Source organism: Caballeronia sp. LZ016 (genome assembly GCF_031450805.1).
Taxonomy (GTDB): Bacteria; Pseudomonadota; Gammaproteobacteria; order Burkholderiales; family Burkholderiaceae; genus Caballeronia.
The window spans coordinates 285,515-343,185 of record NZ_JARTVY010000004.1 but is presented as its reverse complement, the minus strand read 5'-3'; the positions used below and the strand labels follow the sequence as shown (position 1 = coordinate 343,185).

Sequence of the window (57,671 nt, the reverse complement as noted above, 5' to 3'; positions counted from 1 at the left end):
GGAAGGCACCTCGAACAGGAAATAGCCCCAGAAAAAGATGCCGGCGCCAAAACCGAGAATCGAGGCAGTGAAGCCCAGATCGGCTCTCATGGTGAGGGAAGCGAAGCCGATATTGACCCGGTCGATATAAGCCACGAAGTAAAGCAACATGATGAACGGCACGATGCGCCAGGTAATCTTACGCAGAGTGCGTTTTTCCAGATCCATTTCCATGGATGTCTCCTGTTCCGATAACGGTCTCGCCGTCTTGCGCGGCTCTCATTGCCTGTCTCCAGCAGCGGAGTGGCCGTTTGGCAATTGCCAGGAACAAAGAGTAGAACTAGTACAGGCACGTATGAATCCAGCTAAACTTAAAACATCATTGCGAAAAACTCACGAATCATGGACTCCGAACTCGGGTTCTTTTGCTTGCTGGTCAAGCGAGGAAGTCTGGTGGCAACGGCACAGGAGTTGAATCTGACGCCGCCGGCAGTCTCCAGGCGGCTGTCTGCGCTGGAAGACCGGTTGGGAGTCCGTCTGCTGAACCGAACCACGAGACGCATTACCCTGACGAATGAGGGCGAGGTGTATTTCGCCCATGCGCAGCGCATTCTTAGCGACATCGACGACATGGAGCGTCTGGTTTCAAGCAGTCGCGCGGCTCCCAAGGGGCTATTGCGGGTGAATGCGCCGCTGGGCTTTGGCCGGTCTTACATTGGACCCGCCATTTCAGTCTTTAGCCGCGACTTCCCCGAGGTGGAGGTGCAGTTGCATCTCACCGACCGGCCCGTGAGCTTGCCCGACGAAAGCATCGACGTATCGATACGCTTCGGGGAAATGCCTGATTCGCGGCTCATCGCGAAGAGGATCGCGCTCAATCGCCGCCTTCTGGTCGCTTCGCCAACTTACTTGCGCACCACTGCGGAACCCGCCTACCCGCACGATCTGACTCAACATCAATGCATCGTTTTGCGGCAAAACGAAGCGGCCTACGGCAACTGGCGTCTAAGTCGCGGCGGTCGCACCGAGACCATTAAAGTGCACGGCAAACTAAGCACTAACGACGGGGAAGTTGCGCTTAATTGGGCGCTCGAGGGGCAAGGAATCCTCATGCGCGCCGAGTGGGATATAGCCAAATATCTTCGCAGCGGACGGCTGGTGCAGGTTCTGACAGACTACGAAACTCCCCCGGCCGATATCTACGCTGTCTATCCAGAGCGCCTCAACCTGTCGGCTAAAGTCGCTTGCTTCGTCGAGCACTTACGCAACTATCTGGGGCAGCACGCCGACGGTCCTTCCCCCGCTGGCTCGCCTTGGTAGTCGGGCGCGAATTCTGGTTGGGCACGATGAGGCGCCGCATTGTCAATCTGCGCGGTTGAAAGAGTTATTGCTCGCCGCCTGGCCACAGACTGGCGACTGGAAACTTTTAGTCGGGTTTCGGTGATTTCATCTTCCGCTGCGACTGGGATGTGGTATCCAGCACGACGAAGATCCGACAGGCCGGGTTCAACGATGTCGTCGATAGCACGGACATGTTTCTGCGTCTCTTTGACGAGTTCCGCGAGCGAAAGGCGATTCCATAAGCGTCATGCGCGGCGCGAAGCTCGAGCCGCTACACCATCGCGAAAGCCCTGGACAGCCGTGGATCGCCGCGCGGCGGTACCATGTCCGTTTCGCCGCACGGCTGTCACATGGAACTGAAGCAGATCCAGTATTTCATCGCGCTGTTCGAGGAAGGCACCGTCACGCGGGCGGCGAAGCGGCTCAATATTGCGCAACCCGCACTCAGCATGCAGATCGCGAAGCTTGAGGCCGAACTGCGGCAGACGCTCTTCGAACGCGGGCCGCACGGCATGGCGCCGACCGAAGCCGCGCGCCTCATGTATCGCCTGTACACGCCGATCATGCGCGACATCGAGCATGCGCGCGAACACCTGAGCCGGCGCGATGTCATCGTGACGGGCCGGGTGTCGCTCGGCATGGTGTCGTCGGAAGCGCAAAGCGTCCTCGCGGAATCGCTCGCGCGGTTCGACGCGCTCTTTCCGCAGGTCGAAGTGTCGGTGTCGGACGGATTCAGCGCGCAGCTCATCGAAGCCGTGGAGTCGGGCCGGCTCGATGCGGCGATCATCAACAAGCCGCGGGGGCGGCTCTCGCTCGACGTCGAGCCGCTGGTCGTGGAAGAAATGGTACTCGTAACGAGCGCGGCGCACGGGCCTGAACTGCCCGACATCATCGATCTCGTCGCGCAACCGGATATCGAACTGGTGCTGCCCACGCGGCGAAACGGACTGCGCGGTGCGCTCGACGCCGCGCTGATTGCAGCCGATGTCGTCATCAAGCCGAAGTTCGAGATCGACTTGCTGAGCACGATCGTGCGTTTCGTCGAGCAAAGCCGGATTGCGACGATACTGCCGCGAGTCGTCGTGCAGGAGAAGGTGGACAAAGGGCTGCTGCGCGCGCGCACGCTCGGCTCGCCGCCGATCGTGCGTCACATCATCCAGGTCACGCATCCGAAGCGGCCCATTGGACCGGCGGCGCAGGCGTTGATCGCGATCATCACGGAAGAAATCCGGCGGGTGACGACGGGCGTGCCGGCGCCCTCGCCCTGACGACGCCCGCGCGGATCAGCCGCGGCGTGGGGTCGTCCGCTCGCGGGCGGCGCGCGGCGCATCGCTGCGCGTGCCGAAGAGCGTATCGCAGATCGGAAACGTGAGATTGAAATTTTGCGTCGCCATCTGCTCCGGATCGTGATGCGTCACGTGCAGGCGGCGCACCGTATTGATGAACGGCACACGATCAAGAAAGGGACTGTCCGTGACATGCGAGAGCGTGTGCAGCCCTTCGTACATCAGGTAGTACGCGGCCATGGTCATGAGCGCGACATAACCCGCATTGCGCGAGAACACGAAGCCGATCAGCAACGCGAGCGGCATGGCAGCGAGCACGAACGCGACCGGCGCGAACGGCGGGAACAGCAGCGCCCGCCAGTGCTTGTGTCCGTTGTACTCGAGCGTCACATGCGTGAAAAAGCGGTGATGCACGGCGCAGTGACGCTTGTAGATCATGCTGAAGTATTTCGTGGGCCGATGCAGCACGTAGCGGTGCGCGGCCCATTCCGCCCAGTTGCCGAACAGAAAGAGCGGCACGACCGCGAACCACTCGACCAGGGTCGGCGCGTGAAGCTGCGCGGCGCAAAACGCGATCACTGCCGTCGTGAACACGAGTGTGAAGCCCAGATGCATCTCTCCGCGATACCACCACGGCGTCGCGCCCACGTATTCATCGCGGAACTTGTAGGATCGCGCGCGAACGTCGTCGTCATATTTCATGATGAGCGTCTCTGTTATCTATTCGAAAAGTAAGGGCGCGTCGGTCTCGCGCCCGTCGGTGACCGGTGTTTCAGGACCGATTGCGCGCCCCGCTGTTTTCCAGCTTGCCGAGCGTTTCAGGCACGACGAACGCGCCGATGAGAAAGATCACGCTGATGGCGCCGACGAAGATGGCGAGCGTCGACGGCAACTGACTGGCGTCCTTGGCGACCAGCGAAACGAACGTCGGCATCATCCCGCCGATGGCGAAGCCGATGTTCCATGAGAGGCCCGTGCCGGTCGCGCGAATCGCGGTCGGGAAGCGCTCGTTCAGGAAGATGAGGATCGGCGCATAGCCCGCGCTGCCGAGCGCGGAGAGCAGCACCGCGTAGACGCCGATCATCGTGATGCTGTTCGCGGTCGGCAGCAGCAGGAAAAGCCCCGGCAGCGCGACGAGGCGAATGAGACCGATCCACACGAACGCGCTCTTGCGCCCGATGAACGTGCTCAGATGCCCCGCCGCAATCGACGCGATCACCACCGCCACGCTGCAGATCATCAGGATCGCGGCGGCGGCGCCGTTGGGCGCGTGGCTCACGACCTTGAGGAACGTCGGCAGATAGCCGGACGTGAGGTAATAGCCGCTGCCGCCGCCGATGGTCAGCAGCAGGTTGACGAACAACACGCCGCGATAGTCGCGCGAAAAGAGCGTGCGAATGGGCGAGCTCACGACTTCGACCGGTGCGGTCTGAATCTGCCCAGCGGCTTTGGCGGCCCTCTCCGCTGCGAGCTTCTTCCAGAGCGGCGATTCTTCGAGGCTGTTGAACACGAAAAGACCGAGCACCGAACTCACGATTCCAGTGAAGAACATGCAGCGCCAGCCCCACACGTCGAAGAGCTCGCCGGGAAAGATCGACGACATCGCGAGATAGGTAAGCGACGCGAGCAGCGCGCCCAGGCCCGCGCCGCCGCCGCCGATCAGCCCCGACACCGCGCCGCGGTACTTCGGCGCGACGGACTCGGTGCCGATCGTATGCGTCGATGCCACCACGCCGCCGACGAACACGCCCTGCACGAGACGCAGCAGCAGAAAGAGGATCGGCGCGACGACGCCCGCCTGCGCGACGGTCGGCAGGACGCCGAAGGCCGCCGTCGAGAGACCCACGCCGACCACCGCGATGATCATCGCTCCCTTGCGGCCGTGACGGTCCGCGTAGGAGCCGAAGAGCGCGGAGCCGAGCGGACGCATGAGCAGCGTCACCGCGAACGACGCATACACCGCCGCGAGCGAGAGCATCGCGTGCTCGGACGGGAAGAACAGACGCCCGACCACCGGCGCGACGTACAACAACACGAACAGATCGAACAGATCGAGCGCCCAGCCTATGCAGGAGGCGAACACCGCTCCCATGATCTGCCGCTGATTCACCGGAAGCGCGGCGGCCCCGTCTTGTGCAGCTACGGACATTTGCATCTCCTTGTGTGTCACCGGGCCGTCTCTCGACGGTCCCCGTGTCGCGGCACGTTTCGTTGGTGCGTGCTCTTGTTGAGGTTGAAAAAAATCAGTGCGCGGCGGCGACGGGCGGCGTGCCAGACACGTTGACCGCGCTGATCGGGTCGGTTGCGTCGCTCGCGCGTCGTTGCGCGACCATCGCGTCGGCGATCTTCTCCGCGATCATGATGGTCGGTATGTTCGTATTGGCCGATGGCAGTCTCGGCATCAGCGATGCGTCGACCACGCGCAGGCCTCGCGCGCCATGTACGCGGCCTTCGGTATCCGTGACGGCGTCGCGGTCGTGCGCGCCGCCCATTCGGCATGTCCCGCTCGCGTGCCACACGCCGAACACATTCGCGCGGACGAACTCCGCGAGCGCGCGGTCGTCGGCGAGCAGCGCGGCCATGTTCAGCCCGCGCGTGAAAAAGCGTTCGATCAGGAAGCGGCGCAACGGCGCGGGCGTGTCGAGCAGCATGCCGAGCGCTTTGGTCAGCACTGCGTTGCCCTCGCCCACCTTGCTCATGGCCTTGACGCGCGGCGAAAACGCGGCGGGAAAGAAGTCACGCTCGTCGCGCCCGAGGCCCGACGCCTGAATCACGCGCGCGAGCATCCGCACGCCGGCGACGAGGCGCTGCACGTCGCGCTCGTCGTCGAGCAGGTTCAGATCGACGCGCGGCGAGGCGGCCGCATCGGGCGATGCCAGTTGCACGCGGCCCCGCGAATACGGCCGGTTGCACCACAGGAAGAAGAGACCCAGCCGGTTGCCGAGTTCGTGCCACGCTGCTCGCGTCGCGCTCGACAGATACAGGTCCGAGGTATCGCAGCCCGCGACGCCGGAGGTGAGGCGCGCGGCCATCATGCTGGCGCGGCGGCGCGCGAGCGGCATCCGGAAACGCGGTTCCAGAAAATGGCAGAACGTGAGCGACGGATGATCCTGCAGATTGCGTCCGACACCCGGCAAATCCACCGCGCACGCGATGCCGAGCGCCGCGAGTTCGCGTGCATCGCCGATTCCGGCTCGCAGCAACAATGCGGGCGACTGCAACGCGCCCGCGCTCAGCACGACCTCGCCGGCATCGAAGCGCACGCGCTCGCCGCTCGCCGCGACCGCGATCACGCCGCGCGCCGCCGCGCCTTCCATCACGATGCGCTCGACGCGCAAGTTCGCATACACCGCGAGATTCGGCCGCTCGCGCGTGGCTTCGTCCAGATAGGCGATGGCCGTGGACACGCGCTTGTCGTCGATGTTCGAGAACGCGCCGGGAAAGAAGCCGTCGCCGAATTCGCCGTTCTGGTCCTGCAACTCGGCGACGCCGTTCGCGCGCAAGCCCTTCGCGAACGCATGGCAGAACGCCGGCCAGTCTTTCGGCATGATCCGGCGGATCGGTACGGGGCCGTCACTGCCGTGCAATTCGCCGCCGGGGAAGTTCAGGTCGCGTTCGAGCTTGCGGAAGTACGGCAGCACGTCGCGCCACGCCCAGCCATCGGCGCCGGTCGCCGCCCAGTCGTCGTAGTCGCGCGGCAATCCGCGATTGGCCGACTGCACGTTGATGGCGGAGCCGCCGCCCATCACGCGGCCCTGCTCGTACACGCGCGGCGCGGCGTCCGCGGTGGCTTTCGCCTTCAGGTGCGGCCAGATGTACGTGTCGCCGCAGAACACCGGCATCGGATAACTGTCGAGAATGGCCTCCGGCACCGCGCCCGGCGGCGTGTCCGCGCCCGCCTCGATCAGCGCGACGCGCAAGGACGGCACCGCCGAGAGGCGCTGCGCCAGCACGCATCCCGCCGAACCGCCGCCCACGATCACGTAATCGAAGCGTTCCATGTCGTCTTCCCTTGTGTGCGTTGTCAGAAGCCGCGGAACACCGGCTTGCGCTTGCCGTGGAACGCTTCGACGCCCTCGCGGAAATCGTCGGACGAGCGCAGGCGGCTATAGCAATGGCCTTCCAGTTCGATGGCGATGGAAAGCGGCGCGTCCTCCGAATCGTTCAGGAGCTTCTTCGCGGTGCGCTGCGCGAGCGGCGAGAAGGCGCGCAGTTCGTCGACGAGCGCATCGGTTGCGGCTTCCAGTTCAGTGTCCGGCACGCAGTCCACGGCGATGCCCCACTCGTAGGCCTGCTTGCCGGGAATGCGGCGCGAGCGCATCACGATGTCCTTCGTGCGGCCGATGCCGACCATCGCCTGAAGACGCGCCGAGCCGCCCGAGCCGGGAATCTGGCCGAGCTTCTGTTCCGGCAGCGCGTAGAACGTCGTCTCGGTAACGATGCGAAAGTCGCACGCGAGCGACAATTCGAAGCCCACGCCGAAGCAGAAGCCGCGATTGGCCGCGATCACGGGCTTCGCGCAGCGCGCGGGCGCCGCGATGTTCCAGGCGAGCTTCGACACATGCTCCGGCGACGCTTCGAGAAAGCCCTTGATGTCGCCGCCGCTCGAAAAGTGCTCGCCCTTTGCACGCACGACGATCACGCGCACGCGCTCGTCTTCGTCCAGCGCTTCGAAGACGGCGCGAAGCTGGTCGCGCGCGTGCATCGAAATGACGTTGAACGGCGGGCGGTGCAGGATGATGTCGGCGCGCTCGCGCTTCGCGTCGATCTCGACCGAGAAGCCGTCGAGGTCCTGCAGCAGCGTCTGGCCGCGATGGTTCAAATCGCTCATGTGCGGTTACTCCTTCGTAGTCTGTATGGCCTTTGGAGCCTGTGTGGATCGAGCGTCGGCGTCGCTCGTGTATTCGCCCGCCTGCAGCTTGCGGCGCAGTATCTTGCCGACCGGCGACTTCGGAATGTCGTCGACGAACACGTAGTCGCGCGGCCGCTTGAAGTTGACGAGGTCGGACTTGCGGCACCAGCCGTCGAGGGCCTCGGCGTCCACGTACTCGCGGCGCTTGATGAAGGCGACCACGCGCTGGCCCCAGCGCTCGTCCTTCACGCCCGCAACCGCGACTTCATCGACGGCAGGATGCAGCGACAACACCGATTCGATGTCCACCGGCGAGATGTTCTCGCCGCCGCTGATGATCATGTCGTCCACGCGGCCGGTCACGTAGAGATCGCCGTCGGCATCGAAGTAGCCGGTGTCGCCGGTGAAGTACCAGCCGTCGCGCAGCGACTTCGCGTTCGCGTCCGGGCGATTCCAGTAGCCTTCGAACGCCTCATCGCCGAGCAGGTCCGCGACGATCTGGCCTTCCTCGCCGGCGGCGGCCGTCTGCTCGGGTGAGACGGCTTCGAGTTTCACGACACGCAGCCGCGTATTGATGCCGGCGCGCCCTGCGCTGCCCGGCTTCTTCGTCGCGTCCTGGTCGATGCTGAACGTGTAGACCTCCGACGAGCCGTAGTGATTGACGAAGAGGTCCGGCTCGAACGCGGCCGAGAGGCGCTTCAGCAAGCCGTCGTTCATCGGCGCGCCCGCGAAGCCGAGCTTTCTGACCGACGACGTATCCGTGCTTGCGAACGCGCTGTCGGCGAGCAGGTCGTGATAGAGCGTCGGCACGAGATAGAGGCACGTCAGCGCGTGATTCGCGATGGATTCGAGCGCGAGCTTCGCGTTCCAGCGTCGCACGCAGACGAAGACGCCATCGACGAGCGCCATCGCGAGCAGCGAGCGCACACCCATCGTGTGGTAGAGCGGCATCACGCCAAGCGTTCTTTCCCCGCGCCGGTAAAGGTTTTGCGCGACGTGGGCGAGCGCGCCCGCCCGTTCGTGCCGGTGACGGCGCGGCACGCCCTTCGCCTTGCCGGTCGTGCCGGACGTATAGAGGATGAGCGAGATGTCGTCGGCGGTGGCGTGCGCCGTCTCGCCCGCGTGCTCGCGCTCGGGTCGCGCCGTGAGGATGTCGAAGGTCGCTGTGCGGCCCGCGGCATCGTCGAGACCGATGCGCGGCACGTTTTGCGCCGATGCGCTTTGCGCCACGGCATCGGCGCAAACGGGTTCGTAGACGATTGCCTTCACGCCCGCGTCCGTCACGCAGTATTCGATTTCTTCGGGCTTCGCGCGCCAGTTGAGCGGCACGATCACGATGCCCGCGAACTGGCCGGCCCAGTGCAGCGTCGCCATCTCCCAGCGGTTCTGCAGCACGACGAGCAGCCGGTCGCCGCGTTGCAGGCCGAGTACGCGCAGGCCATCGGCGACATTCAGGATCACGCGATGCCACGCGGCATACGTCAGTTGCACCTCGCCATCGACGAGCGCGAGCGCGTCCGGGCTGCGCTCGACGCTTTGCAGGAAGGTGCGGCCGAGATCAAGCATGTTCGGCCTCCTTCGCGTCGTTCGCCTGACGGCGCGCAGCCACGTCCAGCACGGCCGCGACGATCGGCGTATAGCCCGTGCAGCGGCAGATATGGCCCGAGAGCATCTCGCGCACTTGTTCCTCGCTCGGCTCCGGCACGCGCTGCAGGTAATCCGCGCACGACATCAGGATGCCCGCCGTGCAGAAGCCGCACTGCAACGCGTGATGACGCTGAAACGCCTCTTGCAAGTCGCCGAGCGTCTGGTCCGGCGCGAGACCTTCGACGGTATCGATGCGCCGTCCGTCCGCCTGCACCGCGAGCATGAGGCACGAGCGTGCCGCGACGCCGTCGACGTGCACCGTGCATGCGCCGCACACGCCGTGCTCGCAGCCGACGTGCGTGCCCGTCGCGCCGAGTCCATGCCGGATGAAATCCGAAAGCAGTTCGCGCGGCTCGCAATGGCCGCTGCGTTCGCGGCCGTTGAGCGTCAGCGTGATGCGCTGCTGCTCGCCGTGCCGCATGATGTTGTCCGCCGTGCTGCTCACTTCGCCTCCTCGATTGCGCGCCATCCCAGTTGCCGGACCAGATTCCGGCGATACTTCGCGCTGATGTGCGCGTCGTCCTGTGCGTTCAGTTTCCAGCTCAAGTCGTTCAATGCGCCGCGCAAATCGTCGCCCGTCAAACGCGGCCATGTCTCGGCAACCGGCCGGTCCGCGACGCCGCCCACTGCGATGCGGATCGCGTCGTCGGTCACGACCGCCGCGCACGCGACGACCGCAAAATCGCCGTGTCGCGCCGAGAACTCGGCGAACGCGTGACGCTCGTGCGGCTTCTTCAGTGGAAAGCGCACGGCTTCGACTATTTCGTCCGGCTCGCGCGCCGTCATCAACATTCCCTGAAAGAAGTCCTTCGCCGCGAGCGTGCGGCGTTTCTTCTTCGAGCGCAGCAGCACGTCGCCGCCGAGCGCGCTCAGCACGAGCGGCAACTCGGCGCTCGGATCGGCATGCGCGATCGAACCGCATACCGTCCCGCGATTGCGAATCTGAAAATGCGAAATGTTCGGGAACGCCATCGCGAGCAGGGGCACTTCGTCGCGCAACGAGCGGCGCCATTCGACGCTCCCCTGCGTCGCCGCCGCGCTCACGACGAGATGCTCCGCTCCGTCGTCCACGCGCACGGCGTCCAGTTCGGCGGTGCGCGAGATGTCGACCAGCACGCGCGGCTGGGCGAGGCGCATGTTGAGCACCGCCATCAGCGATTGCCCGCCCGCGAGAACGCGGGCGTCCTCGCCGTATTGCGCGAGCGCGTCGAGCGCATCCTGCGTCGTCATTGCGCGCAGGTAATCGAACGGTGCGGGCTTCATGCGTGCCTCCTGAAACGTGCGAAGAACCGCGCGAGCCATGATCCCTTCGCCTGCGCCGGCTTGCCCGCCGCCTGCCGGCCGAGCGATTCGAACAATTGCCTGAGCACCACCTTCGCGGCGCCCTCGAGCATGCGTCCGCCTACCGCCGCGACCTTGCCGGAGACCTGCGCTTCGTAGTCGTACGTGAGGCGCGTGCCGCTGCCGTGCGGCGTCAGTTCGACGAGACCGTTGCCCCGTGCGCTGCCGAGCGGCGAAATGCCGGCGCCCGCGAGACGCAGCCGGCGCGGCGCGTCGATCTCCGACAGGCCGATACGCGCCTCGAAACGCGCCTTGATCATGCCGACGCCCACCGTCACGTCCGCGCGATACTGGTTCGGCGCCGTCGCCTCCAGCGCGTGACAGCCGGGAATGACGCTGGCGAGCGCCTTCGGATCGAGCAGCACGGCGAACACGGCTTCGGGCGTCGCGGGCAGATCGACCGCGCCTTGCGCCGTCAACGCCTTGCCGCCGCCCGGCGTCGCGGGCTTCGTGGCGGCTGCTTCGCGGTATTCGGGGCGCGACGGTTCGGGATCGGCGATGCCGATCATCTCCATCACCTTCTGCGGCGTGAGTGGCAGGCGGATGTCTTCGACGCCGAGCGCATCCGCCACCGCATTCGCGATGCACGGCGGCGTGCTCATGTTGTTGCCTTCGCCAAGCCCTTTCGCGCCGAGCGGCGTGAAGGGCGACGGCGTTTCGAGATGCACGATCACGGGGTCGGGCACTTCGCAGGTCGTCGGCATCAGGTAGTCGGCGAGCGTGCCCGACTGGAAGCTGCCGTCTGCGCCATAGCGGAACTCTTCCATCAGCGCCGCCCCGAGTCCTTGCGCGAACGCGCCGCGGATCTGGCCGTCCGCCAGCGCGGGGTTCAGAAGCGTGCCGGCGTCGTGCGCGGTCACGTAACGGTCGATGCGCACGCGCCCCGTTGCACGGTCCACTTCGACGGCGCACATGTCGAACGCGAAGCCATAGGCCGCCGATGTGTTGATGCGGTCCTGCTCATCGGGCGCATCCATGTGCGGCGGCGACCAGAAGACGGTCTCGCGCAGGCCAGGCTCCTCGCCTTCGGGCAGCAGCGCGGGCGCCCAGTGCGGCGCGTTGCTCGCCGCGCGCGCGAACGGCAGCGCGCGGTCCTGCGCGTCCTTCGGATAGATGCGCGCGCCTTCGAAACGCACGTCACCCGGCGCGCAGCCGAACTGCTGCGCGAGAATGCGCGCGAGCTTGTCGCGCACGCGGGTGGCGGCGAGATGCACCGTGCCCGCCACCGCGCCTGCGAAGCGGCTCGAATAGTTGCCCGCCGCGACGGACCACGCGTCCTTGTGCGTGTCGAATTCGACATTCACGACGATGTCCTTCGGGTCGAGCCCGAGGACATCCGCGACGACTTGCGCGCACACCGTCATGTGGCCCTGGCCCGCGGGCGTGGATGCAATCGTGACGATCACCCCGCCCAGCAGGTCCACGCTCACGGTCGCGCTCGCTATCGCGCCGTTCTTGGGACCGGCCTTCCTGCGCGCGTCGGGCGGCATCACGGTCGTGATATAGCCCATGTTCGACACGGACGGCTCGACGATCGCCGCGAAGCCGATGCCATAAAGACGCCCTTCCTTGCGGGCGGCATCGCGCCGCGCGGCGAGTTCGCCATAGCCGCCTTCGGTTATCGAGCGGCGCAGCGCTTCCTGATAGTTGCCGGAGTCGAGCAGCGCGCCGGCGGCCGCGCGATACGGAAATGCGTCGGCGGGAACGAAGTTGCGGCGGTACACGTCGAGCACATCGAGCTTCAGTTCGACGGCGATGCGCTGAATCAGCCGCTCCAGCGCGAAATAGACTTGCGGTCCGCCGAAGCCGCGCACGAGGCCGCTCGGGGTCTTGTTGGTGAGCACCACGCGATTGCGCACGACGAGATTGTCGATCGCATACGCGCCCGTCAGACAGCCGTGCATCCGGTAGAACGTCGCCGGCTCGGGGGCGCGCACGTAACCGCCCACGTCTTCGAGCTGGTCATAGGACAGCGCGACGATGCGCCCATCGTCTTGCACCGCCGCCTCGATGGTCGAAAGGCGCGCGGTCGCGGAAGTCGCCGCGCTCAGGTGTTCGAGCCGGTCTTCGACCCACTTCACCGGCGCGCCCGCCTTGCGCGACGCAAGGCACATCAGCACGACATACGGAAACACGGCCTGCTTCACGCCGAAGCTGCCGCCGGAATCGCGTGGCGCCTTATGACGCAGACGGTTGGCGGAAACGTTGAGCGCCATCGCCATGACGGCGTGCAGTGAGAACGGCCCCATGAAATTGGAGGTGACGTCATAGCCTTCGTCGCCTGACAGATACTCCGCGATAACGACGCCGCATTCGATCGGCGCGCAGGTGTTGCGCGGATAGTGCGTGGTCAGCTTCACGCGATGCGGTGCGCTTGCGAACGCCGCTTCCGGATCGCCGTAGCGGAAATGCCGGTCGCTGATGACGTTGCTGCCCACGCGGTCGTGCAGAACGGACGCGTCGTCCTTCACGGACTGCTCGATCGACGTAACCGGATCGCGCAGCGCGTATTCGACGCGAATGAGGTCGAGCGCGTCTTCCGCGATGGCGCGCGATTCCGCCATCACCACGGCAACCGGCTCGCCGACGTAACGCACGCGATCCATCGCGAGCGCCCATTGCTCCATCGGCGACTTCACGCCGACGACGAAGGGCCGCGACCACGGCCGCAGATCGTCGCGCGTGAGAATCGCGCGCACGCCGTGCAGCTTCGATGCCGCTTGCGTATCGATGGAGACGAGGTCCGCGTGCGCGTGCGGCGAGCGCAGGATCGCCGCCTGCAGCGTGCCGGGCTTGACCGCGAGATCGTCGCCGTAGCGACCACGCCCCGTGAGAATCGCGGGGTCTTCGAGACGCTGCATCGGCCGGCCGACGTGACGCGCGGGCACGAGCGCATCGCTCTCGGCGACGCGCGCGTTGATGTCGGCGAATCCGGTATCGCGCTGATTCATGGCCTCACTCCTTGCCTTCGCGGCTCGCGAATTCGTCGGCGAGACCGCTCCAGCGCCGCGCGATCTCGCCGTGCTCGATACCGAACAGATCGAGAATGCGCCCGACCGTGTGATCGACGACATCGTCGATCGTCTTAGGATGCGCGTAGAAGGCCGGCACGGGCGGCATGACGATGGCGCCCATTTCGGTCGCGACCGTCATGTTGCGCAAGTGCGCAAGATTGAGCGGCGTTTCGCGCGCGACGAGCACGAGGCGGCGGCGCTCCTTGAGCATGACGTCCGCGGCGCGGGTCAGCAGGTTGTCCGCGAAGCCGTTGGCGACGCCCGCGAGCGTTTTCATGGAACACGGCGCAATGGCCATGCCGTCGCTCAGAAACGATCCGCTCGCCACGGCCGCGCCGATATCGCGCACGTTGTGCACGACGTCCGCGAGCGCGTCGATGTCGCCGCGCGCGAGGCCGAGTTCCTGCGCCGCCGTGACCGCGCCCGATGACGAAACGATCAGATGCGTCTCGTGCGTGCCGAGCCGGCGCAGCGCGGCGAGGAGCCGCACGCCGATGACCGCGCCGCTCGCACCCGAAATGCCGACGACGATGCGCTTCTTTCGTTCAGCCATGATCGCGTGTCAGATAGGCGTTCAGTGAGCCGTTGTCGCTGGCAACGAGCGCGTCGAGATCCACCGCGTCCTGTCCTGGTATGCGCACGCGCGTGAAAACATGCGCCGGATACACGACGGGCCGCGTAGCGTCCAGTCCCATCTTCGCGCTGACGCCTTGCAGATGCGCGGGCGCGTCGTCGGGAAGGCCGACGGTCGTCGAAGGGTCGAGCGGCGAGCCTTGCGCGCCCGCCACGACCACGAGATCGCGGTCGGCCTGAAAGCGCGTGGCGATCGCCCATTCGATCTCGGCGGGATCGTGCACGTCCACGTCGGTATCGACGACGACGACCTGCTTGATGTCGTAGTGCGCGCCGAACGCGCAAAGGATCACGTTCTTCGCCTCTCCTTCGCGCTTCTTGTCGAATTGCACCCAGAGGTGATAGCGGCAGACGCCGCCCACGGAGAGATGGACGTCCTTCACCGCCGGATGGCTGCGCTGCAAGTGCGCGAGCAGTGTCGCCTCCCGGGGAATCGCGCCGAGCAACAGATGCTCCATTTCGGCAGGCACGATGGTATGGAAGATCGGGCCGCGCCGATGCGTCACCGCCGTCACTTCGATCACTTCGCGCGCTTCCTTTGCGCTGTAGTACTTCGGAAACTCGCCGAACGGACCTTCAGGCTCCCGCACGTTGGGCAGAATGCGGCCTTCGATCACGATCTCCGCGAACGCCGGGACATGCACGCCGCTCGTTACGCATGGCGCCACCGGCAGCGGGGCGCCGTGCAGCGCGCCGGCAATTTCGAGTTCGTCGTGATCGATCGGCGTGATGGCCTGCGACGCAAGCATCGTCAGCGGATCGACGCCAATGGCGACGGCGACGTCGAGCGCATCGCCCGCTTCTTCGGCGGCGCGCTGGAAAGCGTACAGATGGCGAGGCAGCAGCAGAATGGCCATGCGGTCGCGGCCGTGCACCTGAATGCGGTTGATGGAGACGTTCTGCACGCCCGTGCGCGGATTGCGCGCGATCACGAGGCCTGCGGTGATGTATGGGCCGTTGTCGTGCTCGCTGTGCGTCGGAATGGGCAAGAGCGCGTGGAGATCGATGCCGTTCGTGTGCACGACTTGTTGACACGGCGCGTCTTCACGGGCGACGACCTTCGAGGCGAGCGGCGCGGCGGCCGCAGCGGAAAAGCGCGCGAGCAGGCCTGCTTCGTCGACGCCCATTGCTTCGGCGATCCACGCGCGATTCGACATGAAGCCGCTCACCACGGGCACCGCGTGTCCGCCTGGACGCGTGAAGAACGCCGCCTGCGTGCCGTCTAGCCGCTTGGCGATGGCCGCCAGTTCATGCTCGAGCGCGACGGGTTTCTCGATCGTGGCGACGCGTCCGGTTTTCGCGAGATGCGCGAGCCAGTCGCGCAACGAGAGCGAACCCGCGTCAGCGCCCTCGCGGGCCCACGTCAACGAGGGAATGCCGTGCGTTGCGGCATCGCGTGTGTTCATTCGTGTCTCCATCTATTGCTGCCTCGTCGGCGAGAGATGCCGTGGCAAGCAGATGGGTTGAAGCGTAGCGAGATCGCGCCATAAGTTCTAATACCGTTTTCTGATGCGCCGAATCAGTCGCCCTTATATCCGTGTTAGCCCCGATGACAGCGTTCCTTCAGTTACGTATCAATAGATGCGTCCTCGCGCCGCCCAGACAGCGGCTCGGCCCGAAACGACGCTTCGAGCGGAATCGGCGCCTAGTGATAACGAGCGGCTGTGCTATTAGCGTCGCTGATGCCGAAAGGAATGAATGGACCTCAAGCAAATCCAGTACTTCATCGCGCTTTTCGAAGACGGCTCGGTCACGCGTGCAGCCAAGCGCCTGAACATCGTGCAGCCGGCGTTGAGCATGCAGATCGCGAAGCTGGAGGACGAACTGCATCAGCAACTCTTCGAGCGCGAGGCGCACGGCATGGCGCCGACCGCGGCGGGGCGGCTCATGTATCGCCTCTTCCTGCCGATCATGCGTGACCTCGCGCACGCGCGGCAGCAGCTCGTGCAGCGCGACGAAGTCGTGACGGGGCATGTGGGCATCGGGCTGATCGCCTCCGTCACGGAAAGCGTGCTCGCCGATTCGCTCGCGCGCTTTCATGCGCGTTATCCGGATGTCGAAGTGACCGTCGCCGACGGCTACAGCGCGACGTTCATCGACTGGGTGGCGGGCGGCCAACTGGATGCAGCGATCATCAACAAGCCGCGCGCACGTCTTTCGCTCGATTCGCGCGCCCTGCTCGACGAAGAGATGATGCTTGCGACGAGCGCCGTGCACGGGCCCGACTTGCCGCACGCGATCGAACTGGCGCAGTTGCCCGAACTCGAACTGGTGTTGCCGACGAAGCGCCACGGCTTGCGCGGCGTGCTCGACAGCGCCGCACAGCATGAAGACGTGCTGCTCGCGCCGCGCTTCGAAATCGACGTGCTCTCCACCATTCTCAAACTCGTCGAGCACACCCGCTTTGCGACGATTCTTCCGCGCATCGTCGTCGAGCGTGCCGCGCGGCACGGCGCCTTGCGCGCGTGCCCGATTCTCGCGCCGCGCATCGTGCGTCATATCGTGTGCGTGAGTCATCCGCGCCGGCCGTTGAGCGCGGCGGCGGAGGCGCTCATCGCGATCATCGGGGATGAACTGCATCAGGCATCGAATAGTGCCGCTCCCGGAACACCACTCTCTTTGAAGGAAGGCTCAGGATGAACGCATTGCACTGGATCGGCGGCGAATGGACGGGCGCGCCTACGCTTTACAGCATCGATCCCGCGACGGGCGAGGCCATCGGCCGGTATGCCGACGGCGGCGCGCAGGAAGCGGACGCCGCCATCGCCGCTGCGCGCCATGTGTTCGACCGCACGACGTGGGCGCAGGACGCGCGTCTGCGTCAGGACGTGCTGCTTGCATGGGCCGCCGCGCTCGAACAGCAGCATCAATCGCTCGCGACGCTGCTCACGCGCGAAAACGGCAAGACGATTGCGCAGTCGCGCGGGGAGATCGCGGGCGCCATCTCCGAAGTGCGCTATTACGCGGGGCTCGCGCGGCATATCGCCGGGCACGTGCTGGAACCCGAGCCGGGCACCATTTCGACGATGCTGCGCGAAGCCGCTGGCGTCGCGGCGATCATCGTGCCGTGGAACGCGCCGGCCGTGCTGCTCGTGCGCTCGCTCGGACCTGCTCTCGCGGCGGGTTGCACGGCGGTCGTGAAGCCTGCCGCGCAAACGTCGCTGATCACTGCCGCGATGCTGCGCTGCCTCGAGCACACCGCGCTGCCCAGGGGGGCGGTGAACCTCGTCAACGAGCAAGGTCACGCCGCGAGTGAGCGGCTGGCGGACTCGCACGACGTGGACGTGGTGAGCTTTACCGGATCGACCGTGACCGGCAAGAAGATCATGGCCGCGGCGGCGGACAGCATGAAGAAACTTTCGCTGGAACTCGGCGGCAAGTCATGCTGCCTCGTTTTCGACGATGCCGATGTCGCCGCCATCGCGCCACGCCTTGCGCGCGCCGCGACGATCATCTCCGGCCAGCAATGCACGGCCGCGCGGCGCGTGCTGGTGCATGCATCGCGCGCGGCGCAAATGCGCGAACATCTCGTGGCCGCGCTTGCGGCGCTCGGGGTGGGACCAGGTATCGAGCCGACGACGGATATCGGCGCGCTCATCGATGCCCCTACGCGCGATGCGGTGGACCGCACCATCGAACGGGCATGCGATATGGCGGATCGAGTGTTGTTGCGCGGCGGCCGCTCGGGCCACGCGTTTCTTTCACCGACGCTCGTCGAGCACGGAGATCCAAAAGCGTTCTTCTGTCAGGACGAAATCTTCGGGCCCTTCGTCACGCTCGAAGTGTTCGAGAGCGAACAGGAAGCGCTTGCGAAAGCCAACGACAGCATGTTCGGCCTGTCAGCGAGCGTCTGGACTCACGACGGTCCGCGCGCCTTTCGCGTGGCGCGGGCGCTGCGTAATGGCACGGTCTGGATCAACGATCACAACAAGCTGTTCGCTGAAGCGGAAACCGGCGGTTACCGGCAAAGCGGGCTCGGGCGGCTGCATGGATACGATGCCCTCGCCGACTTCACGGAGATCAAGCACATCTGCATGCCAGCCGGCGTCGCCGAGGGCATCGCTCCGCTTCGCTGATGCATCACGGCTCGCCGGCGCTCGCGCATGAGGGCTCTGCCGAAGGAGTGAAGCAGGCTCGCAGTTGATCGCCGTGCATGCCGTGCAAAATCAGCATCGATGTGCTTTCTGCCGCGCGTGATGGGGGAGTCGGATTCAACGAGGCGCGGTCCTTGCAGCGGCTTGAATGCTCGATCTCGAAGCGACGATAGACAGGACGGCGGAAACGGTCAGACTGCCGCCGACGCACATCATTGCGACGACCAGTGCTCCGGCCAGCGTCACCGCGTCCGGTGAAGTCCCTGCGACGCCGAAGAAGACGCCGCCGATGACCGCGACACCCAGTGCTGCGCTGATTTGCAACGCCGAATTCGTGATGCCCGCGATCATCCCGGAACCGGTCGCCGGTGCGCGATTGATTACCGAGCGCACCAGCGTCGGCAGCGCCCAGCCCTGACCGAATCCCAGAAGTGCTACCGCCCCGATCAGCGGAAACGGAGCCGGCATCTGTCCGGGTGCGCTGGACACGAGGGCGGCGAGGAGCGCGCAGCCGGCGACCTCGAGCATCATGCCGATGGCGGGAACGCGGTCGCCGAAGAGGCGGATGGCAAGCGGAGTCGTCAGCGGCCCGACGAAGGCGCCAACCCCGAACGGCAGGAAAACCAGCCCTGTCTCGAATGGACTCATGCCAAGGCCCGCCTGGAGATAGACGGAGAACGTCAGGAAGAAGGCGGAGACGACGTAGAAAAAGAGGACGCCTGTGAGCCCGCTCATCAGGCCAGGCCTCCGGATCAACTCGACGCTGATCAGCGGCACGCCGCCTCGGCGGGCGTAGGCCACCTCATATCGGCAGAAGCCTGCCCCCGCGACGGGACACGCGATCAGCATTGCGCAGGCCCACCACGGCCAATCCAGTTCCCGCCCTTCGACCAGGGGCACGATGAGCAAGCCTAGCGTGAGCGCGCAGAGCAGCACCCCGATCCGGTCTACAGGCGCCGGGCTGTCACCGCGGACGTCGGGCAGCAACGGCAGCCCGAAGATCAGGACGGCGACGACGACGGGCAAGTTGATGAGAAAGACGACGCGCCACTCCAAGTGCAAGATGTCCGCAGAGATCAACGCACCCCCGAGCGCCTGCGCGGCAACGGCGGCCAGTCCCACCGCGGCGCCGTAGAGGCCCAAAGCGCGCGCGCGCTCCTTCTCTGGAAACAGGGCGTGGATGGAGGCCAGTCCTTGCGGCGCCATCGCGGCGGCGCTCAGGCCCTGCGCCACACGCCCGAGGATCAATATGGCGGCTGACGATGCGAGGCCGCAGATCACCGATGTCATTCCGAAGCCCGTGACGCCGATCAGGAAGATCCTCCGCCGGCCGAAGAGATCGCCAAGCCGTCCCCCTGTGATAAGGAAGACCGCATACGCCGCGGCGTATCCAGAAATGACGAGTTGCAGTTCTGCAGCGCTCGTGTGGAGCGTGCTTTGGATGGACGGCAGGGCGACGTTCACGATGAAGAAGTCGAGCGGAGGCAGAAATGCGCCCACCAGCAACACCGCGAACGCTGACCATCGACGCGTGGAGGAGTTTGTCGTATGCATGAATGTGGGCTCCGAAGACCGCATCACGCCGGACGGCCGAAGCGTTCCGTTCCCATGAGGGGGCGCCAGTTCTGAAGAGGCGTGGCGTAGTGCATGGTGAAGGTGCGCTCCAGGAACGCCCAGCGGCCTTCGCGTCGCTGATAGACGTCGCGGTATTGGCCGCTCACCTGGAGCGTGCCCTGGTCGACGTCGTAAAAAAGACAGTCCGCCGCCACCAGGCCGTGGCCGTTGTCACCGTCCACCGTGATCAGGGCATTCGCCATCCAGTGATGCATGTGGGGCATGCGCTTCATGTTGATGCGTGCTTGCGCCAGAATGGCCTCCAGACCGTCGGAGTTACCGTTCGCGCCCAGCAGCAGTCGCGAGTCCGGATGCCACAGCGTAGCCAGCAGCTCGATGTTCATGGTGTCGAACGCCTCGGCGTAGTTGGCGATCAGCGCATCGATGGCGAAGCGGCTTTCGATAGCGTCAAGGCGTAATTCGAGTTCTTTGGACATGGGTTATTTTCGTACCACGTGGTATATAAATAGCGAAAAAAATGCGGGGCTCGTGGTGGCCTCGCGCTGCTCTGTCTTTAAGTACCGAGTGGTACAAATATAAGGGGACGTGGAAGGCCGTGTCAACCGCCCTTTTTGACGAGTCCTGCGACGTGCGCAATGCTGCAAGTCGTGACTTGCCGGAAAATTGTGTATCGACTAGTATGTATATTTCGACTGAGGGAGATGTTCATGGTTCAGCGGGGTCGGCCGCGCACGTTCGACCGCGATGCGGCGATCATTTCGGCGATGCACCTGTTCTGGGAACATGGCTATGAATCGACGTCTTTGTCGCAGCTAAAGGCGGCAATTGGCGGAGGCATCTCCGCGCCCAGCTTCTATGCGGCCTTCGAGTCCAAGGAGGCCCTTTATAAGGAGGCGCTGGAGCGATATATGGAGATCTATGGCAAGGTGACCCGTAGTCTTCATGACACATCGCTTCCGCCACGGGAGGGCGTGTTTCTGGCGCTGCTCCGGTCGGCGAAGATGCAGACCGAGAGCGGCCACCCGAAAGGCTGTATGGTCGCGCTCGGCGTTGTCGGGGCCAGTTCCACCGGCAGCGAAGCCGTCACCCAGTTGCTTCGTGAAGTGCGCAGTCGAACGCGCGCCGGCTTTCGCGCCTGCGTGGCACGGGGCATCAAAAGTGGCGAACTGCGCAGCGACACGGATGCGGCATCGCTGTCCATCGCGCTCGACTGCTTTTTTCAGGGACTGTCTGTGCTCGCCCGCGATCGTGTCCGTCATGCCGTCATCGAGAAGGCCGTGACCGACGCAATGGGGATCTGGGATGCCGCAGTGGACCAGCCGATGCCTAAAGAGGCCTGAAGACATCTCTATCGGATTTTGCGTTGGACAAGCCCGAGGTGGCCCGTCGACATGCTGCGTGGTTCAAGACATCGTGCAGGCAAAGGGCCTCTGACGAGTACCGGCACGGCCACCTGTGGGTTCGGGCAGAAATCGTCTCGAGGACGAAGACGGCACACCGAATGTCTCTTAGCTGAGCGTCACTGACATTTGAATGTCCGCGTCAGTCGCCGGTCGGAGGATCGTTCGGGGCCGGCTGCGGAATTCAGCCGGCCAGGCGTGCGTCCGGAAATAGCTTGCTAGGCTAAGCGCCGCTGCCCCGGAGACAGATCAATGGACATGGATGACTGCGTTGAACGCGAGCGCCATGACCAGGCCGACCGCCGCCACGATGGACTGGACCACTGAAATTGTTTTGGTGGCTTCGCTCATGGTCATGCCGAATGATTCCTTGACCATCCAGAAGCCGGCGTGGTTCGCATAGTTGAAGAACAAGGAACCGCAGCCGATGGACAAGGCCAGCAAGGGCAAGTTGAGGCTCGGATCAGCGCCCGCGAGCGGAGCAAGCAAGCCAGCCGCGCCCACGATACCCACGGTGGCAGACCCTGTGGAGACTGACAGCAACATGGCAATCAGCCAGCCGAGAATGAGCGGAGGAAAAGCGAAGTGCTGCGTCAAATGCACGATGGCGTCGCCCACCTTCGCGCTCGTCAGCATTTCCTGAAATGCGCCGCCCCCAGCGATGATCATGACGATCGAAGCGATGGGCTTGAGACTGTCGCCGAGCGAGTAGCGGAGTTTTTCCGTATCGCCACCCCTGGCAAGTACCAACGCCGCAATGGCGAATAGCACACCGAGCAGCATGGCTATAAGCGGGCTGCCTATGAAGGCGGCCACATGAAGCAGCGGCGCGCTCTTCGGCAACATCATTTCTGCGACGGCGTGGACCAGCATCAGGATGGCGGGTAGCAATGCCGCCAGTACTCCGAGCGCGACTCCAGGCCGTTGTCCGCTGCGAGACGGGTCCCCGGCGGTAAATTGGTCGAGCAAGCTCTGGTCGGGCTTCGTGCTCATGCGTGGCGAAATGAACGCGCCATAGAGTGGACCGCCCAGAATCATGGCCGGGATGGCTGCCAGGAAGCCATACAGCATCGTCGGGCCGACTGATGTCTTAAGCGTGGCGATCGCTGTCAAAGGGCCAGGATGGGGCGGTACCATGCCGTGCATCGCGGCAAGCGCGGCAATCACGGGCACCCCGACGTACACGTATGCCGAGCCCTTGAAGCGAGCGTGGCTCTCGAGCTTGCGCGCTACGCTGAAGACGAGGGGTAGCATGACCACCAGCCCGACTTCGAAGAACATCGGAATGCCCACCACGAAGGCCACCAGGGTCATGGCCCAAGGGATCATCCGATCGGAGGCGCGGCTCAGAATGGCCTCGGCGATTTGCTCGGTGATGCCCGCATCCGCAAGGATCTTGCCGAGCATCGCCCCTAGCGCGATGACCACCCCTACGGCGCCCAGCGTCTTGCCTGCGCCGTTGGTCAGGTGCTTGACGATACCAGCCGGCTCCATGCCAGTGCTGATGCCTACCCCGACGGAAACGACAAGCAATGCAAGCAGCGGATGCATCCTGATGCGCGAGACGATAAGCGCGACGAGCACGAGCACGCTGATCAGCGCAGTCAGCAACAAGTCGATATCTAAATTGGTCATGGAATAGTTCTTTCGTTTGAAATAGTCAGCCGCGCGCGATGGTCATTCGAGCCTCGATACACGAACGATGGCTATTGCAGCGAGCGCGGCTTTCGTCGGGAACAGGTGGACGGGGATCGACCAGTCATCGCCTAAGCATCGAACCTGTAGAGATTCGCTGGCGTGTCCGTGAGGACTACGTTGCGCTCTTGCGGGTCGGGAATAAGAGCGTCCAACAGGTCGAGCGACTTCGAGAGTGCGGCGGATGTCTCGAACTGCGTATGAGGCCAGTCGCTGCCCCACATCAGGCGCCGCACGCCAAACGCTTCTTTCAGAAGACGGAACGCTTCTCGCATGTCCGCATCACCCTCGCGGCTGTCCGGCCAAATCCGATATGCGCCCGAGACTTTCACCCACAGTCGCCCTGTCGGCGCCCAGTCGAGAAGACGGCGGAAGCCGGGATCGCTTGCACCGAGAGCAGGCTCTGGCCTGCCGAAATGATCGATGACGACATCGAGTCCCGCGTTGAGGAGCGGCGCGACGATACCTTCCAGCCTTGCTGCTTCCGCGTGTACTTCCACATGCCATCCAAGTCGCCGCAATTGAGCCAGCGTGGATTCGCTGATCCAGTGGTCAAGCGGCTTATCGGCATGACCGATCAGATTGAGTCGTATCCCGACCACGCCCGCTTCGCACATGGTACTCAGCAGATCGGGGCCACAGTCCCGCGCGATCACGGCGACGCCTCGTAACCTGGGGCGCGCGCATTGCAGCGCTGCAAGCAGATAAGCGCAATCGGTGCCGAGAAAGCTGGGCTGGACGAGCACACCGCGCGCAATCCGGCGGGCGTCCAGTTGCGCAAGGTATGCGACGAGCGGCGCGTCGTAGTCTGGCGCATAGCGGCGATGCCGCGCAAGCGGAAGGCCGCGCGTGAACACATGGGCATGTGTATCGACCGATGCAACGTCGGGCCAACGGCTTTCCGGTGTCCCCGATTCAAAAAGCATGGATATTTTCCGATCGTTAGTTCTACGCGACTTCGGGCGGGTGACCGGCGCGTCAATGCTCTTGGGCGTGGGCGAGCGGGCGCGCGTCGTCGGTATCGGCAGCAGCATCGCCAAGCCCGCGGCCCCGCGTCTCCGGCAGCATCAGCACCGACCCTACGACGATCGCATATGCCAGGCCAGCATCGATGCCGATTGCTGTTCCAAGCGACATGTTCGCGGACATATGGCCGACGAGCACTGGAAATCCCGCGGATACGACGCGGCCGAAGTTATAGCAAAAGCCGACTCCCGTACCGCGCATCCCGCGAGGATAGAGCTCATTGAACAGCGCGCCCATGCTTGCCGGAATGCCTGCTGCAAAAAAGCCGAGCGGAAAGCCGAGGAACAACATCGCCGTGTTACCGAGTGGGAGAAACAGATAAGCGATCACGGTAACAACGCAGCAGATCGCGAATGTAAGGATAGTTTTACGACGCCCGATGCGATCGAGTAACTGCGCACTCGCCAGGCATCCGCAAAAGAACGCGACGATGACCACTGCCAGATAGCCGCCCGTCGTGAGCACCGACAGATGGCGCTCGCTCTTTAGAAACGTCGGCAGCCAGGTCATCAGCGCGTAGTAACCACCGTGCGCGCCGACGCCCAGGAGCGCCCCGATAAGCGTCATGCGCAGCATCCGGGGCGAGAAGATGCCGACGATGACATCACGTGCCCGGTCGTCGCGATGCACGCTCGCCGCGCGCGTTGAATGCGCCGAAAGGGTCGGCTCCTGCACGCCTCGTCGAACATACAAGATCAAGAGCGCCGGAGCGATGCCGATTCCGAACATCACCCGCCATGCCGTTGGGGCGGGCAGCAGAGAGAACATCAACGCGTACAGCAGCACCGCTGCACCCCAACCGACTGCCCAGGCGCTTTGCACACTGCCCATTGCCTTGCCGCGATGCTCGTTGCGGATGGTCTCGGCCATCAACACCGCGCCTGCCGCCCATTCGCCGCCGAAGCCGAAACCCTGCAACGTCTTTAGCACTAGAAATTGCGGGTAGTTCTGCGCGAACGCGCACAAGAACGTGAACACGGAGAAAAACGCGACGGTCCATTGCAACGTCTTCACGCGTCCGAGCCGGTCCGAAAGCATGCCGGCGAGCCATCCGCCGAGCGCCGATGCGACCAGCGTGACGCCGCTCACCAGCCCCGCCTGCGTGCGGCTGATCGACCACTCGGCGATGATCGCCGGAATCACGAGGCTGAACATCTGCACGTCGAGCGAATCCAGCGCCCACCCGCCGAAGCACGCCCAGAACGTCCGGCGTTCATTCGCTGAAATTTCCCTGAACCAGTTGAACATGCCGCGTTTCCTCGTCTCTGCATTGATGCAAGTTCTGCGCTTCCGCCAGCGTGTCTGTGCTAGCGGATCTCCGCTTGATAGATGAACTCGCTGGCAGGACCGCGCGAGCGGCGCCATTCCAGGGGCTGCCGGTCGTAGCCGTATGCAAGACGCTCGATAACGACGGCCGGCGTACCTGGTTCGATATTCAGAAGCCGGGCGTGCGGTAAGCCGATAGCTTCCACGGTGAGGGTCTCGGTTGCCGATGCCACGATCTGATTGCACTGCGACTCGTACACGGGATATAGAAGATCGCCGACGTCGCTCAGGTCCATCCGTGCGAATGCCGCAAAGCGCTTGTAGGGCAACCAGATCTCTTCCGCAAGCATCGGCACGCCGTCGATCAGGCGCACGCGTGACATCTGAATCACGCGTGCGGTGCGTGATATCTGTAACGTTGCGGCGACCGCGGATGGTGCATCGACTACCTCGCGGCGAAGAATGCGACTCTCAGGGATGCGCCGTTCGCCTTCGCGCGTCTGGAAGCGGAAGAAGCGAAACAGGGACCCGTCGAAATTGGCGCGACGTACGAACGTTCCCCTTCCCTGGAATCGCTCGAGCAGTCCGTCCGCGACGAGCAAATCAACGGCCTTTCGGACCGTTCCGACGGCAAGGCCGTAGCTTTGCGCAAGCGCCTGCTCGGTCGGGATCGCTTCGCCCGGACGCCAGTGACGGGCCGCGATCAAAGCAACCATTTCGTCGCGCAGCCGCAGATAGCGAGGTAGGCGTTCATCCGCATGCATCATCGTGCTCGTATTATGAATTCATATATATGATTACATGTATTCGCCAAAAAGGGATTCGGGGATACCCTGCTAGCGGTTGGCCGCGTGGCTGACGAAGTGGAGCCGGCAAAGCCGGCCGAAGATGTGACGATCGAAGTCGTGCCGCCTTTGCAGCCGCAAGCGCTGATGGTCTCGGTTATCAGTCTTGCAATGCGGCGCGTGGACGCGTTCTCTAACCGCTGTGCGAGCTTCCGCGGCGGCCAGCGTTGTTGCTGAATATGGCGTTTGGCGGGACATGGACGATGAGGCACTGGGCGACGACCCCGCACCGGCCCGTTGCGTTATCGCTCGACAGCCGCACGCATCTTGAACACGAAATTCGCGGTGATCGAAGGCAATGTCCTGCCTTTTTTCTTCACGATGGCAATCGACCTGACGAACGCGGGATGATCGATCGCCTTCACCACGAGTCCCGGTTCTGCGCGCACCTCGCGCGCGGTCTCGGGCAGAATCGTCACGCCGAGGCCGGCGCGCACCATTGCCACCGCGGTCATCATGTAGGTCGGTTCACACGCAACATCGAGCGGCCCGCGCGATTCGCTGAGCGCGGCATCGACGACGGCTCGCACGCTGGTTCCCGGCGCGGTGAGCACGAGCGGGCCCTGTGTCAGGTCTTCCAGGCCGATTCGCCGCTTCCGCGCAAGAGGGTGCTCGCGCGGACACACGGCGACGAGCCGGTCCACCGCCGAGCACAGCACTTCGAGCATCGGGTCGAGCACGCCGCCGCCCGTGACGCCGATATCCGCTTCCTCGTTGCGCACGAGCGCATTGACGGTGCTGGCCACGGCATCCCGGATCTGAAACGACACGCGCGGCACCTCGCGCTTCATGTCGATGATGAGTTCGGGCAACACGCTGGCCGCAAACGTCGGCAGACACGCAATGCGAATCGTGCCGCTCTGCCCTTCGCCCAGCGCACGCGCATCGCGCAGCACGTTCTCCATGTCATGCATGGACTTGCGCAACAGCGGCAGCAGCTCTCGTCCGGTCGGCGTCAGCGCGACGTTACGGCTGTTGCGGTCGAACAGGCGCGCGCCGACCGCTTCCCCCAGCCGCCGTATCTGCACGGTCAGCGCCGGCTGCGACAGATGCAGCCGTTCCGCCGCCCGCGTGAAGCTGCCCGCCTCGGCGACGGCAACGAATGCGCGGATATCGCGAAGATTCAAATCCATTATGGTTCGTAATAGCTGCGATCAAATCATTTCAATTGCGTGATCGCCGTACCGAACTTACTCTGGGCCACATTAAAAGACAATATCCGGAGACACGTTCATGTTGCCGTTGCTCGGCCTCGCCACCATCGTCGTCCTGCTTGGGGCGATCCTTTCGAAGCGCATGTCGCCGCTGGTTGCGCTCATCATCGTGCCGATTGCCGCGTCGCTGATCGGCGGATTCGGCTTGCAGACGAGCAAGTTCGTCATCGACGGGCTGAAGAGTCTCGCCCCCGTCGTCGGCATGTTCGTGTTCGCGATTCTCTACTTCGGCACGATCACCGATGCCGGCACGCTCGATCCGATCATCGATCGCATCCTGCGCGCGGTCGGCACGAAGCCGACGCGCATCGTGATGGGCACGACGCTGCTCGCGCTGCTGATCCATCTCGACGGCTCGGGCGCGGTGTGCTTTCTCGTCACGATCCCCGCGATGCTGCCGCTCTACGAACGCCTGAACATGGACAAGCGCGTGCTGGCGGCGGCGGTGTCGATGGCGGCGGGCATCAACTTCTTGCCATGGACCGGGCCGATGATCCGCGCATCCGCGTCGCTGCATTTGCCGATTTCATCGCTCTTCAATCCGCTGATTCCGGTTCAGGCAATCGGCCTCGTGTTCGTATTCGGCATGGCGTGGATGCTCGGCCGACGCGAAGAGAAGCGTCTCGGCTATTCGACGGCTAACGGCTCCATTCCGATGCCCGAACGCAAGCTCACGCCGGAGGAAGAAGCACTGCGCCGCCCGAAGAACTTCTGGTTCAACATCGTCCTTACCATCCTCGTGCTCGGCACGATGGTCCTGATGGGCGAAAAGATTCCGCCCGCGATCATGTTCATGGTCGGCCTGTGCATCGCGTTGATGGTGAATTACCCGAACGTCGACATGCAGCGAAAGCGCATCGATGCCCACGCGCGCGCCGCGCTGATGATGGCGGGCATCCTGCTCGCGGCGGGCGTCTTCACGGGCGTGATGCAGGGCAGCGGCATGCTGAAGGCGATGGCGCAGGCGGCCGTCGGCTTCGTGCCGCCCGCGATGGCCGGGCATATACCGGTGGCGCTCGGCGTGCTGTCGATGCCGCTCTCGATGCTCTTCGATCCCGACTCCTTCTACTTCGGCGTGCTGCCGGTGATCGCCGAAGTCGCGTCGCAGCTCGGCGTGCCGGCGGTCCATGTCGGACAGGCCGCGCTGCTCGGCCAGATGACCACCGGCTTTCCCGTGAGCCCGCTCACGCCCGCGACGTTTCTCGTCGTGGGCTTGTGCGGCATCGATCTCGCGGACCATCAGAAGTTCACGTTTCCGCTACTGTTCGGCGCGTCGATCGTGATGACGATCGCGTGCGTCGTGCTGGGCGTGTTTCCGTTGTAAGGGGCGAGCATCATGAAAGACATCATTAGAATAGGCGCGGGCGCGGGCTACTCGGGCGATCGCATCCAACCGGCTGTCGAACTGGCGGAGCACGGCGCGCTCGACTATCTCGTGTTCGAATGCCTCGCCGAGCGCACCATCGCGATTGCGCAGCAGGCTCGTCGGCGCGATCCATCGGCCGGTTACGACCCGTTGCTCGAAGCGCGCATGCGCGCGGTGCTGCCGGTCGCCGCGAGGAACGGCGTGCGCATCGTTTCGAACATGGGCGCGGCCAACCCGTTGTCCGCGGCGCGGAAAACGGCCCAGATCGCGCGTGAACTCGGCCTGCAGGACTTGAAAATCGCAGCCGTCACGGGCGACGATGTGCTCGATGTCGTCCTCGGCTCCTCCCTGCGGTTCGAGGAATCGGGCGACGACGTGAGCGCGTACGCAGACCGCATCGTGTCGGCGAATGCGTATGTTGGCGCGGCGCCCATCGTCGCGGCGCTCGCGGCAGGCGCGGATGTCGTGTTGACCGGACGCGTCGCGGACCCGTCGCTGTTCACGGCGCCGCTGATCCACGAATTCGGCTGGCGGATGGACGACTGGAACACGCTCGGACAAGCGACCGTGATCGGCCACTTGCTCGAATGCGCGGGACAGGTGACGGGCGGTTACTTTGCGGATCCCGGCTGCAAGAACGTTCCGGACCTTGCGCGGCTCGGGTTTCCGATCGGCGAAGTCGATGCGCGCGGCAATGTCGTCATTTGCAAGGTCGCGCACGCGGGCGGCTGCGTGACCGAGGCGACGTGCAAGGAGCAACTGCTCTACGAGATTCACGATCCGGCGCGCTACTACCAGCCGGATGTCGTCGCGGATTTCTCAAAGGTTCGCGTCGCGCAAGAGGCGAAAGATCGCGTGCGTGTGACCGGCGGACGCGGCGAGGCGCGCACGGGGACGCTCAAGGTGTCGGTCGGGTATCTGGACGGTTACATCGGCGAGGGACAGATTTCCTACGGCGGACCGAACGCGGTCGCGCGGGCGCGGCTTGCGCTCGATATCGTCCGCGAGCGGCTCGCGATAATCGGCGTCGATACGAGCGAATTGCGCTTCGATCTGATCGGCGTGAATGCGCTTTACGGCGATCGCCTTGCAGCATCGCACGAAGAGCCGTATGAAGTTCGCGTGCGCGTGGCGGGCCGCGTATCGAATGCGGAAGAAGCGGCGCGTATCGGCAACGAAGTGGAAACGCTATATACGAACGGCCCGTCGGGTGGCGGCGGCGTGACGAAAGCGACACGCGAAGTGCTCGCCGTTCAATCCGTGCTGCTGCCTGGCGAACATGTGAAACCCGTCTTTGAAATCGTGGAGGTCAGCGATGAAACTGCGTGAACTCGCTCACGGACGCACCGGCGACAAAGGCAACACGCTCAACGTTTCGGTGATCTGTTTCGACGCCAGGCACTACGCCCATTTGAGCAATGCACTGACGCCCGAGCGCGTGAAGGCCCATCTCTCCGACGTAGTCAAAGGCGATGTGCGGCGCTATGAACTACCGCATCTGCACGCGTTCAACTTCGTGCTCGACGATGCGCTCGGTGGCGGCGTCACACGCTCGCTGGCGCTCGACGCGCATGGCAAGTCGATGAGTTCGGCGCTACTGGATATCGAAGTCGAAGCGCCGAGCGAGAGTTGAACGTCCCGTAGGCGCATTCACGGAGAGTCTTCCTGCATCCGATGCGGTCGAACATCGGGCTGACGATGATCGTGGCCAGCGGCCGCGCGACATTGGCGATGCCGAACGTGGCGACGCCCCTCATCGCGGCGCGACATGGACGAAGAAGTCGCAGGACTAGCTACGTACCAATGTCGTGCTCGAACCCGGTATCACCGATCATCCCGATACTGCCGCGCGGTCTCCAGAAGTATTTCGACAAACTCCTGTATCGGTTGCGATGCGACTTCGTTCTTTCGCGTGATGACGCTGTAGTTCGTCAACGTGCGCCGGATCGGCACGCTTAGGTAGCCTAACAAGCCGCTTTTCACGTACTTGTCCATCGCCGCTTGCGGCTGCAAGGAAAGCATGTCGGTGGCCTGCAATAACTCCAGCGTCGAAAAGATGGAGGGCGTTTCCACGATGCCCACCGGCGCAACCATCCCGGCCGCCGCGAACGTCTCCTCGAAGAGTTGCCGCATTGCGGTGCCCGGCGGATAAAGAATCCATGGCCATCGCCCCAGGTCGGCGATCTCCAGTCGCCGTTGATCCAGCAAAGGATGATGCCGCCCGACGACCGCCCGCGCGGGTTCAGCGAGGAGGTCCACGACATCGAACAGCGCATCGTGCCGCGGCTCGGTCGGACGTCCCACCATCACGTCGAGACGCTTTTCTTCGAGCCACGTCGCGAGCTGGTCGCTGCTCTGTTCGACCAGCTTGATGATGAGCCGCGGCCGCCGTCGCTGAATCTCCTTGATGGCCGCGATGACCAGTTGCGCAGCCGAGGCCGGAATGAAGCCCACGGTAAGGTGCCCGTAGCCGCCGTTGCGCAACGTGGCGAACTCGCTCGAAAACTTGCCGAGGTTGGCGAGCGTCGTGCTCGCGTACTGCACCGACAACGCGCCCAGATAAGTCGGCCGCATCTCGCGCGGCAATCGATCGAAAAGGGGGGCGCCCAGCATCGCTTCGATATCGCTCAGGATTTTTGTCGCCGCCGGCTGCGTCAGGTGCATCTGTTCGGCCGCAATGCGCAAGTTGCGGCTGCGGCCGAGCAATTCGAGCAGCTGCAAGTGCCTGAACCGTAACTTCGTCAAGACTTGAGCAGTCGGCATGGCGGGTTCTTGGGGCATAAGGGTATACGCAGACGACCTCATAACCGGATGGAATCGATTGTACGCAATTAGCGATTGGACGCTTATCGAAGCCTCACCGGACAATCGAAAGATGGTCTCTGTCCGAACTCAATCCCTTGCCTGAAGCAAAATCATGAACGACAAAATCCGCTATTCCGCAACCGCGCTGCAACGCTTTGCACAGGACCTGCTGAGCAAGGCGGGCATGGACGAACCCAAGGCCCGAGCCGTTGCGAACACGCTCGTAGACGGTGATCTGATGGGACACGACACGCATGGTCTCGCGCTGCTCGCTCCGTATGTCGGTGAGATAGAGCGTGGCGCGATGACCTGCTCTGGCGAGCCGGACGTGATCTCGGACCGGGGCGCGAGCCTGCTGTGGGATGGCCGTCGTCTGCCGGGTCCGTGGCTGGTTCTCGAGGGCATCGAAACGCTAGCTCCGAGGGCGCGGGAATATGGCAGCGCGACGCTCGTGATTCGTCGCAGTCACCACATCGCGTGCCTTGCGAGCTACCTGGAGAAGGCAACCGCGAGCGGCTTCATGATCGTGCTCAGCAGTTCCGATCCGGCGGTGCAGAGCGTTGCGCCGCACGGCGGCACGCGCTCGGTTTTCACGCCCAATCCGATTGCAGCGGGCATCCCGACATCGGGGACGCCGTTTCTGATCGATATATCGTCGTCGACGGTGACTAACGGCATGACTGCGCGTTTGCATAAAGCCGGGCAACTCTTCGACGAAGCCTGCTTTCTCGATGCGAACGGCGAGCCGAGCCGCGATCCGGGCGTGTTATCGGCTGAGCCGCCGGGGTCGATCCTGCCGCTGGGCGGCATGACATGGGGCCACAAGGGCTTCGGGCTCGCGCTGCTGATCGAGGCGCTGACGGGCGGGCTGGCGGGCCACGGCCGGGCTGATCCCGCCGACGGATGGGGCGCCACGGTGTTCCTGTCGCTATACGATCCTGCTGCGTTCGGCGGGCTGGATGCGTTCGCCCGGCAGATGGACTGGATCGGTGACGCGTGCCGCGATAATCCGCCCCGCCCCGGCTGCTCGAATGTGCGAATGCCGGGCGATCGCGGCCTGAGCCTCAAGCGCGAGCAACTGCGTGACGGAGTGGCGCTGTATCCGACGATCGCGCCGGCGCTGGAGGCTTGCGGGGAGCGTTATGGGGTGCGGTTTCCGGAGGGCGTGGCTTAGGCCTGTTCGGGCGGTACAGGCAGCGCGAGAACCGTAGCTTTGAACGGCGCCCGCGTTTGCCTCGCGGCGTCTGAATCTCGCCTGGACTGGGAGAACCAGACCCATTGTTCCGTGCTCGCTAGAAATTACGGCAAACGAGCGAGCAACCGATCCTTCAGCGTCGGTGGCAATTTGATCACTTCAAGTTCATAGCGATTATCGCTTTCGTATTCCAGTTTGCCCTTCCCCCAATATGTCCTCATGGGCTCATGAGTAAGATCAGGAAACGTTCGCTCAGCTAGAAGGCTCGACTGATCCGCCGACCAGAGGCGTATCACGTTCATGTCGCCTGCATAGCAAAGTTCCAACACATATTGCCGGTCCGGCGCGCTGAATTTGTTGCAGTCAGAGGCCGCGATCGCCGAACGAATTTCGGCGAGGCGCCACTGATACAGACCCGTTCCGATGAGCGCAAAGATGAGCGCGGTCAGAACGCCTCGCATCAACATGGACCGAAGCCCCGATCTCCATGAACCGGCCGCGACCAGAATCGTCACGCCTGCGGCAAAAGCGAGAGACCAAGACAAGAGCCCTGCTTCGGCTGCATTTGCTATTCCCTCCATCAGAACCTCACTACGAGTGGCGGGTTGAGGTTTATCGTCCCGTAACCCAAAAGATTGCGGCAAATAAGCGAGCAACCGACCTCCAGCCCTGGTGGCAATCTGATTACGCTGAAGTGAACGCCGTTCTCGTCGCCGTCCTCGTATTGCACCTTGTCCCCTTCCTACTAAATCGTGATCGGATCGTCAGTGAAGCCGGCAAACGTTTTTTCGGCCAAGCGCTTCGAATTGTCTGCTGACCGGGGCCGTAATACGTTCAAATCGCCGGCATAGCAAATCTGGACAACATACTGGCGATCCGGCGCGAACGTTTCGAGCAGTGGGAAGCGGTTATCCGCGAGCGGGTATCGACGAGTCGCCAATGATAGAAACCCGTTCCAATGGTCAAGAAGATGATCGCCGTGAGCGGGCCTCGCTTCAACATCGACCGAAGTCCCGATTTCCAGGATCCGATAGCGATCAAAGCCGTCGCGGCAGCCGCGAAAGCCAACGTCCAAGGCAGAAGCCCTGCTTCGGCCACGCCTACGATTCCTCGCATCAGAATCTCACTTTGATTGGTGGAACGAGTTTTATCGTCCGGGAGTCGCTAAAGATCACGAAGTCGCCCCCGCGCTTATGCGTGATCTGCCACTTCCGATACGTCGAATTGTAGACGGGGTGATATACGTTGCCTCGCGTGCGAGGATCGGCGACGGCTACTGGAAAATCCGCGTACAGCCCCGCCTCCTCCGGGAGCGGCACGACGTCTCCCGGTGGCTCCCGATGCCAATTCAACGCGCTCAGTGCCGCACTGTAAGGCACTATGATTACGCCACTTCGGTTCCAGTGACCGAGATATTGCGACACTTGCCCCGGCTTATCACCGAACGTGTAATTGTCTTTGACATAGACGATAACGGTTCTGATCTCGGCGTCGCAACCGTCCCACGAAAAGACGACAGATTCCGGCGCCACATAGAAGTTGAATGAGCCGAGCGCGCCCGTAAGATCGTCGGGCAACCCCCTATACGCATACTCTCGATGCATGAATTGCGCGATCTTTTGCCTCATCGATCCTTCAACCGGTGAATACTGGAACTGGAAGTGCTTATGTAGCTCGGCCAAACTATTGCCAGTTAGATGCCGCGGAAATATCTGTCGATCGGGCCGGCGAAACGGCTCTATCATCGTGCGGAGGGTAGCAATTGCAAGAGGACTGCTGAGAACCTCGCGGCTCAACAGCCGCTCATACCCTTCCCGCGCCCGTTCGAACTTGAGCACCCAATCCAGCTTGACGAGCGACATCTCATACATCGACGGTGGATAAGGCTTGCCGTCCTGATTGATGAGCTTTCCCTCGTGCTCATTGGTCGGCGAATAGTTAAGCCCGCCCGCAAACCATCGCTCCATTAATTGCGCTGCTACGGGCATGTTCACCGCTCGCATTGCGCCAGGAATCTCTTGTAAGTCAAACGGCGGGATCTTGACTTGTTTGGCCGGCTTCGGCGGAGGGGGCGGTCGCTTCTTCGGCGGCTCATGCAAGAAGTCATGGACCTTCTGAAGGCCGTCAAGAAACGCGATGACCCGATCCGGCTTTTCGACAGGTGTTGGCGGTGGCGGCGGTGTGACGTGAAACTCGCACACAGGCGGTTCGCGCAAGAATGAGATGTCTAAGCCGGAGATAAGCTTGCAGCTATCGCGGCGCTTCCAGCGTCGCAGAATGTCGGAGCTGTAATAGGGAATCTTGACGTCTGAAATCTGCACAGGTCTCTCTCACGTATTCTTATAGCGAGTACGTTATCAAGAGCACCCTCTCGTTCAGCCTTTCTTGACTGTCATTTTTTGCACAACCAGACTCGAACTAACGCGACGCGGGAAGTGCCGCGACGATGCCTTATCGGCGAGCGCAAAACAACGCCCCCTCAACGCCGCACCCGCGATATCGATCGCGGGTGCAACCCAACATCCAAAGGTTCTTGAACCATCACCGCGCTTGCACAGCCGCCGGTATCGGCGCACGCACGAGCACCCAGTATCCGATGACCGCGAGAGCCGCCACGCCCGCACCGACGAACAGCGCAGGCTGGAACGAGTGCGACTGCTGCACGATGAAGCCAGTGATCACCGGAGCAAGCGCCCCGCCGAAGTAGCCCCCGAAGTTCTGCATCGCGCCGATGGATGCGGTGCAGTTGGCCGGCGCCGCAACGGACGCCATGGCCCACGCCGCGCTGCTCGAAACGTACAGCAGCAGCATCGAGATCGAGATGAAGATCACGGCGAGCGTCGCGCTGTGCGTGAGGCCGGTCAGAACCGTGAAAAACGCCACGCCCAGCAACGATGCCGCCATCGGGTACTTGCGGCTGTTGATCGCGGAAACGCCTCGCTTCGCGAGCACGTCGCAGACCTTGCCGCCCGAAAGACTGCCCACCACCCCGAAAAGATAAGGCACCGCCGCGACCCATCCCGACTTCGCGATGGTCAGGTGGAACTCCATCTGCAGGTAAGTCGGCAGCCACGCGTTGTAAAGCCACAGAACGTAGATCGTCCCGAAAAAGCCCAGAAGCATGCCCCACGTCGTGCCGAATCCAAACAGGCGACGCCAGTCGTTCCAGGTCGGCCGCGACGTGTCTTCGCCTTCTTCGTCGGTCAGATACGCCCGTTCGCGCTGGGTCAGATCGACCTGATGCGGGTCGCGATGCACGAGGTAGAAGCCGAGTGCAAGAACCAGTCCGGCGATACCCATGATGCCGAACATCCATCGCCAGCCGACCGTCAGCATGACGACCGTCAGCAACGGCGCCGATATCGCGGTCCCGAGCGTCGATGAGCTGTTCCAGATGCCGGTCGCCGCACCGCGCTCTTTCTTGCCGAACCAGTCGCGCACCACCTTCGCGCTCGTAGGGAATTGCGGCGCCTCGCCAATGCCCAGCACCATGCGGGCCGCGAAGAACTGGCCGAAGGTGCTCACGACGCCACCGAACGCCTGCGCGACCGACCATGTCGCGAGACTGACTGACAGCATGACGCGCGCGCCGAAGCGATCGACGAATGCGCCGGCCGGCAATTGCGCGAACGCATACGCCCAGAGAAACGCGGAAAGCAGCAGACCCATCTCGGCAACCGAGAGCCCGAGGTCTTGCCGGATGAGCGGATTGGCGATAGAGAGCGTCGCGCGATCGATGTAATTGACGATCCCGCTTAGCAGAAGCAACGCAAGCGCCGTGCGCTGGATCCTCCGCACTCTTGCCGATGCCTTGTCGCTCGTGGCGATGTCATGAGCGCCGCCTGCATCCGGTTGCGGCACGCCTGAAACGGGGGACGACTGCTCCATGTATCGAGTCTCCTGGCAATGTCATTCTCGTGGCTGATTCTGTTTTTGACGCCGCACCCGCGCATTACCGCAGTGGACTGACGCACGATATGACTGCACCTGCCGGAAATCCAATCAAATTTGCCCGCGAACCGATTCCAATTGCTTATGGCGCGGTAGGGGCAAACCCGCGCTGCCGAGGCGTCGACGACGGCGCGCGCGTAGTCATCGCTGCGCGGCGTTCTGTTCGATAACGCTCATGTCAGTAATTCGACAGCTTGCGTGAGAGAAGCAATCGACGCTTGCCGATCCTCCAGAACCGCATCGCTTGAACTGCCGCAGGTCAGCAGCTCGAATGCCGGGACCCTATCGCAAACGTTCGGGGCCGGCTGGAATATCGGTGTCGTCGCCCTCGAGCCCGAGCGCCCAACGCAAATCGCACGCGAAGTCGTTACAGACGCTCTCCCACTCGCTCGTTCCAACGATGCAGTCGCGCGGATTCTTCTTGCCGCGTGCTCTGCGGATCAGTTCGATGCTGGTTGCGAGCGCTCGCGCTTCGGCTCGCAGCGGATCGTCGCCGGTGATGTTGGGGCTTGCTTCGTTTCTCATTGCTCGGTTTTCGGCGCGCCGCCGGGAACCTTTAATGGCAAGCCTCCGAACACCGGGTCGCGCGCTTCATTCGAAGGCCCTGCGGTTCGAGGGCGAAACCGCTTGCGCTTGCTTCGAGTGTCGACAACGGGAAGCAGCGCCGACGCCAGACGGCAGCCGATTCTGGCTCGCGCCATATGTCGGCGTCCTGCGCATTCGCGCCTGTCTGCCGCATCAGGCGGATCTCACAGCACCGCGCTCACGCCCCCGTCCACCGCGAGAATCTGCCCGGTGATGTGCTTGCCCGCATCGCTCGCGAAAAGCAATGTAGCGCCCTTCAGATCTTCGTCGTCGCCAAGGCGATGCAGGGGCACGCGCGCGCACATGCGATCGGCGCCCCAGTTGTCGAGCGAGCCCTGCGTCATCTTCGTCGGAAAAAGCCGGGTGCGAGCGCGTTGACCGTGATGCCGTGCTCGCCCCATTCCGCCGCCAGCGCGCGCGTGAAGTTCAGGAGCGCGCCTTTCGACGTGTTATGGGCGATCGTCTCCATCGTGCCCGGCGCATTGCCCGCGAGTCCGTAGATGGACGCTACGTTGATGACGCGGCCGCTGCCGCGCGGAATCATCGACAGCTTGCCGATGCGCTGCGTCAGCAGAAAGATCCCACGGATATTCAGGTTCATCACCTTGTCCCAGGCTCCGACCGGGAAGTCTTCCGCCGCCGCGCCCCAGGTCGCCCGCGCGTTGTTCACGAGAATGTCGATACGTGCGAATCGCGCGAGCGCTTCGTCCGCGAGCCGCGCGATGTCCTCGTCGCGTGCGGCGTCGGCGGAAATCCAGTCCGCCTCGATGCCGCGCGAGCGCAGGAGCGCGACGGCTTCCTCCAGTTCGCCGGTCTTGCGCGCGGAAAGCATCAAGCGTGCGCCCTGCTCGCCGAGCGCCTGCGCGATCTGCAAGCCGAGCTTGCGCGAGCCCCCGGTGATGAGTGCAGTCTTGCCGTTCAAGTCGAATAGTTGTGACACGGTACGTGCTGTCATGCTCGTCTCGTCAGGAATGAGCGATTGGATTCAGAACCACGCGTCCTGCATATCGAGCAGGGTGCGGTCGAGCGACGCGAGGAAATCGAGCTGGGCGGACACGCGCGGCAATTCCCAGCGGAAGAAATAGCCCGCCGCCGCGAGCTTGCCGCGGTAGAACGCTTCGTCGTCCATGCGCTCGGCGGCGACTGCGCCCGGCAGTGCCTGACGAGCGGCGATCGCCTGTTCGAGCCACACCCACGCCATCACCACATGCCCGAACGCTTCCAGATATAGCGATGCGTTCGCAAGCGTCACGCTGGCGTCTGCCGCCGCCCACATGCGCTTCGTGACGCTCGTGAGCCGTGAAGCCGACTGCGTCAGTTCGTGCGCGTGGCGTTGCAGATTCGGCGTGGCGCCGTCCTGCGCGCGCAATGCCGTTGCGCGCATGGCGTCTTCCAGCAGCCGCAGGGCCGCGCCATCGTGCATCACCACTTTGCGTCCCAGCAGATCGAGCGCCTGAATGCCGTGCGTGCCTTCGTGTATCGGGTTCAGGCGATTGTCGCGATAGAACTGTTCGACGTTGTATTCGCGCGTGTAGCCATAGCCGCCGTGGACCTGAATGGGGAGGCTATTGCCTTCGAGACATCACTGCGACGGCCAGCTCTTCGCAATCGGCGTGAGGATTTCGAGCAGTAGCGAGGCACGCTCGCGCGACGCGTCTTCGCTGGCGGCGCGCGCCTCGTCGACGAGCTTCGCGCAGTACAGGTTCAGCGCCAGCGCGCCCTCGGCGTAGCTCTTTTGCGCGAGCAACATGCGGCGAATGTCCGCGTGCTCCACGAGCCTGACCTGCGGGCTCGCCGGATTCTTGCCGCCCGGCCCGGTGCTGCGCCCTTGCGGCCGGTTGCGCGCATAGTCGAGGGCATGCAGGTAGCCGGTGTAACCGAGCATCGACGCCGCAAGGCCGACGCCGATGCGCGCCTCAGATCACGCCGGGAAAGGATCAGCGACATGCCGCGCTCCTTGTCAAAGCACTTCGAAAAGGCCGGCGGCGCCCTGACCGCCGCCGATGCACATCGTCACGACGACGTGCTTCACGCCGCGCCGCTTGCCTTCGATCAACGCATGCCCGACCAGACGCGCGCCCGATACGCCGTACGGATGCCCGACCGCGATCGCGCCGCCGTTCACGTTCAGCCGATCCATCGGGATGCCGAGCGTGTCCGCGCAATACAGCACCTGCACGGCGAACGCTTCGTTCAGTTCCCACAGGCCGATGTCGTCGACAGCAAGACCCGCTTTCTTCAACAGCTTTGGCACCGCGAACACGGGACCGATGCCCATTTCATCCGGCTCGCATCCGGTGACGGCGAAGCCGCGGAACACGCCGAGCGGCTGCAAGCCCTTCGCGGCGGCGGTGCGCGCGTTCATCACGACAGCCGCCGATGCGCCATCCGAGAACTGCGACGCATTGCCCGCCGAAACGACACCGCCCGCGAACGCGGTCCGAATCTTCGACACGCCTTCGAGCGTGGTATCGGCGCGGATGCCTTCGTCGGCGGCGATCGTGACCTCGCGGCTGACGATCTGACCCGTGGCCTTGTCGGTGATGCCGGCGAGCACGGTCATCGCCACGATTTCGTCGTTGAAGAGGCCGGCCGCCTGCGCCGCCGCCGCACGCTGCTGGCTGCGCACGCCGTACTCGTCCTGGCGCTCCTTCGATACGCCGTAGCGCTTCGCGACCTGCTCGGCGGTCTGCAGCATGCTCCAGTAGATTTCCGGCTTCTGGCGGGCGAGCCACGGATCCGCGGCGAAGGTCTGATTCATCTGCCGCTGCGTCCATGAGATGCTTTCGACGCCGCCCGCGACGAACACGTCGCCTTCCCCGGCGATCACGCGCTGAGCCGCCATCGCGATAGCCTGCAGGCCGGACGAGCAGAAACGATTCACGGTTGCGCCCGGCACGCTGACGGGACATCCGGCGCGCAACGCGATCTGCCGCGCGATATTGCCGCCCGTCGCGCCTTCCGGATTCGCGCAGCCGATCAGCACGTCCTCCACTTCGCCGGCCTCGATGCCCGCGCGCGCAATGGCGTGCTGCACGGCGTGTCCGCCGAGGGACGCGCCGTGCGTCATGTTGAACGCGCCTTTCCAGCTTTTCGCGAGCGCGGTGCGCGCGGTCGATACGATTACTGCGTCAGTCATGTCGTGTCCCTCTGCCGTTCTTTTGGAAAGCGCCGCGCGCTCAGTCGTTGAAGCCCTTGCCGTCGTTTGCCCGTTCTTCGAGCGAACGGGCGATGCGCCACGCATGTCCCTGATAGCCCTTCGCATAGCGCCGCATCGCCTGTGCGACGTTGAAGAGTCCGACCTGATCCGCGTACAGCATCGGGCCGCCCCGGAACTTCGGAAAGCCGTAGCCGTTGAGATAAACCATGTCGATATCCGACGCCTTGGAAGCGATGCCCTCCTCGAGAATCAGCGCGCCCTCGTTCACGAGCGCGTAGATCAGCCGTTCGACGATCTCGGCGTCGCTGATCTTGCGGCGCGTCACGCCGATTTCACTGGAATGGCGCACGATCATGTCGTTGACGACCGGGCTCGGGTACGCCTTGCGATCGCCCGGCTTGTAGTCGTACCAGCCGGCTGCGGTCTTCTGCCCGAAGCGGCCCATTTCGCACAGCAGGTCGCCGGTCTTCGAGTAGTTGAACTCCGGCTGCTCGACCGCGCGCCGCTTGCGAATGGCCCAGGCGATATCGTTGCCGGCCATGTCGATCATGCGGAACGGGCCCATTGCAAAGCCGAATTGCTCGATCGCGCGATCCACCTGCTCGGGCAATGCGCCCTCGTCCAGCAGAAAGCCCGCCTGGCGGCTGTACTGCTCCAGCATTCGATTGCCGATGAAGCCGTCGCACACGCCCGACACCACCGCGACCTTGCCGATTTTCTTTGCGAGTTGCATCACCGTGGCGAGCACGTCGTGGGACGTCTTGTCGCCGCGCACGACTTCGAGCAGCTTCATTACGTTGGCCGGACTGAAGAAATGCAGCCCGACCACGTCTTGTGGCCGCCGCGTGAACGACGCGATGCGGTTCACATCGAGCGTCGAGGTATTGGACGCGAGGATCGCGCCCGGCTTCATGACTTCGTCGAGCGTGCGGAACACCGTTTCCTTCACGCCCAGTTCTTCGAACACCGCTTCGATCACGAGATCGGCGTTCGCGATGTCCTTGTACGACAGCGTGGTCGACAACAGGCTCATGCGCGTTTCGAGCGCGTCCTGACTGAGCTTGCCTTTCTTCGCGGTGTTCTCGTAATTGCGGCGGATGGTCGCGACACCGCGTTCCAGTGCATCGGCTTTCGTTTCGAGCACGGTCACGGGAATGCCCGCGTTCAGGAACGTCATGGCGATACCGCCGCCCATCGTGCCCGCACCGATGACCGCGACCCTGGCGATGGTGCGCGCGGGTGTATCGGCGGGTACGTCGGGGATGCGGCTCGCGGCGCGTTCGCCAAGAAAAGCGTGCCGCAATGCGCGCGCTTCCGGCGTGCCGAGCAGTTCCATGAAACGGCGGCGCTCCTCGCGCAGGCCTTCATCGAACGGTCTGAGCGATGCGGCGATGGCCTCCACGCATTGCAGCGGCGCGGGGAACGGCCCGGCGCCAGCCGCGACCGTCGTGCGCGCGAAGCCCAGATACGCTTCGGGGCTCGCATGACGGACCGCAAGATTGCGCACCCTGGGATGCGGCTCCGACGCCCGCGCGATCCGACGCGCGAAGCCGACTGCCGCTTCGAGCACGTCGCCATCGACGAGTTCGTCGAAGAGGCGCGTATCGGCGAGCTTTTCCGCAAGCACGGTCTTGCCCGACACGATCATGTTCAACGCCGCTTCGAGGCCGATCACGCGAGGCAGGCGCTGCGTGCCGCCGGCGCCCGGCAGCAGGCCGAGATTCACTTCCGGCAACGCGATCTGCGTGCCTTTCGCCGCAATCCGATAGTGGCAGCCGAGCGCGAGTTCCAGACCGCCGCCCATCGCGAACCGAACGAATGGCCGCGACGACCGGCTTGCCCGACGCCTCGATCATCTCGATGACGGTATGCAGGCTCGGCTCCCGAAAGGCTTTCGGCGTACCGAATTCGCGGATGTCCGCACCGCCCGAGAATGCCTTTCCCGAGCCAGTCAGCACGATGGCCTGGACCGATGAATCGTCGAGCGCGCGCGTCATGCCCTCCACGATGCCGACGTGCGTGCGATGGCCGAGGCCATTGACAGGAGGATTGTCCAACGTGATGACGGCTACTGCGTCACGGACCTGATAGTGCGCTGTCATGCGGGTTCCTTGTATGTCTCGATGTTGTCGTCGGCGCGGCGGACGGGCGCGAACGGGCCCGGGCGAGCGCGACACGCGCCTCGCCTGCGCGACACTGCCCGCCTGAACGTTTAAGAGGTTAATCAGCTTTGGCCGTTCGTTTCCCCCCTCGTTAAGAGAGGGACGGGCCCGGCGCGGACCATCCTGTTCTGCCGATGCAGCCGGCGCGACGGCACCATCCGCAGGCGCTGGCGCAGCAACGCTCGACCGGCTGACCGCGCGCGAGAGCCGTGAAAGTCGCGGTGCTTACGAGGCGACATACGATCCATCGACGCCGGGAAAGGCGTGCGGCCCTTTCACTCGCGGTGGCTCGGGCATCCGCGATAGCCGCGCCGCTATGGACGGGCGCGTCGTTCTTCGCCGACATCGCACGATCTGCGCGGCGCGGGTTGTAGTCGCGGCTGGAACGGGCTGGCAGCGATCCGTCGCATGTTGCTGATACTTGTCACGCGCCGCCTTGTTGTAACGATGCGTGCGGGTTGAGGCTCGCCACCACGAGGAGGCCCACGAACATCAGCACGCCGTGCGCGGCAGACTCGCGCCGATCGCAGCCCGATACACCGCCGCGATCCGCACCACCGCCATGAAGCGTGACTCTCGATGAATACGCCGAACAGCGGACCCGCGACACGGCTCATTTCCAACGCGGCAGAGAAGCGATCACATTACGTCCGCGCTCGCGCAGCGGCACGATGCTGCCGAAAAGCGTTTGAGACATCGTCATAGGCCGACTGCGCCGCGCCGAACGGCGCGTAAGCCGCCAGAAAGATGCCGATGCTCGCCGCGACGCCGTACATGTCCAAGAGCTAGCCATAGGGCGGCCCGCTCACGGTCGAGCCGAGGTCGGCAAGGATGCTGCGACGAACCACGTCGGGTGATTCAGGCCGCCGAGTTCGCCGGCGATGAGGAGAGCGCCGTCGACACGATGCTCTGATCGAGCGCGGCAAGCATGATCGCGAGAAAGCAGCCGGCGAATACGCGGCGGCGCTGTTGCGATGGAATGGCGGGCGACGATGGGAATGCAAGCGCGAATCGCCGTGTGAAGGCGACGGTCACATCCCCGACAGTGAGCCGCAAGGCCGGCCGGCTCTTACCGTCCGTCGACGGTTTGCCGGCGCATGATGCGTACCGGCTTGTGGGTCCTCCGGGTCCGCAGAACGGCGATCCGGTGATTGAACGTGTTCATGGCCATCGACGGCGAAGCATGCAGCGCCGAACGATGGCCGCGCAATAAGATCAGGAGCCCTTGTAGACGTTACAGGCCAGTCCCGCCGGGCAATTCGCCGGGTTTTGTCCCCGCACCCATTCGCCGTAATTGCGCGCGCCGGCATTCGTTGCGCCATACGTCGAGCCGCCGTAGTCCGCGCCTCGATAGGTGGACGGGCCGTAGGTGGCCGTGCTTGCATCGCTCGTGTGTGATGCGCCGGCCGTCGGCGCGCCCTGCTCTTGTGCGATGGCAGCCCCGCTCGAGATGAAAGCACCAGCGGCGGCAATCGTGAAAAGATGACGTAGTTTCATGTTGATTCCTCTCGCAAGTTGGTTCGCTGCGGCGGATGCTGACAGCTTCCATCCGCGTCCTCAGCGGTATTCATCTGAGCAACTCGCGTACCCGGCACGCGCCTGGCCGAGACCGCATCGCCCGCTTCCACTACGCGAACTCGACGCGCCGGCCATGCTCCCTCGCCGCGATCGCTTCCTGCCTGACAAGGGCGCGGAACTGATCGAACGACATGGGTCGTCCGGTCAGAAAGCCTTGCACCACGTCGCAGCCAGCATCGACGAGCCAGGCAAGCTGCTTCGGCTCTTCGACGCCCTCGGCCACCGCGTGCAATCCGAAGCTATGCGCCATCGAAAGGATCGCGGTCACGATAGCCTGCCCGTCCTCCGGAATGCGTTCGATGAACGAGCGGTCGATTTTGAGCGCATTCACGGGAAACGCATGCAGATACGAAAGCGACGAATAGCCGGTTCCGAAGTCGTCGATGGACAAGAGCACGCCTGCATCGCGCAGACGATTCATCACCTCGATACCGGTCTCGCGGTTGGCGATCAGATGGCTTTCGGTCAGCTCCAGTTCGAGCAGCGCGGGCGGAAGCGCGCTGGCGTTCAGCGCCGCCATCACATCCTCGACAAAGTTCGGATGCCTTAACTGTCGCGCCGATACGTTCACCGCGACGCGCACGGCCGCGCCCGGCGACGATGCATTCCATGTCGCCGCCGCGACGCATGCGCGTTGCAGGATGGAGCGCCCGAGCAAGACGATCAGATCGCTGTTCTCGGCGATCGGAATGAACTCTCCGGGCGACACGATCCCTTCTTCCCCATGTGTCCAGCGCGCCAGCACTTCGGCGGCGACGAGCGTGCCGCTGCGGCATTCGAACTGCGGCTGGAAGACGAGATCGAGCGCATCGCTTTCCACGGCCTTGCGCAATTCCGCTTCGAGATAGGCGCGGCGATGCGCGGCGTCCATCATCTCGGCGGAGAATCCGACGACCGTGTTCTTGCCGCGGCTTTTCGCTTCGTATAGGGCGATGTCCGCGCTCGTCATGAGACTGCCGCTATCGTCGCCTGCTTCGGGAAAGCTCGCGTAACCGATGCTCGCGGTCACGTTGATCTCGCGCCCGCACAGCGTGGCCGGACGGCACAGCGCCGCGCCGATCTCGACCGCAAGGTCCGCAACCGCCGCCCGCTTCCACGAACTCGTCAGCGTGACCGCGAACTCGTCGCCGCCCATGCGGCTGACCATTGCGCGTCCGCCGACGCTGCTTTCGAGCACATGGGCGACGTGCTGCAACAGTTGATCGCCCGCGCCGTGGCCGAGCGTATCGTTCACGGTCTTGAAGTCGTCCAGGTCGATCAGCACGAGGCCCAGATAACGGTTCGGCTCCTTCGCGCCCGCGAGCCGTTCATCAAGCGACTCATAGAACGTGCGGCGGTTGGGCAGATTCGTGAGCGGATCGGTGCGCGCGAGATATTCGAGTTCGCGTTCGGCTTCGCCTACGCGCCGCCGCATGCGATTCATCACGAGCGTGGAGATCCATAACGCGCCGAGACATGCAACACCGAGAAAACATGCGTATTGCACGAGCTGCCGACGCACGAGATCGCTCGTCGCGACCAGCACCACATAGCCAAGCCGGTGCCCGTTATGCTCGATCGGCGCACGCACGAATACATCGCCCAGCGAAAGCGTCGTGCGCTGTTCGGCCGATTGCAGCGTGCCCTCTTCCGCTTCCGCCGGCGCGATGCCTTCGCGCGCATAGCGTGTGAAAAGCCGCCCGTCCCTGCGATAAACGCTGAGGCTCTCGACATACGCCACGCGGCCGAGCGAGCGCAGCACGTCTTTCATCGAGCGTTCGTCTTCGAACATCAGCGACGCACTGATGTTTTCCGATATCACCGAGGCCTGCAGCGTCGCGTCGTCGTAGAGCGCGCTGCGAAAGGCCACCGCCTGATACAGCAACAGCACGATGCTCGCGGCCACGAGCGCGATACCGACGCTCACCAGATTCGCGCGCACCGTGAGGCGTCCCGCGCTGCCCTTACGCGTGCCGGTGGATTTCACTTGAGCCTCCTTGCGAGCCGCAGCAATTTGGAACTGAGCACGAGCTTGCGGCGCACCGCTTCGCCGTTGTTGATCTCGAAGCGCAGATGATCGTCTTCCGCGACGAGTGCGATGACCGCATCGCCGGGCGTGATCGCGCCGACGCCCGCGACGATGAGCAGGGCATCGTCGGATGCGAAGGCATCGCGCATTGCGCCGCTCGTTTCATCGTTGCTCGCGATTGCGAGCACATCGCAATCGGCGAGCGTCTTGTCGGCGAGACTCGTGAAGCGCCACACGCGCGCGCCGACCGCACGGCCATTCAATGCCGCGAGCGCTTCTCGCAGCGGACTGCGCGCACTGGCGCAGACGCGCAGTTCAGCGTGATGCGTGCGATCGGCGGGCCATTGCGTGAATTGCGTGAAGTTGAAGATGTACGCGCTTTCGAGCTTGCGAAGATCCGTTTGCGCATGAACGCACCAGGCCCCGGCCGAACCTGCCGTGAAGACACATAGCGCGAGGTAGCGACGCAACGACATCATCAGAACCCGTAGACCAGTTTGGCGAGCAGGGTGCGGCTCTGCTGCACGATCACATTCTGCTGAAAGCCGGGGCCGGCGGGATCGGCATAGCGACGGTCGAACACGTTATAGAGCGACACCGACGCGTCTGCGCGCGGCACGAGCTTCGGACTATGCACGGTCAGATTCGCGATGCAATAGCCGCTTGCCGAACTCGTCTGCGCAAGGCGCGACGACATGCACTGAAACTCCGCGCCAGCGCGTGCGCGGGCAGCGAAGAACGGTGCGCTCACGTTGAGCTTGCCCATGTGACGCGGCGAGTTCTGCAATGCGCCGCCCAGGATCGAATCGCGCGAGAGCTGATACGAATAACTCGCGCGCACGCGCAGACTCGACGCGAACTGCTGCTGCCATGCGAGTTCCGCGCCGCGCGCCTGCGCACGTTCGACGTTGCGAAAGACGTAGAGACCGGTATCGGGATCGATGGACTCCGTGATGACATCGCGCAGCCGGTAGCGATACAGCGTGATGGTCGCGCGCCCCATGCCACCCAGCGCGCGTTCATAGACGAGTTGCTGCGTGCCGATATGCTCCGATTTCAGCATCGCATTCGCGAGCTGCCCGCCTTCGCCGGGAAACGCGTAGTACATCTCGTATGCGTTCGGCGCACGGTAAGCCGCGCCATAGATGAGCTTGAAGGTATCGCTCGAGGTTGGCTGCCAGATCAGCGCGATGCGGGGACTGAAGTTGCCGCCGACCTTGCTCTCGGTATCGTAGCGGCCGCCGATATCGAGCGTGAGCGGTTCGGCCAGCCTGATTTCATCGTCGATATAGACGCCGATGCGATGACTCACGCGATGATCGTCGAGCAATCGCTCGTACGGCGCGACGTTGTAATTCCACTGATCGCGCGCCGCGTTCAACGTGTAGTCGACACCGAACACAATGCGATTGCGCGGCACGGTACGCACGGTCGCGTGCACATCGCCGCCGTACCACAACGCGTGATCGCCATCGACGTTTGCAATGCCGGGCGCCGGCGGATTGATCTGCCGGCTCGTGTAGTCGTAGTGACCGCCATACGCTTCGTAGTCGATCGCGATGCCCTCGCGCAGCGTCTGCCGGTACGTGGCATCGAAGAAGGCATGCGTATCCGTCACGCTGAACGGTGCGTTGAAGATGGCGTCGTAAGGCGCGCCCGGCACGTTCTTCGTGCGATTGCCGTATCCCGCGCTGATGCGGAAGTCGCCGATGCCGAACTTCGCGAAGAGCTTCTGATTGCGCTCGCCATCGAGATTGCGGGCGACGCCGTTGTTCTGATCGGGCGTATCGAATTCGGGGTAGTACAAGTCCTGTCCGTGACGTTCATACGCCGTTGCGGACAACAGGAGATCGGCATTGCCTGCCCCGTGCCAGCCATAAGTCACGCGCGCCTCCTTCTCGCCGAAGCTGCCGGCCGCGCCTGCAATCTGCGCACCGCCTATGTCCGTGCCCTTCTTCGTGATCACGTTGACAATGCCGAACAGCGCGTTCGATCCATACACGGCCGAGCCCGGACCCGGTATGTACTCGATGCGATCGACGAGATCCATGTCCACCGGAAAGTCCGATCCGACAGCCGCCTGATCGTAGACCGCATCGTTCAGGCGCATGCCGTCGACCAGCAGAAGAAAGCGGCTGTTGTAGTCGCCCGGACGCTGAAAGCCGCGCGCGCCGAGATACGCATACATGCGATCGGATGTGACATACAGGCCGGGCAGCGTTGCGAGCGCATCGGCAAGCGTGCGCCAGCCATGATCGCGAATATCGTCGGAGGTGAGGATCGTGACGGCGGCCGGCGCGCTCGATGCAGGCTGCGAGATGCGCGTCGCTCCGCTGACAGTCATGTTCATCAGCGATTCGAGCGGCAAGGACGCGAGATCATCGCCCGCGAGCGATGACGCGACCGCGGCTTCGACGGGCGCCGCCGCAATGCCGAACGTCGCCGCCATGACGAGCCCTGCAAGCCAGGGCAGCCACGAAACGGCGAAGCACGAACGGATGAGAGAGGCACCTCGGAGCGACATCTGTACGTCTGGATATATGAGCGTCTGTGCCTCGTTATCGGCATAAATGTCCGAAGGCTTGAGCCGGTTGCGTGTGCTCCCCGTTGCTGCGCGAGTTCCATCGGCAAATTTTTCTGAAGACGTGACGCTGACGATCTGCCTTCAGCCGCGTCAGGACTTGCCGTAAACCATGCATCGTCTGCCACGGACGAACCCCTTTTCAGACCATCCATGCAAGTTGCCCCGCTGCCATTCAACGAGAACGATCGACTGCGCGTGCTGCGCAGCCTCGCGATTCTCGATACGCCCGCCGAAGAGGTGTTCGACCGTCTCACGCGAGTGCTGGCGCACATGCTTCATGTGCCGATGGCGCTGATCACGTTCATCGACTCGGAGCGTCAGTGGTTCAAATCGCGCGTCGGTGTGACGGCGTGCGAGACATCGCGGGAAGTCGCCTTCTGCGCACATGCGCTGACGGCCGAAGACATGCTGGTCGTCGAAGACGCGCGCCGCGATCCGCGTTTTCGCGACAATCCGGCGGTGACAGGGCCGATGTCCGTGCGTTTCTATGCAGGCGTGCCGCTGCGTTCCGCGGACGGCTACGTGCTGGGCACGCTGTGCGCAATCGATACCGTCGAACGCAGCCTGTCGCACGATGAACGCGCCGCGATGCGCGATCTCGCACGCACCGTCGAGCGTGAACTGCTCTCGCGCGAAACGGCCGTCTCGGCGCGCGCGTTGCATGAAGCCGATGCCGAAGCCATCCATCGATCCGAAGCGCGCTTTCGCACGATCTTCCAGCAGACGCCGACAGGAGCCGCTATCGTCGATCTCGATGGCGGCTTCATCGACGTGAATCCGCGCCTGTGCGAAATGGTCGGCTATAGCGCCGACGAACTGCTCGCACGAACCTTCCAGCAGATCACCGCAGAAGAAGACCTCGAACACGAGTTGCTCAACGTTGCCGACCTGCTTGCGGGCCGCATTGCAACCTACACGCTGGAAAAGCGCTACTTGCGCAAGGACGGCATCCGGCTGTGGATTCAGCTACATGTGTCGCTGGTGCGCGACGGATGCGGCGACCCGTTGCACTTCATCGCAGTCGTCGAGGATATCGGCGTGCGCAAGGAGAACGAGCGGTTGCAGATCGAACATCGCTTCGCGCTCGAAGAACAAGTCGCACGACGCACCGCTGAATTGCGCGCGCAGAACACGCATCTGCAAGCCGTCATCGACAATGCGCAGGATGCCTATGTTTGTATCGACGACGACGGCAACATCACTGAATGGAACGACGCAGCGGTACGCATGTTCGGCTGGACGCGGCATGAAGCGCTCGGCCGGCCGATGACCGAAACCATCATTCCACCGGAATGGCGCGATGCGCACGTCGCCGGGATGCGCCGCTTCTTGCGCACGAAAGTCGGATCGATTCTCTCCAAGGCAACCGAAGTCTCCGCGCTGCGGCGTTCCGGTGAAACCTTTCCCGCCGAACTGCGCATATCGACCGCGGCAACGGGCGGCGGGCATACGCTCTTCGCTTTCATCACCGACGTGAGCGAGCGCAAGCGCGTCGAAGCGGAAGTGGTCGAAAGCCGCGAAGCGGTGCAGAAGATCACGGATAGCCTGCCCGTCTTGATCGCTTATGTCGACAGGGACCTGCGTTATCAGTTCAACAACGACGGATATCGAAGGCTCATCGGCATGAGCACGGCATCGATGCGCGGGCAAGCGGTGGCCGCGGTCATGCCTGCGGCGCTGTATCGCGCGCTGTTGCCGTCGTTTCGGCGTGCGCTCGCGGGCGAGCGCGTACAGTGCGACGACATCGCGGAGAACGAGGTCAATCATCGCACGTGGAGCTTTTCGCTGGTGCCGGACCTGCGAGGCCGCGAAGTGATCGGCTTCTACATGATGGCGCAGGACGTGACCGATCGAAAAAAAGCAGAGCAACGGCTCGTCGTGCAGGCGATGCGCGATGCGCTGACCGGCCTGCCGAATCGTCGCGCGCTGTCGGCGCAACTTAATCGAGCAATCGCCGCCGATGCGTCTGCGCGGCGGCCCCTCGCCGTGTTCTTTCTCGATCTGGACGGCTTCAAGGCCGTGAACGACGCGCACGGACACGAAGCGGGCGACGCGTTGCTGCAGCAGGTCGGCAAGCGCCTTCAGCAAACCATACGGAGTACGGATTTTGTCGCCCGTCTTGCCGGCGACGAGTTCGTCATCCTGAGTCACGGCGTCGCGGAGGACACGAGCGCCGCGCGCATCGCCGAATCGATCTGCGAGGCATTGCGCACGCCGTTCCATGTGGCGGACCATGTCGTGACGATCGCCACGAGCGTTGGCGCAGTGGTATGGGACGGACGCGCCGCGACGACGCCCGATGCCCTCCTCGCCGCCGCCGACAAGGCGATGTACGAAGTCAAGCGCAAGGGGCGAAACGGTTACAGGATCGCGGCGCGCAGCCGCTGCTCCTTCTGAGTCACGACGTTTCGAACACGCGGCGAAGCGCGTTCGAGAGCGACGCCGTATCGTACGGCTTGCGTAACAGCACGACACCTTCCAGCAGAGGCGCATCGTTCTGTCCGGTCGCGAAGATGATGGAAAGACCCGGCTGCCGCTGGCGCGCGAGAAGCGCGAGTTCGTCGCCGGGAATGTCGGGCAGGCCGATGTCCGTCAGCAGAACGTCCACGTCGCGCTTGTCGAGCAAGGCGAGCGCCGATGCGGAATCGGTCGCCTCGCACACGGCATGACCGAAAGTTTCGAGCAATTCCACCGTGACGGCGCGGATGAGGTCATCGTCTTCAACATAGAGGATGCGCAGCTTCGACGACGCGTCCCCGGCCCCGCGATCCGCGTTCGAATGCAACAAATGACCCCGCTTGACGAATCCATTACCGAGCACGCGACGTATCTTGCGTGCAAGCGCCTCGCGCGAGTACGGCTTGCTCAGTAATTCGACGCCCGCATCGAGCCGGCCGCCGTGGACGATCGAATTCTCCGTATAGCCCGAAGTGAACAGCACCGCAATGCCGGGAATGCGTTCCCTTGCCTTGCGTGCGAGCTCCGTGCTTTTCATCGGGCCGGGCATCACGACGTCCGTGAACAGCAAGTCGATATGCACGCCGCTTTCCACGATGGCCAGTGCGCTGAGCGCATCGTTGGCGCGCAGCACGCGATAGCCCAGATCGTTCAGCATCTCGATGGCCGTGGCGCGGACCTGTTCATCGTCCTCTGCGACGAGCACGACTTCCGTGCCGCCTTCCGCTGCGCTCAGGTCCGCGACCACGGGCTGAACTTCCGCTTCGACGGTGCGCGGCAGATAGAGCCTTACCGTCGTGCCGTGACCCTGTTCGCTATAGAGCTTGATGTGCCCGCCAGACTGTTTGACGAAGCCATAGACCATCGACAAGCCGAGTCCCGATCCTTTCCCTTCCGGCTTCGTCGAAAAGAACGGCTCGTAGGCCTTGTTCATGACCTCGGGCGTCATCCCGCTGCCGGTGTCCGTCACCGCGAGCATCACGTACTGGCCGGGTTCGACTTCGGGATGGCTGTATGAGTACGTATCGTCGAGAACGGCGTTGACGACTTCAATGGTCAGCTTGCCGTGGCCTTCCATCGCATCGCGCGCATTGATGGCGAGATTGAGGATAGCGTTCTCGAGTTGTCCCGGATCGACGAAGGTGTTCCAGAGGCCGCCGCTCATGACGGTCTCGACTTCGATTGCATCGCCGAGGCTTCGCCGCAACATGTCGTCCATTTCGGCGACGAGCCTTGCAAGGCGAACCGCCTTCGGTTCTAGCGCCTGCCGGCGTCCGAACGCGAGCAACTGACTCGCGAGCCGGCCGCCACGGTTCACGCCTGCAAGCGCCTGCTGCAAGCGACGTTCAGCCTTCTCGTTGCCGCGCACGTCTTTCGATAGCAACTGCAGGTTGCCCGAAATCACCTGAAGCAGATTATTGAAATCGTGCGCTACGCCGCCGGTGAGCTTGCCGATGGTCTCCATTCGCTGCGATTGCTGCAGCGCCAGCTCGGTCTGCCGCAGCGCTTCGGTGGCGGCCACGTCCGCGCTGATATCGCGGCCCACGGCATGAATGATGTCGTTATCGGGAACGGCGGTCCATGAAAGCGTGCAGTACCCGCCCTCGCGCCGGCGAAAGCGGTTCACGAACTTCAGGGTGCGCGTGCCTTGAGCGAGGCGCTGCACTTCATTGAGCGTGGGCGTGACGTCATCCCTGTGAACGAGATTCATGAAAGACTGCCCGATCAATTCGACGGGATGCCAGCCGAGCAGATCGGTCCACGCGGGATTCACGGACACGATGGACCCATCGAGCCCTGCAACGAGCATCAGGTCCGTTGAAAGACGCCACATGCGCTCACGATCGGCCGCGCTCTCCGCGACCTTCTGCTCGAGGTCTTCATTGACGCGCTCGAGAAAATGCGCCGCTGTCTTCTGATCGTGGATGTCCATGTTCACGCCGATCCAGCGCGTGATCGCGCCGTCCGCGTTGCGAACCGGCAGCGCCCGGCTCAGATGCCACCGGTACACGCCGTTGACGCCCCGCAGCCTCACTTCGCGTTCGAACGCCTCTTCGGCGCGAACCGCTTCGTTCCAAAGATCGTGCGCGCCGCTTAAATCGTCCGGATGCGTCACGGTCGACCAGCCTTCGTCGCGCAGGCTGCCCTCGGGGACTCCGGTGTACTGATAACTTCGCTCGTTGATCCAGTCGATGCGTCCGGACGCATCGGCCGACCAGACCTGGCACGGCAAGGCCTGCGCGAAGGTGCGAAACCGTTCTTCGCTCTCGCGCACTGCGCGCTGCGCTTCGATGTGTGCGGTGACGTCGTTGCCCTGAACGAAAACGCCCAGGATTTCACCCGCTGCGTCTCTGACGGGCTGATAGCTGAAGTCGAGATAGCGCGTCTCTCCCGCCATGCCCGCATGCCGGTTGAGCCTCACGGGTTCCGCGAGACGCGCGGTCGGCACGCCCTGATAGAAGGCGGCATCGAGCAGTTCGAAGAAGCCCTGACCCGCCACTTCGGGCAGCGCGTCCTTGACGGTCCTGCCGATGATGCCGCGTTCACCGACGAGTTCCATGTAGGCCGGATTCGCGAGTTCGAACACGTGTTGCGGCCCCGTCATCATGGCGATGAATCCCGGCGCTTGTTCGAACATGCGGCGCAGACGTTCGCGATCGTTCTGCAATGCGCGTTTCGCGCGGACCTTAGCCGTCGTTTCAACGACGATGGCCATCACGGCGACCGGCTCGCCGGCCTCGTCGTAGATGGGCGAGTAGTCGAGGTTCATCCACACCTGTTCAGGCACGCCGTTGCGATGCAGCGTCAGTTCCTGGTCCTCGTATCGCAACGTGCCGCCGCGCAGGCCGACCTTCATCACGTTGTCGTTGAAGTCGGCGACTTCGGGCCATCCTTCGCGCACATTCGAGCCGAGCAGCACGGGATGCCGGCCCGCGGCGAAGCCCGAGTAGGCGTCGTTGTAGAGCATGACGCCCGGTTCACCCCAAAGCGTCACGATGGGAACCGGCGACGACATGATGATCGACAGCGTGTTCTTCAGAATGGCGGGCCATGCCGCAATGGGGCCGAGGGGTGTTGCGGACCAGTCACGGGTCGCGATGATATCGGAACAGTTTCCACCTCCCGTCAAGAATGGCGGCATGACTTCGGTATTTTTGGGAGATGTCATCGAGGGAGAAGAGGCGCGGCCTTCGCAGGCGGGATAGTCGAACGATTGTACCTTTGCGTGCGTCTTTGTCCTCACCACCGGCGCCATCGACAGCAATTCTTTAGCGCGAAAAAAAACCCCGCCGTTGACTGAACGACGGGGTCCGGCTTAAAGCAATGCCGCTTACTTGCAGTGACGTTCCCAGTGATGATGAATGCGCACCTTGTGGCAGACCACACGATGATGCGAAGCTGCGAAAGCAGGTGCGATAGCGAAGAACGTGGTGCCTGCAACCAGAGCGGCGAGAACGGCCTTTTTCATGACTTGGCGATGTAGGAAATGAAGGAGGCGTCATGCTAGCAGCGCGAGTTTACGGACTCTTTGCAACGAGCGGCAATATGCATGGATCGTCGCCGTCTTGTCGCGCTGAGGCCACATGGTGTTTCCGACGCGCTCAAGAAATTACCGCTTGTAATGAGTTGCATCGGCGAACCGGTTCGCGCCCGGCAAGGCGGATCATGCAATTACTGCCCCTGACTCACTCGCCCCGCAATATTTACGCAATATTCCGTAACCCGCGCGACATCGCCTGGCCGATTCCCTGGCAATTCTCCGTGCTTTAATCCGCGCTCCGATGCGTCGACAGATCGATCGGAGAGCCGGTCCGCGTCGTCGCGCAGTCATGCGAGCGGCACGCCGACCGACGCACAAGCCATCATGGAGAATCACAGTGAAGAAATCTTTTATCGCTTCTAATGCGTTCAGAACGCTTGCGACGCTGACCGCGCTCGCGACGATTGCAAGCACGGCTCATGCGCAAAGCAGCGTGACGTTGTACGGCCTCATCGACGCGGGCCTCACCTATACGAACAATCAGGGCGGCTCGCACAACGTTCAGGCGACGAGCGGTTCGGTCAACGGCAGCCGCTGGGGCCTGCGCGGCTCCGAAGATCTGGGCGGCGGCCTGAAGGCCATCTTTACCCTGGAGAACGGCTTCAACATCATGACCGGCAAGCTCGGTCAGAATAGCCGTGAGTTCGGCCGTCAGGCCTTCGTCGGATTGTCGAGCAATCGCGCGGGCGCAGTGACGCTCGGCCGTCAATACGATTCCGTCGTCGATTATCTCGGCCCGCTCGCTCTGACCGGCACGCAATACGGCGGCACGCAGGCGGCGCATCCGTTCGATAACGACAACCTCGACAACTCGTTTCGCATCAGCAACTCGGTCAAGTACCAAAGCCTGAACTATGCGGGCTTCAAGTTCGGCGGTCTCTATGGCTTCTCGAACGATGCGGGCGGCTTTGCGACGAACCGCGCGTATAGCGTGGGCGCGTCGTACAACTATGGCCCGCTGAACGTGGCGGCAAGCTACATGCAGTTGAACAACGCCGGCGCGACACTGAACGCGAGCGGTGCGGTCAGCGATGACGCGACCTTCAGCGCGGCGCGTCAGCGCACCTTCGGCGCCGGCGTCAGCTACGCGTTCGGTCCTGCGCAGGCGGGCTTCGTGTTCACGCAGACGCGCCTCGACGGCGCAACGGGCATCGGCGCGTCGGCATCGGGCACGACCAACGGCATCACGCTCGACGGCGGCAGCGCGCGCTTCACGAACTACGAAGTGAACGGCCGCTACAACCTCACGCCCGCCTGGTCGCTGTCGGGTGCGTACACATTCACCGACGGCCATCTCGAAGGCGTCGATCCGAAGTGGAATCAGTTCAGCCTGCAGACCGCCTATGCGCTGTCGAAGCGCACCGACGTCTATTTGCAGGGCGTGTATCAGCACGTGAGCGATGTAGGCGATTCGGGCATCACCGCGGCGATCAACGGGCTGTCGGCATCGTCGTCGAACAGTCAGGTCTCCGCGACCGTGGGCCTGCGTCATCGCTTCTGATGCGATGACACCGTAACCCGTGAGCAATGGCGGGCGCATCGCGCGAGAGGCGATGCGCCCGCGCTCTCATCATCGAACTCATGTCACCGATGACGAACCTACCGGAAAGCCTCGCGCAAATCCGCGAACTCAATCTCGCCTATCTGCTGCTTGCGCGGCGTCTGCTGCATGAGGACAGAATCATGGCGATGTATCGGCTCGGCCTCGACGATACCGCCGCACGCATCATATCGACGCTCACCGCTGCGCAAACACGACGCCTTTCCGAATCGACCGAACTCGTGTGGCAGTTCCGGATCGACGATGTCAAGCTGCTCTCTACATTGATCGACGGCCATCATGTGAAGCCGCTCTCGCATCTGCATGTTTCCATCGTCCTCGGGGAGGAAGCGTGCAAGCGCAGATCGTGACCGCCAACGCCACGCGTGCGTCCATCGCCGGCAGGAGCATCGTCGCGGAAGTGCGGGAGATCATGCTCGCTGAAGAGCTGATCCGGCTCGGCGCGCGGCTGCAACTGCTAGAAGCCGAGACGAAGCTCTCGCGTGACCGCTTGCTGAAGCTCTACAAGGAAGTAAGAGGCGTATCGCCGCCTAAGGGCATGCTGCCCTTCTCGGCCGACTGGTTTCTGACGTGGCGTCCGAACATTCATTCATCGCTGTTTCATTCGATTTTCAGGAACGTCCATCCGCTCGTCGCCGATGCCGACGAGCGCGCCACGCTGCGTGCGCTCATCGAGAGTTATCGGCTCTACTTGCAGACCGTGCAGGCGCATGGCGAGGAAGCAGTGCTGAGCTTCACGCGCGCTTGGACGCTGCCGCGCTTCTTCGATGCAGGCGTGCTTCACCTGAACGCATGCATGCGATGCGGCGGCCGCTTCATCGGTTATTCATGCGACGACTTCACATGCGGTCTGTGTCAGCCGCCATCGCGAGCGGGCAGGCTCTTATAGTTGGATGGAAAAGTGTAAGGCTTGGAAAGGATCGACAGGCTCAAGCGCCCGAAGCATGCGCCGTTATGCCGGACTGACAAAACGCTTTCCAAGAGGCACGCGATGCAGATCGGCAGTTCGACTTCAATTCCTTACGCGGGCAATGTCGAAGCGCCCGTGCGGCGCGACGCCGACGCCGACGCCGCGAGTCAAGACACATCATCCGAGACTGCAACGACAACGCCTGAACCGGCGGTCTCATCGATCAGGCAGTTCGCGTCCGGTGCGCTGGGCCTCGACAGCCCCGGCACGCCGAGCGACGACGCCAACGAGTTTTATACCGCAGGGAAATGGGTTGCGGCCGCAGTCACCGTCGGCAAAATCATTTCGTTGTTCGTATGATGCGCGCAAATAATCGATAACATCCGGTAAGAACTTCGTTACCTGCAACGCTTCTTGCCTGATTGACCACCGATTCACTGAGCGAACATATCGTTGCGCGCCGCGTGCAGCGTCAACATCGCATGCAGCCGTTTCTCAACGATAACCATCCAGCTCATGCACGCTCCTACTCATCGAAACTTCGTTCAATCTCCAATGCGCGCCGCGCTCGCGGGCATCGCACTCATGCTGCCGGTGTTG

Annotated in this window: 46 protein-coding genes and 3 pseudogenes (2 of these 49 running past the window's edge); 15 read left to right on the top strand and 34 right to left on the bottom strand. The window is 63.6% G+C overall.

The window, feature by feature from the left end; genetic code table 11:
* Nucleotides 1–213 carry the 5' end (the start) of an MFS transporter gene (locus tag P9220_RS22085; RefSeq protein WP_309767706.1) on the bottom strand. 1,089 nt of this gene lie to the left of the window's left edge, so the window shows 213 of its 1,302 coding nt (coding positions 1–213); the start codon lies at nt 211–213; the stop codon falls past the left edge of the window.
* A 168-nt stretch (nt 214–381) separates the two neighbouring features.
* On the opposite strand from P9220_RS22085, the gene P9220_RS22080 reads away from it, so the two are divergent.
* Nucleotides 382–1,299: a LysR family transcriptional regulator gene (locus tag P9220_RS22080; protein WP_309767704.1), complete on the top strand. Its 918-nt coding sequence runs from the start codon at nt 382–384 to the stop codon at nt 1,297–1,299.
* Between the two features lie 371 nt (nt 1,300–1,670).
* Nucleotides 1,671–2,588, top strand: coding sequence for a LysR family transcriptional regulator (locus P9220_RS22075; RefSeq protein ID WP_309768239.1), 918 nt, complete (start codon nt 1,671–1,673; stop codon nt 2,586–2,588).
* Between the two features lie 15 nt (nt 2,589–2,603).
* On the opposite strand, the gene P9220_RS22070 is transcribed toward P9220_RS22075, so the two are convergent.
* The 10 genes from P9220_RS22070 to P9220_RS22025 all read right to left on the bottom strand — a co-directional run bounded on the left by P9220_RS22070 (nt 2,604) and on the right by P9220_RS22025 (nt 15,499).
* The gene (locus P9220_RS22070; RefSeq protein ID WP_309767702.1) at nt 2,604–3,308 is read right to left on the bottom strand and encodes a sterol desaturase family protein; all 705 of its coding nucleotides are present in this window, start codon (nt 3,306–3,308) and stop codon (nt 2,604–2,606) included.
* A gap of 70 nt (nt 3,309–3,378) precedes the next feature.
* The gene (locus tag P9220_RS22065; RefSeq protein ID WP_309767700.1) at nt 3,379–4,755 is read right to left on the bottom strand and encodes an MFS transporter; all 1,377 of its coding nucleotides are present in this window, start codon (nt 4,753–4,755) and stop codon (nt 3,379–3,381) included.
* 94 nt (nt 4,756–4,849) lie between these two features.
* A complete protein-coding gene (locus P9220_RS22060; protein ID WP_309767697.1) occupies nt 4,850–6,607 on the bottom strand; it encodes a GMC family oxidoreductase N-terminal domain-containing protein in 1,758 nt (585 codons plus the stop codon).
* Between the two features lie 23 nt (nt 6,608–6,630).
* Nucleotides 6,631–7,437 carry an enoyl-CoA hydratase-related protein gene (locus P9220_RS22055; RefSeq protein WP_309767696.1) on the bottom strand — a complete coding sequence of 269 codons (807 nt, stop codon included), beginning with the start codon at nt 7,435–7,437 and terminating at the stop codon, nt 6,631–6,633.
* A gap of 6 nt (nt 7,438–7,443) precedes the next feature.
* Nucleotides 7,444–9,024 carry an AMP-binding protein gene (locus tag P9220_RS22050; protein ID WP_309767694.1) on the bottom strand — a complete coding sequence of 527 codons (1,581 nt, stop codon included), beginning with the start codon at nt 9,022–9,024 and terminating at the stop codon, nt 7,444–7,446.
* A complete protein-coding gene (locus tag P9220_RS22045) occupies nt 9,017–9,574 on the bottom strand; it encodes a 2Fe-2S iron-sulfur cluster-binding protein (protein WP_309767692.1) in 558 nt (185 codons plus the stop codon). The genes P9220_RS22050 and P9220_RS22045 overlap by 8 nt, the downstream gene beginning before the upstream one ends.
* The gene (locus P9220_RS22040; RefSeq protein ID WP_309767690.1) at nt 9,547–10,368 is read right to left on the bottom strand and encodes an FAD binding domain-containing protein; all 822 of its coding nucleotides are present in this window, start codon (nt 10,366–10,368) and stop codon (nt 9,547–9,549) included. Before P9220_RS22040 ends, P9220_RS22045 begins: the two co-directional genes overlap by 28 nt.
* Nucleotides 10,365–13,397: a molybdopterin cofactor-binding domain-containing protein gene (locus P9220_RS22035; protein ID WP_309767687.1), complete on the bottom strand. Its 3,033-nt coding sequence runs from the start codon at nt 13,395–13,397 to the stop codon at nt 10,365–10,367. Before P9220_RS22035 ends, P9220_RS22040 begins: the two co-directional genes overlap by 4 nt.
* A 4-nt stretch (nt 13,398–13,401) precedes the next feature.
* Nucleotides 13,402–14,013 carry a UbiX family flavin prenyltransferase gene (locus P9220_RS22030; protein WP_309767684.1) on the bottom strand — a complete coding sequence of 204 codons (612 nt, stop codon included), beginning with the start codon at nt 14,011–14,013 and terminating at the stop codon, nt 13,402–13,404.
* Nucleotides 14,006–15,499 (bottom strand): UbiD family decarboxylase, encoded by a 1,494-nt coding sequence (locus tag P9220_RS22025; RefSeq protein ID WP_309767683.1) that lies wholly within the window; start codon nt 15,497–15,499, stop codon nt 14,006–14,008. The genes P9220_RS22030 and P9220_RS22025 overlap by 8 nt, the downstream gene beginning before the upstream one ends.
* A 292-nt stretch (nt 15,500–15,791) precedes the next feature.
* Here P9220_RS22025 and P9220_RS22020 point away from each other — a divergent pair, with 292 nt between their 5' ends.
* Entirely contained in the window at nt 15,792–16,733 is a 942-nt protein-coding gene (locus P9220_RS22020; RefSeq protein ID WP_309767681.1) for a LysR family transcriptional regulator, read from the top strand.
* A complete protein-coding gene (locus P9220_RS22015; RefSeq protein WP_309767679.1) occupies nt 16,730–18,169 on the top strand; it encodes an aldehyde dehydrogenase family protein in 1,440 nt (479 codons plus the stop codon). The genes P9220_RS22020 and P9220_RS22015 overlap by 4 nt, the downstream gene beginning before the upstream one ends.
* Before the next feature lie 135 nt (nt 18,170–18,304).
* Here P9220_RS22015 and P9220_RS22010 read toward each other — a convergent pair whose 3' ends face one another.
* Both P9220_RS22010 and P9220_RS22005 read right to left on the bottom strand, forming a co-directional pair.
* Entirely contained in the window at nt 18,305–19,741 is a 1,437-nt protein-coding gene (locus P9220_RS22010; RefSeq protein WP_309767677.1) for an MFS transporter, read from the bottom strand.
* A gap of 23 nt (nt 19,742–19,764) precedes the next feature.
* Nucleotides 19,765–20,238: a nuclear transport factor 2 family protein gene (locus P9220_RS22005; protein WP_309767675.1), complete on the bottom strand. Its 474-nt coding sequence runs from the start codon at nt 20,236–20,238 to the stop codon at nt 19,765–19,767.
* Nucleotides 20,239–20,469: 231 nt separating this feature from the next.
* Between P9220_RS22005 and P9220_RS22000 the strand changes: the two genes are divergently transcribed.
* A complete protein-coding gene (locus tag P9220_RS22000) occupies nt 20,470–21,102 on the top strand; it encodes a TetR/AcrR family transcriptional regulator (protein ID WP_309767673.1) in 633 nt (210 codons plus the stop codon).
* Nucleotides 21,103–21,411: 309 nt separating this feature from the next.
* On the opposite strand, the gene P9220_RS21995 is transcribed toward P9220_RS22000, so the two are convergent.
* From P9220_RS21995 to P9220_RS21975, 5 genes are all read right to left on the bottom strand, one after another.
* Entirely contained in the window at nt 21,412–22,797 is a 1,386-nt protein-coding gene (locus tag P9220_RS21995) for a gluconate:H+ symporter (RefSeq protein ID WP_309767671.1), read from the bottom strand.
* A gap of 131 nt (nt 22,798–22,928) precedes the next feature.
* Nucleotides 22,929–23,783 carry an amidohydrolase family protein gene (locus P9220_RS21990; protein WP_309768238.1) on the bottom strand — a complete coding sequence of 285 codons (855 nt, stop codon included), beginning with the start codon at nt 23,781–23,783 and terminating at the stop codon, nt 22,929–22,931.
* A 52-nt stretch (nt 23,784–23,835) separates the two neighbouring features.
* On the bottom strand, nt 23,836–25,131 hold the full coding sequence (locus P9220_RS21985; RefSeq protein ID WP_309768237.1) for an MFS transporter: 1,296 nt from the start codon (nt 25,129–25,131) through the stop codon (nt 23,836–23,838).
* A 59-nt stretch (nt 25,132–25,190) separates the two neighbouring features.
* Entirely contained in the window at nt 25,191–25,913 is a 723-nt protein-coding gene (locus P9220_RS21980; RefSeq protein ID WP_309768236.1) for a GntR family transcriptional regulator, read from the bottom strand.
* Nucleotides 25,914–26,236: 323 nt separating this feature from the next.
* Nucleotides 26,237–27,127 carry a LysR family transcriptional regulator gene (locus P9220_RS21975; protein ID WP_309767669.1) on the bottom strand — a complete coding sequence of 297 codons (891 nt, stop codon included), beginning with the start codon at nt 27,125–27,127 and terminating at the stop codon, nt 26,237–26,239.
* Nucleotides 27,128–27,227: 100 nt separating this feature from the next.
* Here P9220_RS21975 and P9220_RS21970 point away from each other — a divergent pair, with 100 nt between their 5' ends.
* The 3 genes from P9220_RS21970 to P9220_RS21960 are packed head-to-tail and all read left to right on the top strand — an operon-like array spanning nt 27,228 to nt 30,207.
* Complete coding sequence (locus P9220_RS21970; protein WP_309767667.1) at nt 27,228–28,532, top strand: citrate:proton symporter; 1,305 nt, start codon at nt 27,228–27,230, stop codon at nt 28,530–28,532.
* Nucleotides 28,533–28,544: 12 nt separating this feature from the next.
* Nucleotides 28,545–29,903 carry an acyclic terpene utilization AtuA family protein gene (locus P9220_RS21965; RefSeq protein ID WP_309767665.1) on the top strand — a complete coding sequence of 453 codons (1,359 nt, stop codon included), beginning with the start codon at nt 28,545–28,547 and terminating at the stop codon, nt 29,901–29,903.
* On the top strand, nt 29,890–30,207 hold the full coding sequence (locus tag P9220_RS21960; RefSeq protein WP_309767663.1) for a hypothetical protein: 318 nt from the start codon (nt 29,890–29,892) through the stop codon (nt 30,205–30,207). The genes P9220_RS21965 and P9220_RS21960 overlap by 14 nt, the downstream gene beginning before the upstream one ends.
* Before the next feature lie 191 nt (nt 30,208–30,398).
* On the opposite strand, the gene P9220_RS21955 is transcribed toward P9220_RS21960, so the two are convergent.
* Nucleotides 30,399–31,337, bottom strand: a complete 939-nt coding sequence (locus P9220_RS21955) for a LysR family transcriptional regulator (protein ID WP_404980314.1) — start codon at nt 31,335–31,337, stop codon at nt 30,399–30,401.
* A 154-nt stretch (nt 31,338–31,491) separates the two neighbouring features.
* Between P9220_RS21955 and P9220_RS21950 the strand changes: the two genes are divergently transcribed.
* Nucleotides 31,492–32,553 (top strand): Ldh family oxidoreductase, encoded by a 1,062-nt coding sequence (locus P9220_RS21950; RefSeq protein ID WP_309767659.1) that lies wholly within the window; start codon nt 31,492–31,494, stop codon nt 32,551–32,553.
* A gap of 125 nt (nt 32,554–32,678) precedes the next feature.
* Here the strand turns inward: P9220_RS21950 and P9220_RS21945 are convergent, their stop codons facing one another.
* The 14 genes and pseudogenes from P9220_RS21945 to P9220_RS21870 form a co-directional block, all read right to left on the bottom strand.
* Entirely contained in the window at nt 32,679–33,155 is a 477-nt protein-coding gene (locus P9220_RS21945) for a hypothetical protein (protein WP_309767657.1), read from the bottom strand.
* Between the two features lie 164 nt (nt 33,156–33,319).
* Nucleotides 33,320–33,649 carry a hypothetical protein gene (locus tag P9220_RS21940; protein ID WP_309767655.1) on the bottom strand — a complete coding sequence of 110 codons (330 nt, stop codon included), beginning with the start codon at nt 33,647–33,649 and terminating at the stop codon, nt 33,320–33,322.
* Between the two features lie 40 nt (nt 33,650–33,689).
* Nucleotides 33,690–34,895 (bottom strand): DUF6402 family protein, encoded by a 1,206-nt coding sequence (locus P9220_RS21935; protein WP_309767653.1) that lies wholly within the window; start codon nt 34,893–34,895, stop codon nt 33,690–33,692.
* Between the two features lie 220 nt (nt 34,896–35,115).
* The gene (locus P9220_RS21930) at nt 35,116–36,462 is read right to left on the bottom strand and encodes an MFS transporter (RefSeq protein WP_309767651.1); all 1,347 of its coding nucleotides are present in this window, start codon (nt 36,460–36,462) and stop codon (nt 35,116–35,118) included.
* 345 nt (nt 36,463–36,807) lie between these two features.
* Nucleotides 36,808–37,050: a hypothetical protein gene (locus tag P9220_RS21925; RefSeq protein ID WP_309767649.1), complete on the bottom strand. Its 243-nt coding sequence runs from the start codon at nt 37,048–37,050 to the stop codon at nt 36,808–36,810.
* 224 nt (nt 37,051–37,274) lie between these two features.
* Nucleotides 37,275–38,065 (bottom strand): annotated as a pseudogene (locus P9220_RS21920) (SDR family oxidoreductase).
* Nucleotides 38,066–38,095: 30 nt separating this feature from the next.
* Nucleotides 38,096–39,031: pseudogene (locus tag P9220_RS27095) on the bottom strand (acyl-CoA dehydrogenase); the annotation flags it as partial.
* Nucleotides 39,032–39,070: 39 nt separating this feature from the next.
* Nucleotides 39,071–40,249 (bottom strand): acetyl-CoA C-acyltransferase, encoded by a 1,179-nt coding sequence (locus P9220_RS21900; protein ID WP_309767645.1) that lies wholly within the window; start codon nt 40,247–40,249, stop codon nt 39,071–39,073.
* Nucleotides 40,250–40,289: 40 nt separating this feature from the next.
* Nucleotides 40,290–42,372 (bottom strand): annotated as a pseudogene (locus P9220_RS21895) (3-hydroxyacyl-CoA dehydrogenase NAD-binding domain-containing protein).
* A 918-nt stretch (nt 42,373–43,290) separates the two neighbouring features.
* Nucleotides 43,291–43,488 carry a hypothetical protein gene (locus P9220_RS21890; RefSeq protein WP_309767643.1) on the bottom strand — a complete coding sequence of 66 codons (198 nt, stop codon included), beginning with the start codon at nt 43,486–43,488 and terminating at the stop codon, nt 43,291–43,293.
* Between the two features lie 159 nt (nt 43,489–43,647).
* Nucleotides 43,648–43,929: a hypothetical protein gene (locus tag P9220_RS21885; protein WP_309767642.1), complete on the bottom strand. Its 282-nt coding sequence runs from the start codon at nt 43,927–43,929 to the stop codon at nt 43,648–43,650.
* A gap of 130 nt (nt 43,930–44,059) precedes the next feature.
* Nucleotides 44,060–45,976 (bottom strand): EAL domain-containing protein, encoded by a 1,917-nt coding sequence (locus P9220_RS21880; RefSeq protein ID WP_309767640.1) that lies wholly within the window; start codon nt 45,974–45,976, stop codon nt 44,060–44,062.
* The gene (locus P9220_RS21875; protein ID WP_309767638.1) at nt 45,973–46,497 is read right to left on the bottom strand and encodes a YfiR family protein; all 525 of its coding nucleotides are present in this window, start codon (nt 46,495–46,497) and stop codon (nt 45,973–45,975) included. The genes P9220_RS21880 and P9220_RS21875 overlap by 4 nt, the downstream gene beginning before the upstream one ends.
* On the bottom strand, nt 46,497–48,542 hold the full coding sequence (locus P9220_RS21870) for a TonB-dependent receptor domain-containing protein (RefSeq protein WP_309767637.1): 2,046 nt from the start codon (nt 48,540–48,542) through the stop codon (nt 46,497–46,499). Before P9220_RS21870 ends, P9220_RS21875 begins: the two co-directional genes overlap by 1 nt.
* Before the next feature lie 210 nt (nt 48,543–48,752).
* Between P9220_RS21870 and P9220_RS21865 the strand changes: the two genes are divergently transcribed.
* Complete coding sequence (locus P9220_RS21865) at nt 48,753–50,999, top strand: PAS domain S-box protein (RefSeq protein ID WP_309767635.1); 2,247 nt, start codon at nt 48,753–48,755, stop codon at nt 50,997–50,999.
* A 1-nt stretch (nt 51,000) separates the two neighbouring features.
* On the opposite strand, the gene P9220_RS21860 is transcribed toward P9220_RS21865, so the two are convergent.
* Nucleotides 51,001–54,201: a PAS domain-containing protein gene (locus P9220_RS21860; protein WP_309767633.1), complete on the bottom strand. Its 3,201-nt coding sequence runs from the start codon at nt 54,199–54,201 to the stop codon at nt 51,001–51,003.
* Between the two features lie 751 nt (nt 54,202–54,952).
* Here P9220_RS21860 and P9220_RS21855 point away from each other — a divergent pair.
* The 5 genes from P9220_RS21855 to P9220_RS21835 form a co-directional block, all read left to right on the top strand.
* On the top strand, nt 54,953–56,101 hold the full coding sequence (locus P9220_RS21855; protein ID WP_404980323.1) for a porin: 1,149 nt from the start codon (nt 54,953–54,955) through the stop codon (nt 56,099–56,101).
* A gap of 89 nt (nt 56,102–56,190) precedes the next feature.
* On the top strand, nt 56,191–56,511 hold the full coding sequence (gene flhD / locus P9220_RS21850; RefSeq protein WP_309767632.1) for a flagellar transcriptional regulator FlhD: 321 nt from the start codon (nt 56,191–56,193) through the stop codon (nt 56,509–56,511).
* A gap of 23 nt (nt 56,512–56,534) precedes the next feature.
* Nucleotides 56,535–57,050, top strand: coding sequence for a flagellar transcriptional regulator FlhC (gene flhC / locus P9220_RS21845; protein WP_309768232.1), 516 nt, complete (start codon nt 56,535–56,537; stop codon nt 57,048–57,050).
* A 102-nt stretch (nt 57,051–57,152) separates the two neighbouring features.
* Nucleotides 57,153–57,431: a hypothetical protein gene (locus P9220_RS21840; RefSeq protein WP_309767630.1), complete on the top strand. Its 279-nt coding sequence runs from the start codon at nt 57,153–57,155 to the stop codon at nt 57,429–57,431.
* A gap of 156 nt (nt 57,432–57,587) precedes the next feature.
* On the top strand, nt 57,588–57,671 hold the start of the coding sequence (locus P9220_RS21835) for a hypothetical protein (RefSeq protein ID WP_309767629.1). 372 nt of this gene lie beyond the right edge of the window; the window shows 84 of its 456 coding nt (coding positions 1–84); its start codon is at nt 57,588–57,590; the stop codon falls past the right edge of the window.

Bases quoted from the DNA above. Each gene is read 5' to 3' on its own strand.
- P9220_RS22080 (WP_309767704.1), top strand. From the start codon at position 382: ATGGACTCCGAACTCGGGTTCTTTTGCTTGCTGGTCAAGCGAGGAAGT.
- P9220_RS22075 (WP_309768239.1), top strand. From the start codon at position 1,671: ATGGAACTGAAGCAGATCCAGTATTTCATCGCGCTGTTCGAGGAAGGC.
- P9220_RS22070 (WP_309767702.1), bottom strand. From the start codon at position 3,308: ATGAAATATGACGACGACGTTCGCGCGCGATCCTACAAGTTCCGCGAT.
- P9220_RS22065 (WP_309767700.1), bottom strand. From the start codon at position 4,755: ATGTCCGTAGCTGCACAAGACGGGGCCGCCGCGCTTCCGGTGAATCAG.
- P9220_RS22060 (WP_309767697.1), bottom strand. From the start codon at position 6,607: ATGGAACGCTTCGATTACGTGATCGTGGGCGGCGGTTCGGCGGGATGC.
- P9220_RS22055 (WP_309767696.1), bottom strand. From the start codon at position 7,437: ATGAGCGATTTGAACCATCGCGGCCAGACGCTGCTGCAGGACCTCGAC.
- P9220_RS22050 (WP_309767694.1), bottom strand. From the start codon at position 9,024: ATGCTTGATCTCGGCCGCACCTTCCTGCAAAGCGTCGAGCGCAGCCCG.
- P9220_RS22045 (WP_309767692.1), bottom strand. From the start codon at position 9,574: ATGGCGCGCAATCGAGGAGGCGAAGTGAGCAGCACGGCGGACAACATC.
- P9220_RS22040 (WP_309767690.1), bottom strand. From the start codon at position 10,368: ATGAAGCCCGCACCGTTCGATTACCTGCGCGCAATGACGACGCAGGAT.
- P9220_RS22035 (WP_309767687.1), bottom strand. From the start codon at position 13,397: ATGAATCAGCGCGATACCGGATTCGCCGACATCAACGCGCGCGTCGCC.
- P9220_RS22030 (WP_309767684.1), bottom strand. From the start codon at position 14,013: ATGGCTGAACGAAAGAAGCGCATCGTCGTCGGCATTTCGGGTGCGAGC.
- P9220_RS22025 (WP_309767683.1), bottom strand. From the start codon at position 15,499: ATGAACACACGCGATGCCGCAACGCACGGCATTCCCTCGTTGACGTGG.
- P9220_RS22020 (WP_309767681.1), top strand. From the start codon at position 15,792: ATGGACCTCAAGCAAATCCAGTACTTCATCGCGCTTTTCGAAGACGGC.
- P9220_RS22015 (WP_309767679.1), top strand. From the start codon at position 16,730: ATGAACGCATTGCACTGGATCGGCGGCGAATGGACGGGCGCGCCTACG.
- P9220_RS22010 (WP_309767677.1), bottom strand. From the start codon at position 19,741: ATGCATACGACAAACTCCTCCACGCGTCGATGGTCAGCGTTCGCGGTG.
- P9220_RS22005 (WP_309767675.1), bottom strand. From the start codon at position 20,238: ATGTCCAAAGAACTCGAATTACGCCTTGACGCTATCGAAAGCCGCTTC.
- P9220_RS22000 (WP_309767673.1), top strand. From the start codon at position 20,470: ATGGTTCAGCGGGGTCGGCCGCGCACGTTCGACCGCGATGCGGCGATC.
- P9220_RS21995 (WP_309767671.1), bottom strand. From the start codon at position 22,797: ATGACCAATTTAGATATCGACTTGTTGCTGACTGCGCTGATCAGCGTG.
- P9220_RS21990 (WP_309768238.1), bottom strand. From the start codon at position 23,783: ATGCTTTTTGAATCGGGGACACCGGAAAGCCGTTGGCCCGACGTTGCA.
- P9220_RS21985 (WP_309768237.1), bottom strand. From the start codon at position 25,131: ATGTTCAACTGGTTCAGGGAAATTTCAGCGAATGAACGCCGGACGTTC.
- P9220_RS21980 (WP_309768236.1), bottom strand. From the start codon at position 25,913: ATGCATGCGGATGAACGCCTACCTCGCTATCTGCGGCTGCGCGACGAA.
- P9220_RS21975 (WP_309767669.1), bottom strand. From the start codon at position 27,127: ATGGATTTGAATCTTCGCGATATCCGCGCATTCGTTGCCGTCGCCGAG.
- P9220_RS21970 (WP_309767667.1), top strand. From the start codon at position 27,228: ATGTTGCCGTTGCTCGGCCTCGCCACCATCGTCGTCCTGCTTGGGGCG.
- P9220_RS21965 (WP_309767665.1), top strand. From the start codon at position 28,545: ATGAAAGACATCATTAGAATAGGCGCGGGCGCGGGCTACTCGGGCGAT.
- P9220_RS21960 (WP_309767663.1), top strand. From the start codon at position 29,890: ATGAAACTGCGTGAACTCGCTCACGGACGCACCGGCGACAAAGGCAAC.
- P9220_RS21955 (WP_404980314.1), bottom strand. From the start codon at position 31,337: ATGCCGACTGCTCAAGTCTTGACGAAGTTACGGTTCAGGCACTTGCAG.
- P9220_RS21950 (WP_309767659.1), top strand. From the start codon at position 31,492: ATGAACGACAAAATCCGCTATTCCGCAACCGCGCTGCAACGCTTTGCA.
- P9220_RS21945 (WP_309767657.1), bottom strand. From the start codon at position 33,155: ATGGAGGGAATAGCAAATGCAGCCGAAGCAGGGCTCTTGTCTTGGTCT.
- P9220_RS21930 (WP_309767651.1), bottom strand. From the start codon at position 36,462: ATGGAGCAGTCGTCCCCCGTTTCAGGCGTGCCGCAACCGGATGCAGGC.
- P9220_RS21925 (WP_309767649.1), bottom strand. From the start codon at position 37,050: ATGAGAAACGAAGCAAGCCCCAACATCACCGGCGACGATCCGCTGCGA.
- P9220_RS21900 (WP_309767645.1), bottom strand. From the start codon at position 40,249: ATGACTGACGCAGTAATCGTATCGACCGCGCGCACCGCGCTCGCGAAA.
- P9220_RS21885 (WP_309767642.1), bottom strand. From the start codon at position 43,929: ATGAAACTACGTCATCTTTTCACGATTGCCGCCGCTGGTGCTTTCATC.
- P9220_RS21875 (WP_309767638.1), bottom strand. From the start codon at position 46,497: ATGATGTCGTTGCGTCGCTACCTCGCGCTATGTGTCTTCACGGCAGGT.
- P9220_RS21870 (WP_309767637.1), bottom strand. From the start codon at position 48,542: ATGTCGCTCCGAGGTGCCTCTCTCATCCGTTCGTGCTTCGCCGTTTCG.
- P9220_RS21865 (WP_309767635.1), top strand. From the start codon at position 48,753: ATGCAAGTTGCCCCGCTGCCATTCAACGAGAACGATCGACTGCGCGTG.
- P9220_RS21860 (WP_309767633.1), bottom strand. From the start codon at position 54,201: ATGCCGCCATTCTTGACGGGAGGTGGAAACTGTTCCGATATCATCGCG.
- flhD (WP_309767632.1), top strand. From the start codon at position 56,191: ATGACGAACCTACCGGAAAGCCTCGCGCAAATCCGCGAACTCAATCTC.
- P9220_RS21840 (WP_309767630.1), top strand. From the start codon at position 57,153: ATGCAGATCGGCAGTTCGACTTCAATTCCTTACGCGGGCAATGTCGAA.